Raw genomic sequence first — 53,408 nt, forward strand, 5'->3', positions numbered from 1 at the left:
TGACCCTTGAACAGCTCCGAGGCCGGTGCGTGGCCGATGGCGATGAACACACCGTCGGCGTCCAGGGCCTGGGTCGCACCGGTGCTGACGTTCTTCAGCTTCACGCCGGTGACGCCCAGGGGGTCGGTATCGCCGGTCACCTCATCGAGGACATGTTCCCAGATCACCTCAATCTTGGGGTGGTTGAACAGGCGCTCCTGGAGGATTTTCTCGGCCCGGAACTCGGTCTTGCGATGCACCACTGTGACCTTGGCGGCGAAGTTGGTGAGGAACAGGGCTTCCTCGACCGCGGTGTTGCCCCCGCCCACCACCACCACGTTCTTGCCGCGATAGAAGAAGCCGTCGCAGGTGGCGCAGGCCGAGACGCCGAAGCCCTGGAATTTCTGCTCGGTCTCTAGCCCCAGCCATTTGGCCTGGGCGCCGGTGGCGATGATCAGGGTCTCAGCCAGCCAGACCTCGCCGCTGTCGGTGGTCAGCCGGAAGGGCCGCTGCGACAGGTCGGCGGTCAACACGATGTCGTTGATGATCTCGGTGCCCACATGCTCGGCCTGGGCCTGCATCTGCTCCATCAGCCAGGGGCCCTGGATGACGACGGCGAAGCCCGGATAGTTTTCCACCTCGGTGGTGATGGTCAGCTGGCCGCCGGGCTGGATGCCCTGGATCAGCACGGGCTTGAGCAGGGCGCGGGCGGCGTAGATAGCGGCGGTGTAGCCGGCCGGGCCGGAACCGACGATCAGGCAGCGGGTGGTGCGGGGGGCTTTGGTCTCGGACATGTGGCCTATGTAGGTGAGATTCCGCGCCAGCGCACCCTGGCGAGGGCGATCTAGCTTTCGCAGAAACATCCCCGCAACATGACGCAACGACATGTTGCTGAAAACGCCAGGGGCGCAGATCCCTGGGCGCCAATAATTGACTTGGTCTGACCGCCGGATTCTGGCGCAATCTGGCCAAGCATAAGGAGGAACGCCTAGTGACCGACGTCGCAGCCCAACGGCCGGCCCTGACCCTACCCATCAAGCTGGCCTATGGCTTCGGGACCGTCGCGTTCGGGGTGAAGACCCAGCTGATGGGTCTGTTGCTGCTTTACTACAATCAGATCGTCGGCCTGCCGCCGCACTGGGTCAGCATCGGCCTGGCGGTGACCATCTTCTTCGACGCCCTCTGGGACCCCTTTGTCGGCCAGATTTCCGACAACTGGCGCTCCCGCCTGGGGCGCCGCCACCCCTTCATGTATTTCGCCGCCCTGCCGTCGGCCATCACCCTGGTGGCCCTGTTCAACCCGCCCCAGGGCTGGTCCGATGGCGCCATCACCGCCTACATGATCGTCATGGTGATCGCAGCCAAGGCGACCATCAGCCTCTATGAGGTGCCGGCCACGGCCCTGACGCCCGAGCTGGCGCCGGCCTACCACGACCGCACTCAACTGCTGACCTTCCGCTACTTCTTCGCCATCTTCGCCAGCAGCGCGGCGGCGGTCATGGGCTGGGTGGTGTTCCTCAAGGACACGGTGGGTCCGAACGGCGAGAAGATCCGCGGGCAGCTCAATCCGGACGGCTACGGGCCCTACGCCCTGGTGGTCGGCGGCCTGATGATCTTCTCCATCCTGGTGGCCTGCCTGGCGACCCAGAGGTTCATCCCCTTCCTGCACAAGCCGGCGGCCCGCAGCATCAGCGTCCTGGACGTGGTCAAGGAAATGCTGGTGACCATGTCCAACCGCAACTTCCTGGTGGTGTCGCTCTCCGCCCTCTTCGTGGGGGTCGGGGCGGGGCTCAGCAACGGGCTGAACATCTATTTCCAGACCTACTTCTGGGGCATGGGCTCGGCCAATCTGGCCTTCATCGTGGCCGGGACCATGCTGGGCAGCCTGCTGGCCCTGATCCTCGCGCCCCTGGTCTCGCGCATCTACGGCAAGAAGCGGGCCTGCGCGATCCTGATGGGGCTGGCTCTGGTGACGTCTCTGACTCCCATCTCCCTGCGCCTGCTGGGGATCATCCCCCAGGACATGAACGGCACCGGCAGCCTGACCGGCATCCTGTTGCTGGACCGCACCCTCTACGGCGCCTTCGCCACGGCGGCGGCCATCCTCACCGCCTCGATGATCGCCGACGTGGTGGAGGAGTCTCAACTCGCCACCGGCCGCCGGTCGGAGGGCCTGCTGCTCTCGGCTGACAACGTCCTGCAGAAGGTCGCCGGCTCGGTGGCCAGCATCATCCCGGGCTTCCTGCTGCTGTGGGTGGGCATGCCCGAGAAGGCCAAGCCGGAGAGCCTGGACCCGTCCGTCATGACCAACCTGGCCCTGCTGTACCTGCCGGCCACGGCGCTGTTCGCCCTGATGGCCATCAGCGCCATCATGTTCTACCGCCTCGACCGCGCCGGCCACGAAGCCAACCTCGCCAAGCTGGAGGAGGTCGCCGCTCTGGGCGCGGTGGTGGCCGAGACGGGCGGCGGCATCGACGGGTCAGACCTGGCGGCGCCGGGGGCCAAGCCGGTCTAGGGAGCGGCGCCCGACGGCTGACCCCGGCGTTCGCTTAACGCCTGCTTCAGCGCGTCGGGCTAGGGTTGGGTGTTCATCCTGCTTGGTCGCCCATGCCTGACGCCCCCCACATCGAGATCGCCGGCCGTCGGATCGGGGCGGACCACGAGCCCTACGTGATCTGCGAGCTGTCGGGAAACCACAACGGCAGCCTGGACCGGGCGCTGTCCATGATCGACGCGGCGGCCGACACTGGCTGCGACGCCATCAAGATCCAGACCTATACCGCCGACACCATCACGATGGATGTCGACCGGCCGGAGTTCAAAATCCATGGCGGCCTGTGGGACGGGCGCAGCCTGCATGAGCTCTACCAGGAGGCCCAGACCCCCTATGAGTGGCACGCCGCCCTGTTTGAGCGGGCCGCCCGGCGCGGGGTGCCCCTGTTCTCCAGCCCCTTCGACGAGAGCGCGGTGGACCTGCTGGAGGGCCTGGGAGCCCCGGCCTTCAAGATCGCCTCCTTCGAGGCCGTGGACCTGCCGCTGATCGCCTATGCGGCGGCCAGGGGCAAACCGCTGATCATCTCCACCGGCATGGCCAACCTGGCCGAGATGACCGCCGCCCGCGACACCGCGCTCGCCGCCGGCGCGCCCGGCGTGGTGATGCTCCACTGCGTCTCCAGCTACCCGGCCGCGCTCAAGGACGCCAATGTCCGTACCGTGGCCGACATGGCCAGCCGCTTCGACAGCCCCATCGGCCTCTCCGACCACACCCACGGCACGGCGGCCTCGGTGGCCGCCATCGCGCTCGGCGCCTGCGTCATCGAGAAGCATTTCACCCTGGCCCGCGCCGACGGCGGGCCGGACGCCGCCTTCAGCCTGGAGCCCGTGGAATTCACGGCCCTGGTGCGCGACTGCAAGGACGCCTGGACGGCGCTGGGCCGCGCCCACTACGACCTGCTGGGCTCGGAAAAGGCCAACCGTCAGTTCCGCCGCTCGCTCTACATCAGCGCCGACGTTAAGGCCGGCGAGGTCCTGACGCGGGCCAATGTCCGCTCGATCCGGCCCGGAAATGGCCTGCCACCGGCCGAACTGGCCAAGGTCCTGGGCAAACCCGCGGCGCGGAATCTCAGCCGTGGCGAACCCCTGGCCTGGGACATGCTGGGTTAGATATATCTAAATGGCGGGGCAGGCAACGACTGCAGGCGGCGCCCAAACCTAGGCGGCGATGGCCTCGGAGGCCTCGATGTCCAGGGCCTGGGCCAGCGACTTGGAGATCTCCGACAGCGAGGCGGTCTGGGTCTGGGCTTCCCAGGCGCCGGCGATGAAGTTGGCGCCCTGGTGCTTGGCCAGGGCGGTGTGCAGGCCCGACAGCTTGCGCGCGGCGTCCAGGGAGTGCTGGGCCCAGCGGGGTTCGACCTGGATCGAGACGGTCTCATCCAGGTGCAGCGACGCGCCGCCGAAGCCGCCCATCAGCCTGTGAACCTCGCGGCGCAACTCGCTGTCGGAGACCTCCGACACGCATTCCGCCGAGAGCAGGGCCTGGCCCCGGCACTCATAGAGGTGCACCCGGAACACCGATCCCTCGGCGGTGAAGTTGCGGACATGGAAGGGCAGGGGGCCGGCGTAGCGGGCCTTGAAGATGTAGCTCGTCAGGCTCTTGGCGAGGCGCTTGGGAGGCTCCAGGTCGAGCGGGGCGAACAGCGGCGACGGATCGGCCGCCCAGACCAAGATGTCACCGGCCTCGCGGGCCGCGAAGGCCTGCTGCGGCGACAGGAAGGAGGCGGTCTGGATGGTCACGCCCAACCGTTCCAGGGCGCTCTGGCAGCGCATGAAGAAGGTCTGGAAACCGCCGGAGGGCAGGCTGGCCGTCTGGTTCTGCAACCGGCCCCACAGGGCGCGGGGAATGCCGTAGAGGCCGTCATAGACCGGGTCGGACTTCTTGGCCCGGGCTAGGTCGCAGGTCTCGATATCGGTCGCATAAACCCGTTTTACGCCCAGCGGGATGGCCGCGCCGGCGTCGACTTCGTCCAGCCAGGCGCCCAGGACCCACTGGCAATAGCGGGTCAGAGGACCTGAAATATCATGAGGATAGGCGCGGATCCTGTCGGCCAGACTGTCGCCGGTCACCGGGGTGAGATCCAGCGTGCGGGTGCGCAGGGCCGGGCCTTCGAAGTCATGGGTGAAGGCCAGGTCGCCGCCCGGCGCGGGGCTGACCGAGCCGAAGCGGTTCTCGAAATCCTCGAAGACCAGGCCGTTGGCTTCCAGCAGGCTACGGGTCGGATCGCCCTGCGGTCCGAAGTGGCGGCGGTCGGCGCGCAACTCCAGGCCATGGTCGCGGCGCGGCCAGGCGGTCCCGCCCAGCTGATCGAACCGCTCATGGAGTTCGATGTCGCGGCAACCGAGGCGATGGGCCTCGAAGGCGGCCAGAATTCCCGTGAGCCCGCCGCCGATGATGCGGACCGTCGGGGCCTTGGAGCCCCGGATAACACCAAGCTGTCGCATGCCGACTGTCTTACGAGCGCGTTCGGCGCCCTCCCCGTTTCCGCCAACCTAGGCCATAGGGTGCGAAAGGACCGTTAAGGTTGCGGGCCCTGCGGGTGAGGCAGGCTGTCGCGGGTGGCGATGAGCTTCAGGAAGGTCTCCGCGGCCCGGCCTGCGCCCAGGCCGTCGCAGATCGCCGCGCTGGCGGCGGAGAGCCGGGCGCGAAGCGCCGCGTCGGTCAGCAGGCGTACGATGGCGCGATCCAGGCGGGCGTCCAGGTCATCGGCGCGGGCGTCGACCACCAGGGCGGCCTCGCGTTCGGCCATGGCGTCGGCCGCGCCCTGCTGGTTCTGGGCCAGCACCAGCATGGCCGAAGGCAGCCCCAGCACGCAGCGCTCCCAGACGCTCGACCCGGCCGCCCCGATGGCGATGTCGGCGTTGAGGATGAGGTTGGCCATGTCCTGGCTGTCGACGTGCAGGGTCATGCGCGGGTCCCGGCTGGCGATCTTGGTCAGGCCCGGCAGGCTGGGCGCGCCGGCGCCCAGGACGACATCCAGGGTCACGTCGTTGAGGCGCATCCGCAGGCGCTCCACCACCCGTGCGGTGATCGCGCCGACGTCGGTGAGGCCGAGCGTCACCAGCACGCGGCGGACCCCGCCGCCCCTGCGGGCCAGGGCGGCGTTGCGCAGGTGGGCGAACTCCGGACGCACGGGAGCGAACTCCGGGCCCAGCAGCAGCTGGGCGTCGGTCAGCAGGGCGTAGTCGCTCGGCTGGCGGCCCGGGCCGGAGTCCAGCACCAGGTTGGCGGCCAGGGGACGGTCGGCCAGGTCGTCGATCACCAGGGTCGTGCGGCCCCTGGCCAGGGCCTCGTGATGCTCGCGGCCCAGGCCGTAGTGATCGAAGACCACGGCGTCGAAGCGCACGCCGGTCAGGGCGTCGGCGATGTGGTCGGGGTCGAGGCCGGTGGCCTCCTCGCGCACGATCTCCGGACCGAAGACCTCCAGCAGGGCGGCCACCGCCGGGGTGCAGGCGAAGGCGCAGTCGGCGCCCCGCTCGCCCAGGGCGCGGGCGAGCGTGATGCAGCGCATCACGTGGCCGCCACCGACTTCGGGGCCGGCGTTGGCGACAAACAGGATCCGGGGACGGACGGGAATCATCTCCCGTGCATGGAAGGCCGAAAGCGGCGCGCTGGGAAGGCGGCTCTGCAGCGCACCTGTGGAGGATCAGGTCCGGGTGATCGAGACGCCACCGTCCACCAGCATGGCCGCCCCGGTCATGAAGCTGGAGGCGTCGGACGCCAGGTAGAGCACCGAGCGGGCGATCTCCTCCGGCTCAGCCAGACGCTTCAGCGCGTTCAGCCCGGCGATAAAGGCGCGGGCCTCGGGCGTGCTGGCCACCTCACGCCCGGCCGCCGTGTCCGTGCCGCCGGGCAGGATGGCGTTGGCGCGGACGCCCTGGGTGCCGAACTCCGCAGCGATGACTTGGGTCAGTCCGACCATGCCGGCCTTGCTGGCGGCGTAGGCCGCCATGCCCGGGAAGCCGGCGGTGTGCCCTACGAAGCTAGAGGTGAAGATGATCGACCCGCCCCCTCGCAGCACCATGGCCGGGATCTGGTGCTTTGCGCAAAGGAAGGCGCTGGTCAGGTTTGCCTCCAGTGTGGAGCGCCAGCCCTCGGCGGAAATCTCGGGCGCCGGCGCCATCTCTCCCAGGGAGCCTGCATTGTTGAAGGCGATGTCCAGTCCGCCGAAGCGGGCTGTGGCGGTCTCCACCAGGGCGCGGGCCAGAGCCTCGTCGCGAACGTCGCCAGGAACGGAGACCGCCTCGCCGCCCAGCCGCGCGATGTCCTCCACCAAGGCTGCGAGCTCCGGCGCGCGCCGGGCCGTGACGACCAGTTTCGCGCCTTCACGAGCGAACAGCCGGGCGACCGCCTCACCGATCCCTGAACTCGCGCCGGTGACGATGGCGACCTTGTTGCTGAGCACGGCCATGAGATGTCCTCCGATAGCGGCAGGCCAAAGCGGCCCGCCGAGGCGGTGGTCATAGGGGCCGGCGCGCTCAGGGTCTGGCGGTCGCCGGACCCCGCATCAGGCGTTCGCGGCCTCGATGGCGGCGTCCAGGGCGTCGCGGAAGATCACGAAGAACAGCTCCGGATCACCTGGATCGAGGTTCTCCACCATGCCCGAGACCTTGTAGCCGCGCGCCACGAGCAGGGTGCGCATGGGTTGATTGGATTCGTTGCAGGAGACGAACATCCGGTCGCCTTCGAACTGGCCTTCGATATTGGCCATCAGCGCGCCCGCCACGCCTCGGCGCAGGTAGCGCTCGGCGGTGCAGATGCGCTCCAGGAAGGGGTGGCCAAAGAACTCCGCCATCACCGCGTAGCCGGCGATCTCGTCGTCCAGCACCAGGACGCGGACATCCATGCCCCGATCGCCGGCCAGGGCCTTGCTCACATAGTCGTGGCGGCGCTCTTCGCGCCTTGCGACGGGATCGAATTCCAGGATGGCGGCCAGGTCGCCGGGGTTGGCCGGGCGGATCGCTACGCTCATGCCGGGGCTCGCTCATCATAGCGGCGCAGCACCTCGACGGCGGCGCGATCGGTTTCGGCCAGCGGCGGATACTTCCAGCGGTGGAAGGCGCCGCCGAACGGCCGAGCGGCGCCGAGGCGCTCGAGGTCTTCGTGGAACAGGCGGAACTTGAGGCTGTCGCCGTCCATCTTGAGGATGAAGACCGGCTTGCCGGTGCTGGCCGCGTCGGTGGCCATGTTGGTGGAGTCCTCGGTCACCAGGATGTAGTCGGCCGCGGCCAGGAAGGCGAAGTAGGGATTCTCGCCCTCGCCATCCCAGATGATCCCCGGAATGTGCCGCAGTCGCGCCGTCAGCAGGGCGCGGGCCGCGTCGGGTGTGCGGCGCGAGAAACTCACCATGACCGATCCGCCTTCCTGCACGACGGGCAACTCGATCTCATGGGCCAGGGAGGCGGCGCGCTCGACCGACAGGTTGTGCGCCTTGGACCTGCCGCCGATCACCACGGCGACGCGGGGGCGGGGCAGGGCGTCGATCTGTTTCTTGAAGCGCGCCAGCTCGGCCTTCAGCCGCTTGGCGTTGACGCCATTGGGCGAGCCGGTGATCGGGAACACGTTGTCGCCCTGCAGCCGGTCGTGCTTGGGGGGGATCACCAGGTCAAACAGACTGGTGGGCATGCGGGGGTCCTGAGTCTGGACCACGAAGGTGGCGTTCTTGGTCCAGGCCTTCAGGCGGATGGAGAGCGGCAGGGTGGCGCGGCCCGCGGCCAGCCAGATGTCGGGCCAGGGCGGGCCGATACCAGTGTCGGGCTTCAGGGTCTTGAGCGGCAGGGGGTTCAGCCACCAGGGCAGGCGGCCGATGCGGCCCTTCCAGGCGACGCGCTTGATCACGACCTGCGCCTTGCGCCTGGCGGCGATGGCGTTGGCCAGTCCCACGACCTGGCTCTCCATGCCCGCTCGTCCGTCGGAAACGGCCCAGATGACGAGCGGCGGCGTGTCGGGGGATTTCGCCAAGCTTGCGGCTTCCGTGCTCAGGCATGAGTCAGGGAGCCGACTCTCGCCAGCTCACCATAGCGACCTTTTCGGCTTGGCTAAGGCCTAGCTAAACCCACTCGACCTTTAGAATCTCGTAGGCCTTGGTGCCACCGGGGGTCGGGACCTCGACGACGTCGCCGGTCTCCTTGCCGATCATCGCACGCGCGATGGGGGAGGCGATGGAGATCTTGCCCGCTTTCACGTCGGCTTCGTGCTCACCGACGATCTGATAGCGGGCCTCATCCTCGGTGTCCTCGTCGACGACCGAGACCGTGGCGCCAAACTTTACCTGACTACCGGAAAGTTTGGAGACGTCGATGACCTGTGCGCGGGCCATCCGATCTTCGATATCGGCGATCTGGCCTTCGATCCAGCCTTGGCGCTCCTTTGCTGCGTGATACTCAGCGTTTTCCGAGAGATCGCCATGCTGGCGAGCTTCCGAAATGGCCGCGATCACTGCTGGTCGCTCCAGGGTTTTCAAACGCTTGAGGTCTTCGTCGAGGCCTTGATAGCCTCCGACGGTCATTGGGACTTTTTCCATGGCAGATAGGTAACTCGGGTTCGCCCTTGGGTTTGTGTTCCGGCCGCGGGCGCAGGCGACCGGGGGGATAGAGGATAGAAGCCGGGCTGTGAAAACTCAAGGGGTGCAATGCAGCAATGTCATTGCGAAGCGCGGCGGATGCCGGAATGGCCTCCCAAACTCCCCGCCCTTGGGAGGGTTCCATCGGCCGGCGGTGGCTCCGGGCGGGTCGGGCGCCTAGATTGCCCCTGCAACGAGAGACAAGACCATGTCCGCCAAGCGGGGCGTCACCCTCTATCACTCCCCCGCCAGCCGGGCCTTCACCGCCTACTGGCTGCTGGAGGAGCTGGGCGTGCCTTTCCGGGTCCAGACCGTCGACATCGCCAAGGGTGACCAGAAGAAGCCGGAATACCTGAAGCTGAACCCGTCGGGAAAGGTGCCCACTGTCACCGACGGCGAGGTGGTGGTCAGCGAGAACCCCGCCATCTGCCTCTATCTGGCCGACCGCTACGGCTACGGTTCGCTTGCCCCGAGGATCGAGGAGGCCGATCGCGGCCCCTATCTGAAGTGGATGGTCTATTCGACCGCGGTGCTGGAGCCCTTGCTGATGCTGCACGACAAGCACATCGACCTGCCGGGGCGCGAGACCGGGTTCGGCGGCTACGAGGACGTGATCGGCGTGCTCACCGGCGCCCTGAAGGACCGCCAGTACCTGCTGGGCGACCGGTTCTCGGCCGCCGACGTCATGCTGGGCTCGGTGATCTCCACCTCGCTCTATCGCAAGGAGCTGCCGGAGCATCCCGTGCTGGTGGATTACAACGCCCGCCTGACACACCGCGAGGCCTATCATCGGGCCGCCGACGCTACGTGGCCGGCCCACCTCTTCCCGGCGCCCTAGCTCTCCGAGATGATTGCGCCCCTCAGCTCCTCGGCGTCGGGGGCCTCATAGACGCCCTCGATGAAGTCGAACATGTCGGGGTTCACCTCGATGGCGAAGGTCTCGCCGTGCACCTCATTGCGCTCCAGGACCCGCGCGCGGCGGATCTCAGAGCTGGCGGTGACGAAGTGGAACTGGAGAGGGAGTTCGCAGGCCTCGGCGATCTCCGCGACGCGGGCGCGGTCGGACTTGCGCATCAGGCCCAGGTCGAGGACCACCGAGGTTCCCGCCGCCATGGCCGCGGCGGCCACCGACCAGATCTGCGCCTCGCACCGCTCGACGCGGGACATCATCCACTCGAACTCCAGCGGCTCGGGCATGTCGGCGGCGAACAGCCGCGCCATCCAGTCGTCGATGGCGAAGTGGATGGCCGGCTCGGTGCGGGCGAGCTGCTTGGCGTAAGTCGACTTCCCGGCGCCGGAGGGGCCGAAGATCACGTGCAGGGTAGCGGTCATGGTCCGCCGGTTACTTCACCGAGAGGCCGCCGTCGATGACCAATTCCGCGCCGGTGACATAGCGGCTCTCCTCCGACGCCAGCCAAAGGACGCCGTTGGCGATGTCCAGCGGGTAGCCCTTGCCCCCCAGGGGCACGGCGTCGGCGCTCATGGCGTCCAGCACCTGGGGCCGGGGCGGGCGGGCGTTGTCACCCGGCTCGCCGGTGCCGATGATGTCGTCCCAGATCGGCGTCTCGATGATGCCGGGGTGGACGGAATTGACCCGGATGCCGTCCTTGGCGTTTCCGCATTCCATGGCCACGGCCTTGGTGAACAGGCGGACCCCGCCCTTGGTGGCGCAGTAGCCCGCCAGGATCGCCGAGCCCTTGAGGCCCGCCACCGAGGACATGTTGATGATCGAGCCGCCGTCGCCGCTGAGGCGCATCAGCGGGATCGAGTGCTTCACCCCCAGGAAGACGCCGTCGAGATTGATCGCCACCTGTCGCTGGAAGTCGCTGAGGGGCATGTCCAGCACTGAGCCGGAGATGCCGATGCCGGCGTTGTTGACCAGGATGTCCAGCCGGCCGTGGTCAGCCTTGATGGCGGCGACCACATCGATCCACGCCTGCTCTGAGGTGACATCCTGATGACGGTACTGCGCCTTGCCCCCCTTGGCCGCGATCTCGGAGGCCAGGGTCTGGCCCTTTTCGTCCTGCAGGTCGGTGAGGACGACGATCGCGCCTTCCTCGGCCAGGCGCTCGGCGCAGGCGCGCCCGATGCCGCTCGATCCGCCGGTGACCAGGGCCACCTTGCCTTGAACCCGTCCCGCCATTCTGTTTCCCCGTGGCTTCTTGTTCGTCGTGGCACGAGGGGTAACCCAGGCTCAGCGCCTTGCCCAGCATCACGCCGCGTCAGGCTGGGCGTGGCGCGCAAGAGTAAGAGCGTCCGCCCAGACCTGATCCAGGCGGAATTGGTGCGTCGAAGGTGTGATCCGCGCTGGCCCCTGCGCACCTCGGGGCGGGGGCCAGCCCAGATCGTGTCCGGCTACCGGAGGTAGGACGGTGTTGAGTCACCCGTGGTGACGAGGCCGTAGATCAGCCCGATGGCCAGCACCACGACGGCGGCGACCATCAGGACACCGATCAGGCCCTCGAAGCGCTCATAGAGATGCCGGTTCTTGTGATGACGGACAGCCGTTTCGCCGGTCTTGAGATCTTCTGACATGGCGTTTCCCTCGCATTCTGTTGGGGGAACAAGTCCCCACGCCAGGCTGCGACAGGCGCCCTCTAGGGCTAGTCCGGTCAGTCTTCAGGGGCCGCCGGAAACACGCCCACTTGCGCCTGCAAAAGCAAGGCGACAGGCGGAGGTTGAGCCCAAAACGCTGTTCGGTCAATGAGGTCAGGCGGGCTGGCGGAGTTGATGTGTCACCGAGGCCGACTATGAGATGGGGGCATGGACATCGACAAGGTCGAGATCGCGCGTGAGGCGCCAGCGCCGGTGTCGCCCGCCGGGACGACAATGGCAGGGCGGCGGCGCTTCAATCCCTTCACCGCGCTTGGTCCTGGGTTGATCACCGGGGCGGCCGATGAGGATCCCGGGGGCATCGCGACCCACAGCCAGGCCGGCGCGCAGTTCGGACTGGGCATGCTGTGGACGGCCTTCGCCACCTATCCCTTCATGGCGGCCTTTCAGTCGGTCTGCGGACGTATCGGGCGGGTGACGGGCCGCGGTCTAGCGGCCAATATCGGCCGCGCCTTTCCGCGTTGGGTGGTGCTGAGCGTCGTCGGGTTGCTGCTGCTGGCCAATGTGCTCAACATCGCCGCCGACGTGGCGGCCATGGGCGAGGCCGCCCAGTTGGTGTTCGGCGGCAACCGGCACGTCTTTACCCTGGGCCTCGCGGTCTTCTCGCTGCTGCTGCAGGTCTTCGTGCCCTACCATCGCTATGTGGGCTTCCTGAAGTGGATGACGCTGGCCCTGTTCTCCTATGTGGCGGTGGCCTTCGCGACCCACATCCCCTGGACGGAGGTCGTGGCCCAGACCCTCGCCCCGCAGATCAAGCTGGACTTGGCGACGGCGACCGTGGTGGTGGCGGTGTTCGGGACCACCATCAGTCCCTACCTGTTCTTCTGGCAGGCCGCCGAGGAGGTGGAGGACGTCGCCCTTCGCCCCGACGAACACCCCCTCACCGAGCATCCCGAGGAGGCGGAGTACGAGCTCAAACGGATCGGCTGGGACACCTATCTGGGCATGGCCTACGGCAATGGAATCGGCTTCTTCGTGATGCTGGCCACGGCCGCAACCCTACACTCGGCCGGCATCACCCAGATCGATACGGCGTCCCAGGCGGCGATGGCCCTGCGACCCCTGGCCGGGGACCTGGCCTTCATGCTGTTCGCCCTGGGCATCATCGCGACCGGCCTGCTGGCGGTGCCGGTGCTTGCCGCGTCGGCTGCCTACGCCCTCTCCGAGGCCATGGGCTGGAAAGCCAGCCTGGAGAGTCGCTTCAGTGAGGCGCACGGCTTCTACGGGGTGATCGGGGTGGCGATCCTGGCCGGGGTGATCCTCGACTATTCGCCCCTGGACCCGATCCGGGCCCTGTTCTGGAGCGCCGTGATCAACGGCGTGATCGCCGTGCCGCTGATGGCGGTGATCATGCTGGTGGCGACCCGCAGGTCGATCATGGGCGCCTTCACCGCCACCCCTGTCCAGCGCATCGTCGGCTGGGCGGCGGTGGCGATCATGGCCGCGGCGTCCGGGGTTATGTTCGCTCAGATGGCGGGGGCGTTCTGACCCTCAGGCGTAGCTTTGCAGCGGACGAACCTCCAGGGGTGCCTTGGCGGTCTCGGCGATGGCCTGGGCCGCGGCCAGGGCGCCGGCCGCGGTGGTGAAGTAGGGGGTCTTCATCATCAGGGCCGTGCGGCGCAATTCGAAGCTGTCGGCCACCGACTGCTTGCCCTCGGTGGTGTTGAAGACGAGTTGGACCTCGCCATTCTTCATGGCGTCGACGATGTGCGGACGGCCCTCCAGGACCTTCTTCACGTGCTCGACGGCCAGGCCTTCGCCGGCCAGGTAGGCGGCGGTGCCGCCCGTGGCGAGGACTCGGAAGCCCTGGCCCAGCAGCAGGCGGATCGGCTCGACGATCCAGGGCTTGTCGGCCTCGCGCACGGAGACGAACACGCAACCGGTCTTGGGCAGAGTCACCCCGCCGCCCAGCTGGGCCTTGGCGAAGGCGCGCGCGAAGGCGGGAGCCAGGCCCTCGCCCTCACGCCGCCAGTCGAGGCCCATGACCTCGCCGGTGGAGCGCATTTCTGGGCCCAGGATGGTGTCGACGCCGGCGAAGCGGGCGAAGGGGAAGACGGCTTCCTTCACCGCGATGTGGTTATAGGGCGGCTCGCTGGTGTCGAAGGACGACAGTGGTTCGCCGGCCATCACCTTGGCGGCGATGGCGGCGAGCGGCTTGCCGATGGTCTTGGCCACGAAGGGCACGGTGCGGCTGGCGCGCGGGTTCACTTCCAGCACGAAGATCCGCGGATTGTCGGAGTGCGGCTCCTCGATGGCGAACTGGACGTTCATCAGGCCCTTCACGTTCAGGGCCAGGGCCATGCGCACGGTCTGGGCCTTCAGCTCGGCGATGGTTTCCGGCTTGAGCGAGAAGGGGGGCAGGGAGCAGGCGCTGTCGCCCGAGTGTACGCCCGCCTCTTCGATGTGCTCCATGACGCCCGCGACGAACACGTCCTTGCCGTCGCAGATGGCGTCGACGTCCACCTCGGTGGCGCGGCTGAGGTACTGATCGATCAGAACCGGGCTGTCGCCGGAGACCTGCACGGCGGTGCGGATGTAGCGGTCCAGCTGTTCGTCATCGCGGATGATCTCCATGGCCCGACCGCCCAGCACGTAGGAGGGGCGGATGACGATGGGGTAGCCGACCGAATGGGCGCCGGCGAAGGCCTCTTCCGCCGTGCGGGCGATGGCGTTGATCGGCTGGGCGATCTCCAGCTTGTGCAGCAGTTGCTGGAAGCGTTCGCGGTCCTCGGCCAGGTCGATGGCGTCGGGGCTGGTGCCCAGGATCGGTATGCCGGCGTCTTCCAGGGCCTGGGCCAGCTTCAGCGGGGTCTGGCCGCCGAACTGGACGATGACCCCCAGCAGGGTCCCCTTGCGCTGCTCGACGGCGATCAGTTCCAGCACATCTTCCGCGGTGAGCGGCTCGAAGTAGAGCCGGTCGGAGGTGTCGTAGTCGGTGGAGACCGTCTCCGGGTTGCAGTTGACCATGATCGACTCGATGCCGAGGTCGGCCAGGGCGAAGGCGGCGTGGCAGCAGCAGTAGTCGAACTCGATCCCCTGGCCGATCCGGTTGGGACCGCCGCCGAGGATGATGGCCTTGCGCGCCTCGGTGGGCTCGCTCTCGCACTGGGGTTCCTGGCCAAGCGAGCCGGTCTCGTAGGTGGAGTACATGTAGGGCGTGGCGGCCCGGAACTCGCCGGCGCAGCTGTCGATGCGCTTGAAGACCGGGCGAACGGCCAGCTCCTGGCGAAGGGCGCGGACCTTGGCCTCCGGGGTGTTGGTCAGCTTGGCCAGGCGGGCGTCGGAGAAGCCCTGGGCCTTTAGGGCGCGGAAGCCCTGAGCGGTGACGGGCAGGCCCGCCGCGCGGACGTGACCTTCGGTCCGGACCAGGGTCTCCAGCTGGCGCAGGAACCAGGGCTCATACGAGCAGGCGCCGTGGATTTCCTCGACCGCCAGGCCGTGGCGGAAGGCCTGGGCGATGACGCGCAGACGATCAGGGGTGGGCATCGTCAGGGCGCGCAGGACCGCGGCGCGGCCGGTGTCGGGATCGTCCGACCCCTCGATGTCGATCTCGTCCAGGCCGGTCAGGCCGGTCTCCAGGCCGCGCAGCGCCTTCTGCAGGCTCTCGGCGAAGGTGCGGCCGATGGCCATGACCTCGCCAACCGACTTCATGGCGGTGGTCAGGTGGGGCTCGGAGCCCGGATACTTCTCGAAGGCGAAGCGGGGGATCTTGGTGACGACATAGTCGATGCTGGGCTCGAAGGAGGCCGGCGTCGCCCCGGTGATGTCGTTCATCAGCTCGTCGAGGGTGTAGCCCACGGCCAGGCGAGCGGCGACCTTGGCGATTGGGAAGCCGGTGGCCTTGGAGGCCAGGGCCGAGGACCGCGAGACCCGCGGGTTCATCTCGATCACCACCATGCGGCCGTCGGCGGGATTGACCGCAAACTGCACGTTGGACCCGCCGGTCTCGACCCCGATCTCGCGCAGCACGGCGATCGAGGCCGCGCGCATGATCTGATATTCCTTGTCGGTCAGGGTGAGGGCCGGGGCGACGGTGATCGAGTCGCCGGTGTGCACCCCCATCGGGTCGATGTTCTCGATGGAGCAGACGATGATGCAGTTGTCGGCCTTATCGCGGACCACCTCCATCTCGTACTCTTTCCAGCCGAGAACGCTCTCTTCGATCAGCACCTCGGTGGTGGGGGAGAGGTCCAGGCCGCGCTCCACGATCTCGCGGAATTCCTCGACATTGTAGGCGATGCCGCCGCCGGTGCCGGCCAGGGTGAAGGACGGGCGGATGATGGCCGGCAGGCCGACGAATTCCAGGCCTTCCAGGGCCTCGTCCATCGAGTGGGCGGCCTTGGACTTGGGGCTCTCAAGGCCCAGCTTGTCCATGGCGTCGCGGAATTTCTGGCGGTCCTCGGCCTTGTCGATGACGTCGGCCTTGGCCCCGATCATCTCCACGCCGTACTTGGCCAACACGCCGGAGGCTTCCAGGGCGAGCGCCGGGTTCAACGCGGTCTGGCCGCCCATGGTGGGCAGCAGGGCGTCCGGGCGTTCCTTGGCGATGATCTTCTCGACCATCTCGGGCGTGATCGGCTCGATGTAGGTGGCGTCGGCCACATCGGGGTCGGTCATGATCGTGGCCGGGTTCGAATTGACCAGCACGATGCGGTAGCCCTCGGCGCGCAGAGCCTTGCACGCCTGGACCCCCGAGTAGTCGAACTCGCAGGCCTGGCCGATAATGATGGGGCCGGCGCCGATGATCAGGATCGAGGAGATGTCTGTGCGTTTGGGCATCGTTCGGTCCGCGCATAAGGGCGGCGCCGCGTGGCCACGCGCCGTTCCCGTTCAATCTGTAGGTTAAGGCGCCCGTTTAGAGAGGGAGTCGGGCCTGCGCAAGCGGGCAGGGGGCGCCTGCGAAGACTCTCCTTGGCGGGCCTCGGATAGCGCGCAAAGAAAATGGGCCGGCGCGGACGCCGGCCCATTCCCGGGCGTCTGTCGGGGCGCGAGGCTCCGCCGGACTGCTAGACCTGCAGGTTGCCCGCAGACATCTTGCCGCTGCGCTTGTCGCGCTCGAGTTCGAAGGTGACCTTCTGGCCCTCGTCCAGCGAACGGAGCCCAGCGCGTTCCACGGCGGAGATGTGCACAAACACGTCCGCGCCGCCGTCATCGGGCTGAATGAAGCCGTAGCCCTTGGTGCCGTTGAACCATTTCACGGTGCCGGTAGACATAGAGATACTTCGTCCTTGGATAGATAGTTTCCCCGCCCGAAACGCTCGGATGGAGGATCAAAGATCGGGGGGATCGGAAGGCAGGTCCGGTGCGTCCGGGGGCGCGTGGAAAGTCAGCCGAACCTACGAGTTTGACCCTGGCATCTTGGTTCAAAATCGATCCCGAAGCAAGGTGGCGTCACGTTGCTGTCTAGCATCCGACGGGAGAAGCAACGCCCATTCGGCAGGCCCCAGCCTGGGCTATCTGCACATGAGGTTTCTTGCCGCCGCCCGGTCCACCGGGGGTGACGCGCCGTGATGCTCGACCAGACGGGCGTCCGGCCAAGCCCTGGTCCGCGCGGCGCCGAGGCCTTCCTCACCGGGCGTTAACCATGATTTCATAGCCAAGCCTCAGCCTGATGCTCAACAAACTCGGGCTGGGATCTCGTCATGTCTGCATTCGCACGCGCGCTCGGGCAACCGCCGGCGGACGCCGCGTCCCTCAAGGGGGATGGCGGCAAAGGCGCGCCCACCTCCCTCGTCGCCCTCACTCGTTATGGCCTGGAACGGCAGGCGAGGGGCGACTTCCAGGCGGCCGTCGAGGCTTTCCGCGCGGTGGCCGGGGCCGCGCCCCGTCAGGCCCTGGTCTGGAACAACCTGGCGCTCGCGCTCGGCGGTTTGGGAGACCACGAGCAGGCCGCCATCGCCCTGCGCAAGTCCCTGGACATTGACGCCAGCCAGGTTTCGGCCTGGGTCAGCCTGGCCGCCTCGCTGCTGCAGCTGGGCCGCCCGGACGAGGCCGAGAGCGCCTGCGACGGCGCCATCGCCCGCGACCCCGACAACGGAGACGCCTGGCAGATTCGCGCCATGGTCCTGGCCGGCCGTGACGACTTCGGCGGCGCGGCGGCGGCCTTCGCCCGCACCCTCGAGATCACTGGCGAGACCGGCGCCCTACGCGCCAACCTGGGCGTGACCCTCTTCAAGTCCGGCGCCTTCCACGAGGCGCAGCGCAACTTCGACGCCGCCATGGCCCTTGAGGCCGACGCCAACGCCGACGAGATCGTCGAGATGGCGCGCCTGTGCCGGTTCGTGGTCGCGGGCCTCGACGGCGACATGACCCGTGTCACCGCCATCAGCCGGGAGCTGACCGGCGCGGCGGAGACCGACACCCTCTTCAAGACCGCGCTGCTCTGCCTGGACTGGGCGGGGCGCAAGGGGCCCGCGGCCCTGATCGCCCAGACCTGGACCGCCCTGCGCCCCGGCAACCTGGAGGCCCGGCACATGGCCGACGCTGCGATGGGCCGCCCCGTGGAGCGGCAGCCCGCCGCCTTCGTGGCCCAGCACTTCGACGGCATGGCCGAGCAGTTCGACGAGAAGCTCGTGGGGCGCCTCGGCTACCGGGGCCCGGAGGAAATCCGCAACCTGATGGCGGCCTGGATCGACGCCGATGCCGCCCTGGACGTGCTCGACATCGGCTGTGGCACCGGACTGTGCGGTCCAGTTCTGCGCCCCTATGCGCAGCGGCTGACCGGGGTCGATCTCTCTGACGGCATGCTAGCCAAGGCCCGAGCGGGCGGCCTCTATGACGAACTGCGGTGCGCCGACTTGGTGGACACCCTCAGCCAGGCCGGCGCCCGGTGGGACATGATCGTGGCGGGCGACACCTTCCCCTATGTCGGAACCCTGGGCGGCGTCTTCGACGGCGCCGCGGCGACCTTGAAGCCGGGCGGCTGGCTGATCTTCTCTACAGAGGCGGCGGAAGGCGACGGCGTCACCCTGCGCGGCAACGGGCGTTACGCTCACGGACGGGGCTATATCGCCGACCTCGCCGCCGGCCGCTTCGACATCATCGAGCGCAGGTCCACCATGCTCCGCCGCGAGGCCGGGGTGGCGCTGGAGGGCGACTACTTCATGATGCGCAAGATCTAGCGCTTCAGGGCCGCCTTAGGCCTTGCCAGCGGCGGTCGGCTTGGGGCAGCTTCGCCGCCAGCCTTCCGCCGGAAAAGACCCAAACTTGCCCGCGACCTCTGCGATCGATCCGCTGACCGAGTTGATGCCGAGGATCGCCGCGGGCGACCGCGCGGCCCTGCGACAACTTTACCAGGCCACCTCGGCGAAGCTATTCGGCGTCTGCCTTCGTATCCTCTCCAACAGAGATGAAAGCGAAGACGTGCTGCAAGAGGTCTACATCACGATTTGGCGTCGCGCCGACCGCTTCGAAGCGGGCCGGGCCAGCGTCATGACGTGGATCTCCACCATCGCCCGCAACCGCGCCATCGACCGCCTGCGCGCCCGTGGGCCCCTGGCCTATGCCGAGCAGGTGGAAGAGCTGGAGATCGACGACGGCCTGCCCCACGCCGACGCTCTGCTGGAGGCCGCCCAGGATGGCGAGGCCCTGGGCCGGTGCCTGTCGGAACTGGACGAGCGCACCGAGAAGGTGATCCGCACCGCCTTCTTCGAGGGCGTCACCTACGAGGCCCTGGCTGCCCGGATGGAGGCCCCGCTGGGCACGGTGAAGAGCTGGATCCGCCGGGGCCTGGCCAAGCTCAAGGGGTGCCTTGAGTCATGAGTGAGCCCCTGACCCCCGACCTGCCCGAGGATGAGGCCTTCGCCGCCGAGCATGCTCTGGGCGTGCTGAACGCCGGTGAGCGCGCCGCCGCGGAACTGCGCATGGCCCGGGAACCGGCCTTCGCCGCCCATGTCGAGGCCTGGCAGGCGCGACTTGCACCCATGCTGGCCGCTGTGGCGCCCGTGGAGCCGCCCGCCAGCCTCTGGCCCCGTATCGAGCGCGGCCTTCCGGCCAATGACAACGAAGGCCGCGGCGTGAGGTTCTGGCGTGGCTGGGCCATGGGCGGCATGGGGCTGGCCGCCGCCAGTTTGGCCGCCGTCGTGGTGCTGGCCACCCGGCCGCCCGAGATTATCGCGCCGCCGACGCCAGGCGAACTGCTGAACGCCCGTCTCGACACCAGCGGCGGCCAGCACCTGTTCGTCGCCGCCTACGATCCGGTGCGCCAGAAGCTGATCGTCACCTCGCTGGTGGCGCCGGGGACCGACCCGATCCACGTCCACGAACTGTGGCTGATCCCCGCCGACGGCAAGCCGCGCTCGCTGGGCCTCATCGCGCCAGGGACCTCCAAGAGCCTGCCGATGCCGGAGGGCTTGCCGGCGCTCACCACCGAGGGCGCGTCCATCGCCGTCTCCGTCGAACCGCTGGGAGGCTCGAAAGAGAACGGACCGTCAGGGCCGGTGGCCGCGATCGGCAAGCTCGCCCGGATTTAATCTTCGAGTCCCTGCGTCCGGATAAGTTTCCGGACCGTATTCATGTCATCGCCGTCTAGTGGCGACCTGAATTCAAGGGACCGGAACATGAAGATCAACACTATCGTCGCGCTTGCGACCGGCGTCGCCATCTCGTTTGCTGGCGTTACCATGGCCTCTGCTCGGGCCATGGACCAGAAAACTGTGATGGTCGGTGGCGCCGCCATGTATCCTTCAAAGAATATTGTAGAGAACGCAGTCAATTCGAAGGATCACACCACCCTGGTCGCCGCCGTGAAGGCCGCAGGTCTGGTGGAGACCCTGTCGGGATCTGGCCCCTTCACGGTGTTCGCGCCCACCAACGCCGCGTTCGCCAAGCTGCCGGCCGGAACCGTGGAGAGCCTGGTGAAGCCTGAGAGCAAGGCCGCCCTCACCGACATCCTGACCTATCACGTGGTCCCGGGCCGCCTGACCGCGATGGATCTCACCGCCCAGATCAAGGCTGGTGGCGGCAAGGCCATGCTGAAGACCGTGCAGGGTGGAGACCTGACCGTCTCCGCCATGGGTGACATGGTGATGCTCACCGACGCCAAGGGCGGCATGTCTCACGTCACCATCGCCAATGTCATGCAGTCCAACGGCGTGATCCACGTCGTCGACACGGTCCTGATGCCGTAACGCTCGCGGGGCCGGCGAAAGCCGGCCCAAGTCGGGCCGTTGCTGTGGCTCAGGCCGCGGCCCGCGTCGCCGCGAAGAGCGTGTTGAGGTCCGGGCCGGAGATTTCGCCGTCGGTGAAGGCGACGCTGCCGGAGTCCCGCAGCAGTTCGGCCGAGCGCCTCACAAAGCCCAGGGCCGCGCGCGCCAGGGACCCGCCGACGCTGATCCGCCGCACGCCGGCCGCCAGCAGTTCGTGAGCGTTGCCTGACGATCCGCCGAGACCCAGGACCAGATTCACCGGGCCCGCGATTTCCCGCACCAGGGTTCGGGCCGTCGGCAGGTCGGTCACGCCCGGTAGGAAGACGCAGTCCGCCCCCGCCTCAAGGTACAGGTTGGCGCGGCGGATGGAGGCGGCGAGCGGGTCGCCTTCGCCCACCAGCCAGGCGTCGGTGCGGGCGTTGATCACCAGGTCGGCGCCGTGCGCCATCAGCGCCTGCCGTGCGCCGGCGATCCGTTCGGCGGCCAAGGTGGGTTCGTAGAGCTGTTCCTGCGCGGTGGGCTTGTCCTCAATGTTGCAGCCGGCCAGGCCGACCTCGACAGCCTGAAGCACGCAGTTGGCGACATCTTCCGGGGCATCCCCATAGCCGGCCTCCAGGTCGCCGCTCACCGGCAGGGCGACGGCCTGCACAATCTGTGAGCATCGCCCGAACATCTCCTCGCGGCTGACAGCGAGGCGCGGGTCGCTGACCCGGTAGTCCTGCTTGCCCAGGGAGAAGGCGATCCCGGCGCTGGTGGTCCCGATGGCTGGAAACCCCGCCGCCGCCAGGATCAGGGCGCTGCCGGCGTCCCAGGCGTTGGGCATAATGAAGCCGGAGGTGTGCAGGTTTCTGAAGGAATGGGCCGCCTGCTGTTGTCGGGTCATGAGAGCCTCTTTGATGGAGCGGGCGTCTGGCGTAGCTGGACAGGGGGCATCCGCCAAATGCATATAACTGGTCGGTATAATCAGGAATTTGCATGGATACTGAGGCGCTGCGCACCTTCGTCATGATCGCGCGGACCGGCGGGTTTTCCGGGGCGGCCGAGCGGATGGGGCGGTCGCAGCCGGCGATCAGCCGGCGGATCGCGCTGTTGGAGGCGGAGCTCGGCATGCCGGTGTTCGAGCGCCTGCCGGGCGGCGTGGCCCTCAGCCAGGCGGGCGAGGCTCTGTTGCCCCATGCCGAGCGGGTGCTGGCCGCGCTGGAGGACGCCTCGAGCGCCATGCGAGTGCTGCAGGTCGGCGAGGGCGGGCCGATATCGGTGGCCGTGGTGGGCACCCTGGCCGGCGCCGATCTCGCCCAGGCCCTGAAGCGGTTCGCCGAGCAATTCCCGAACGTGGCCCTGACCCTGCGCACCGCCACCAGCGTCCAGGTCAGCGACCTGGTGCGGCGCGGCGAGGCGACGCTGGGCCTGCGCTACTTCGAGGACCCGTCACCCGACCTGGAGAACCGGGCCTGCGCGTCCGAGGCCCTGGTTGTGGTCTGCGCGCCCGAGCACCCGCTGGCGCAGCAGAAGGTCGCCAGCCTGCGCGATCTGAAAGACGAGCCCTGGCTCGGCTTCCCGCCACCGGAGGGCCGGGACGAGCGGTGGTCGGGGATGCTGTCAGCCCAGTTCCTGATCCGAGGTGTGGCGGAGGTCCCGTTCACAGCCGTGGACAGCCTGACGGCGCAGAAGCGCCTGGTGGAGGCGGGTTTCGGACTGGCGCTCATGCCGGTCAGCGCCGTGGCCGAGGAACGCGCCGCGGGAAGCCTGGCCGCTATCGCGGTCGTCGACCTGGCGGTCTCCAATCCTGTCAGCCTGATCACCCGCAAGGGCGGCTATGTCAGCCCCGCGGCCCAGGCCCTGATCGAGGCTCTGACCGCCTAGGCCTTCCGAGCGTCCATCAGGCCCGCGAACCGTTCGAACAGGTAGAGGCTGTCGGTCGGGCCCGGCGAAGCCTCGGGGTGGTGCTGCACCGAGAAGACCGGGCGGCCTTCCAGCTGCAGGCCGGCGTTGGTGCCGTCGAAGAGCGAGACGTGGCTCTCCTTCACCGGGGCCGGCAGGCTGTCGCGGTCGACGGTGAAGCCGTGGTTCATGGAGACGATCTCCACCTTGCCGGTGGTGAGGTCCTTTACCGGATGGTTCGCGCCATGGTGGCCCTGTTCCATCTTCACGGTCTGGGCGCCGAGGGCGAGCGCCATCATCTGGTGGCCCAGGCAGATGCCGAACACCGGGGTGCCGCTGTCCACCAGCTTGCGAATCTCCGGCACGGCGTAGACGCCGGTGGCCGCGGGGTCGCCGGGGCCGTTGGAGAGCAGGACGCCGTCCGGCTTGCGAGCCAGCACCTCCTCGGCGGTGGTGGAGGCGGGCACCACGGTGACCCGGGCGCCGATGGAGACCAGCGAGCGCAGGATGTTGCGCTTCACACCGTAATCCATGACCACGACGTCGTACTTCGGCGTCTCGGCGGCCTTGGCGTACCCCTCGGGCCAGGAATAGAGCCCTTCCTCATAGACGAAGGGCTGGAGGCAGGAGGCGTCCTTGGCCAGGTCCAGGCCCTCGATGCCACCCCACTCGCGGGCCTTGGCGCGCAGGGCGTCGAGGTCGAACTTGCCGTCAGGCGCGTTGGCGATGACGCCGTTGGGCATACCCTTCTCGCGGATCGCCAGGGTCAGGGCCCGAGTGTCGATGCCGGCCAGGCCGACAACCCCGCGCCGCTTCATCCAGCCGTCCAGGTCGCTGTCGGCGCGCCAGTTGGCCGGGGCGGTCGGCACGTCGCGGAAGATCGCGCCGCGCGCCGCGGTTTCGGCGCTGCCCGACATCTGCTCGATGTCTTCGACGTTGGTTCCGACATTGCCCATGTGCGGGAAGGTGAAGGCCACGATCTGGGCCATGTAGGAAGGGTCCGTCAGGATTTCCTGGTAGCCGGTCATGGCGGTGTTGAAGCAGACTTCGCCCACCACGTCGCCAGCCGCGCCGACCCCGATACCCTGGAAGACAGTCCCATCGGCGAGGACGAGAACCCCGGTGACGCCAGGCAGCAGCTCGCTCATGTTCCGGGTTTCCATCATCTTGTCGCAAGGGGTGGGCGTCCCCGGCTCATAGCATGTGCGCCGGGTAAACGGGCGCGTAGGTAGTCAGTCCCGCCCCACGGGTCAATCTGATCCTCCAGCGCAGGTTCGGAGGTCTGGCGGAAAACGAGGGAAGCTTGTCATTTCCGCCGCGCGGCGCAGGTGGCAGCATGACGCCACACTTCAGGAGGCCTCGATGCTCGCCCTGCGTCCCAACTGCGAATGCTGTGACCGTGACCTGCCCGCCGACAGCGCCGAGGCCCGCATCTGCACTTTCGAATGCACCTTCTGCGCCGACTGTGTGGACAACCGGCTCGGCGGCGCCTGTCCCAACTGTGGCGGGAACTTCAGTCCGCGCCCGATCCGGCCGGCGGCGTTGCTGCTGAAGTATCCGGCGTCGGCCGAGCGGGTGGTGGGCAAGCACGCGGGGTGCGGAGCCTGACCGTGTCCTCGCAGAGGTCACCGCCAGGCCGCGCTCTTGGCCCGCCGGTGGAACAGGGTGGCTTGGGCGCGCCGGGCGGGCTAACTCCCCGGCATGCCCCGCACCAAGCAACCTTCCGAGTTTGAGATCGACGTCGATGGGGAGACCTATGTCTGGCGGTTCCACCGCCGGCCTCAGTGGTCTGGCCCCGCCGCGGAATGGCGCGGCAAGGTGGTGGCGGTGCGCCACAGGGACGGCCAGCGCGAGGCCATGCTGGAATTTCCGCCGGGCCCACCGCCCCGGCACGGGGCCCCGCAGCCGCAGGCCTCGTTGATCGCGCCGGAACTGGTGGCCAAGGCCATCGCCTCGGCGATCGCGGCGGGATGGGATCCGCAGTCGCGCGGGAAGACCGTCGCCATCGTGGTGGATGCAGACGGCGGCTGAGGCGCAACTTCAGCGCCCTTCGCGCCGCCTAGTCCAGCACCCCCGAGATCGCCTCGAACAGCTCCTCGGCCCGCAGGGGCTTGCCGATGTGGCGGTCCGCGCCTGCGGCGGCCGAGGCCTCAACGTCGGTGGTCGAGGTGTTGGCGCTGATGACGATGATGGGCGCCCGCGGCAGGCCGGCGCCCTCGGCCCGGCGGATGGCGCGGATGGCTTCCAGCCCGTCCATGACGGGCATGCGCAGGTCCATGAGCACCACGTCAAAGGTCCCGGCGCGCCAGGCGTCCACGGCCTCCTGACCGTTCTCGACGCTGATCACCTCGGCCCCGGCGGCGGCCAGCATCAACTCCACCACCTTGCGGTTGGTGGGATTGTCGTCGGCGGCCAGCACGCGGAGAGGTGGCACGTCGGAGGGCGCGACGACGCCCGCCGGGGCGGCATCAGCGGCGCGCGCCCGGTCCCCGTAGTCGAGGAGCCCGTTGACCAGGCCGTCCAGGTCCTGGGCCGATGTCATCATCTCGGCCAGAAGCCCCCGCTGGTCCTCGGTAAGGTCGGTGGCCGACAGGGCCCTGCCCAGGCCCAGCACGCCGTTCAGCGGGGTGCGCAGTTCATGGCTCATGTCGGCCACGAATTCTGTCTTGGCGCGGCTGGCGGCCTCGGCCCGGTGCAGGGCGTCCTCCAGGGCCTCGGCCTGCTGCTTCATGGCGGTGATGTCGACCCGCAGGCCGATGACCCCGCCGTCCGAAGTCCGCCGCTCCTCGATCATCAGCCAGCGGCCGTCGGCCAGCCTCTGCTCGTGCCGTTCGCCCGACGGGTTGGTGAGCTTGTCGAGGCGCGCAGCCAGCCACGCCTCCTCGCGGCCGATGGCGTCAGGATAGTCGCCGCGCGCCACGCCGGTCATCAGGGTGTCCGACAGCTTCGCCCCGGGCCGGAACAGGTCGGCGGAGCGGTGATACATCTCCGCATAGCGCTTGTTCCAGAGGATGTAGCGGCCTTCGGCGTCCAGGAAGACGACGCCCTCCGGCAACAGGTCGATGGCTTCGCGCAGGCGGTCCCGGGCGGTGGCGGCGTCAGCCTCGGCGGCGGCCACCGCATGGTGGCCCAGCCTGCGGCTCAGGCCGCGAAGCCGCCGTCCGATCCAGCCGGAAATTCCAGCCACTGCCATGTAAACGCCCCGGGGGAGGAATCGATAAATGAACAGCGATCAGGTCAGCGGAAATTGGTTGCGAAAGTGCGACCTTCGCCATCCCTGGTCGCAGCAGCCCGGAGGCGCCCGCCGGATAGGCAGACAACTGCGAGCGGCGCCTGAACCCTGACCGCCTTTCACTCCCGGGCCCAGGTGAGGTATCAGGCGCCATGTCGATCACCACCCCCGCTGTCACCACCGTCGGCCTCGATGCCGATGACACCCTCTGGCACAACGAGACCCTTTTCCGCCTGACCCACGACCGGTTCGGCGCCCTGCTGGCCGACGTCGCCGATCCGGAGTTGATCGAGCAGCGGCTGGCCGAGGTGGAGCGGCGCAATCTGCGGCTCTACGGCTATGGGGTGAAGGGCTTCACCCTCTCGATGATCGAGACCGCCATGGAGCTCTGCGGGGGCGAGGCGCCGTCCTCGGTGATCCGCGAGATTCTGGCCGCCGGTCGCGAGATGCTGAACGAGCCGGTGGAGCCCCTGCCTGGTGTCGAGCGCTGCCTGGCCGAGCTGTCTGAGCGATACCGCTTGGTGCTGATCACCAAGGGCGACCTGCTGCATCAGGAGCAGAAGCTGGCCGCCTCCGGCCTGGGCGACCTGTTCGCCGCCGTGGAGATCGTCAGCGAGAAGGACGCCGGCACCTATGCCCGCGTCTTCGCCCGCCACGGCACCGGCGTGGCGCAGGCGGTCATGTGCGGCAACTCCATGCGCTCGGATATCCTGCCGGCCCTGGAGGCGGGCGCCTACGCCGCCCACGTGCCCTATCCCCTGACCTGGGCGCACGAGCTGGCCGACGCGCCGGCTGGCCATGACCGCTTCGTGGAGCTGGCCTCCATCAAGGACCTGCCGGCCTGGATCGCGAAAGTCGTTTAGGCGGATGTCACAGCCGCCCGGTCTCGCCCGTCCTTGGGGTGTTGATCGGGAGGGTTTCGATGACACGCATCATCGCCGTGGTTCTGGCCGTGATCCTGGGCGCCAACGCGCTGTTCCAACTGGCTGCGCCGCTCGCCTGGTATGACGCCGTGCCGGGCGTCCCCAGCACCGGCGCCTTCAATCCACACTTCGTCCGCGACATCGGGGCGGCCTATCTGGTGACGGCGATGGGCCTGGCCTGGTTCGCCTGGCGGCCTGTCCAGGGCTGGCCAGCCCTGGTCGCCGGCGCGGCGTTCCTCACCCTGCACAGCGCCATCCACCTGTTCGACGCCAGCTGCTCGGCCAGCCCCCTGGCCGATCTGATCCGCGACTTCCCCGGGGTCTTCCTGCCAACCTTGGCGGCCGCCGGGATCGCCATCGTTCACAAGCCTGAGGAGATTTGAATGCTGCGCGCCCTGCTGAAAAGCCAGATCGACAAGATGGAGCGCACCTGGGGCTATGACGCCGCCTACATGCGGGTCGTCCTGCGCGCCTCGCCCATGAGCTTCCTGAAGTTCGGCTTCGTCAGCCAGATGGTGGACCGCAAGGCCGCGCCTCCCGAGGCCCTGGCCGCCGCCGGCATCGTCGGGACCCTGGCCGAGGACTGCGGCCCCTGCACCCAGATCTCTGTGGACATGGCCGCCGCCGGGGGCGTCAAGCCCGCCATCCTGCGCGCCATATTGGCCGGCGACGAGGCGGCCATGGGCGAGACCACCGCGCTTGCCTGGCGCTTCGCCAAGGCCAGTCTTACCCGCGACATGGAAGCCGCCGATCCCTTGCGAGGCGACATCCTTCGGCGCTGGGGCGAGACGGGGCTGGTCGCCATCGGGCTCGCCCTGACGACGGCGCGGATGTATCCCACCCTGAAGTACGCCCTCGGCCACGGCCGCGCCTGCTCCCGCGTCACGGTGGCGGGCGAGGCCACGCCGGTCATGCACCTCCTGGCGGCCTGATGACCGACACCGACGCCTTCGAAGCCCAGCGCCCCCGGCTGACCCGCCTGGCCTACCGCATGCTGGGCTCGGTGGCGGAGGCGCAGGACGCCGTGCAGGACGCCTGGCTGCGCTGGAGGCGCGCCGGTGATGACATCGCCGACCCCGCCGCCTGGCTGGTGCGCACCACCACCCGTCTCTGCATCGACCGCATGCGGGCGGCCAAGAGCCAGCGCGACGCCTATCGCGGCCCCTGGCTGCCCGAGCCGCTGATCGAGGACCTGGCGACTGACCCGGTGGAGCGGGCGGAGGATGTGTCAGTGGCCTTTCTCCTGGCCCTGGAGCGATTGTCGCCCCTGGAGCGCGCGGTCTTCCTGCTGCACGACGTCTTCGAGGAGGACTATGCGGAGGTCGCCGAGACGCTCGGAAAGAGCGAGCCCGCCGTGCGCCAGCTCGCCACCCGCGCCCGGGCCCATGTGAAGGAGACCCGGCCCCGTTTCACCGTCAGCCAGGAGGACGCGGCCAAACTGGCGGCCGCTTTCATGGTGGCCGCGGCGCAGGGCGACATGAGCGCCCTGTCGGCGATGCTGGCGCAGGACGCGGTCATGGTCACCGACGGCGGCGGCAAGCGGAAAGCCGCCCTGCGCCCCCTGATTGGCCGCGAGGACATCGTACGCCTGATGGAAGGCCTGGCCTGGCGCGGCGCCGACGGTCAGCCGCTCAGCTTCCGGTCGGTGCGGATCAACGGCTATCCCGGCCTGATCATGGTCCGCGAGGACGGCCCGATGACCGTCGCCTTCCAGCCAGGGGAGGGCGGTAAGCTGGCGGGCATCTACATGGTCCGCAATCCTGACAAGTTGGGGCACGTCGGCTGAGACAGACTGTCGGATTGGTCGCCGGCCTCGTATGATGGCGCGTGCGCTTCGACGAACGCTTCCTCGACGAGATCAAGTCCCGCCTTCGCCCGTCCGATGTCATCGGCAAGACGGTGAAGCTGCGGAAGCAGGGGCGTGAGTATGTCGGCCTGTCGCCCTTCACCAAGGAGAAGACGCCCTCCTTCTACGTCAACGACGACAAGGGGCAGTTCTTCGACTTCTCGTCCGGCAAGACCGGCGACCTGATCAGCTTCCTGCAGGAGACAGAGCGGCTGACCTTCGTGGAGGCCGTCGAGCGGCTGGCCGCCGAGGCCGGCGTGCCGCTGCCCGCCGTCGATCCCCGCGCCGCCGAGCAGGAGAAGGTCCGCCAGAGCTTGTCGGACTGGCTGGAGCTGGCGGCGCAGTGGTTCGAGGCCGAGCTTCGCCGGCCGGTGGGCAAGGCGGCGCGTGACTACCTGGAGCGCCGGGGGCTTCCCGAGAGCGAGTGGGCCCGCTTTCGCCTGGGCTTTTCCCCCGCTGGCCGCACCGCCCTGAAGGACTACCTGATCGCCAAGGGCGCCCATCCGGGCGAACTGGTGGAAACCGGCATGCTGATCGCCCCCGAGGACGGCGGGGCGCCCTATGACCGCTTCCGCGACCGCATCATCTTCCCCATCACCGATGCGCGGGGCCGCGTCGTCTCCTTCGGCGGCCGGGCCATGGATCCGCAGGCGCGGGCCAAGTACCTGAACGGGCCGGAGACCTCGCTCTTCCACAAGGGCCACCTGCTCTACGGCCTGGCCGAGAGCCGCAAGATCCTGGCCGCCGCGCCCTCGGGCGAGACCCCGCCTCTGGCGGTGGTGGAGGGCTATATGGACGCCATCGCCTGCCAGCGCGCGGGGATCGCCGCCGTGGCGCCCATGGGTACGGCCCTGACCGAAGAGCAGATGGAGCTGCTGTGGCGTCATCACGCCGAGCCGACCCTCTGTTTCGACGGTGACAGGGCGGGCGTCCAGGCGGTCAGCAGGGCCATCGACCGGGCCCTGCCGATCCTCAAGCCCGGGAAGAGCTTCCAGTTCGCGGTGGTGGAAGGCGGCAAGGACCCCGACGAGGTGCTGCGCGAGCAGGGGCCCGCCGCCCTGCGCACTCAACTGGCCGACACCATTCCCTTCGTCGACGCCCTGTTCGCCCGCGAGCGCGACCTGGAGAACCTGGACACGCCGGAGCGCAAGGCCGGCTTCAAGGGGCGCCTGCGGCAGATCGCGGCCACCATCGCCGACAAGGACCTGCAGCAGGCCTATCGCGAGGAATTGCTGCGACGGTTCGACGCGGCCTTCGGCCGCCAGCCGCAGCCGGCGTTCCAGCCGCAGCAGGCCCGACGCCCCTACACGCGCGGCAAGTTCTGGAAGCCCGAGGACGAAATGTTGCGTCCGCAATCGGCCCTGGCCGAGACGCGAACCATGGTGGCGCAAAGCTCCCGGCTGGATCCGATCCTCGCGGCGCTCGCCCAATACGCCATCAACGACCCGGCGATTCTGGACGACCATCTGGAGGAGTCCTTCACCGCCCAGGGATTCGGCGATCCGGCCCTTTCGCAATTGGCGAAGGAAATCATCCGCCTGCGGTTGGACGCCGAACATCTTGACTCTGCCACCCTGACACGCCATCTCGCATCCTGCGGGTTTAACGCGCTACTGACAGACATCGACCGGGCCGCATCGCAAGCGGGCGCGCCCTTCATGAAATCGGATGTCTCCCTCGAAGCCGCTAGATCGCAGTGGTCGCAGGCCTTCGCCCGCCTTTCCAGGCTGGCGGCGCTCGACGAGGCTATCGGATCCGCCAAGGGCAACCTTCGCGGTCGCTCCGATATGGAGGTCCTCGAGCGCCTGAAGGGTGAACGCGACGCACTGAAACGCGCGATCAGAGAATGGAACGATTAGGGCGGATGACGGGTCGTATTTAGGTGCGATCCAGTTTTGACCGCCATTCACCATCTTCGGCCCGACCCTTGCAGGGGGTTTGCGGCTGAATCGGAGACCTAGATGAGCACGACCACGGCTGAAGCTGAACCGACTGAAACCACTGGCGGCGACGGGCCCCTGCTCGACCTGACCGATGCCGGCGTCAAGAAGTTCATCAAGCAGGCCAAGGCCCGCGGCTACGTCACCATGGACGAGCTGAACAAGGTGCTGCCGAGCGAGGAAGTCACCTCCGAGGCCATCGAAGACACCCTGGCCATGCTGTCGGAGATGGGCGTCAACGTCGTCGAGGCCGAGGAAGACGCCGAGGGCGGCGAGGTCGCGGTCCGCGAGGAGACCGCGGTCGTTGAGACCCCGAAGGAAGCCGCCTACGACCGCACCGACGACCCCGTGCGCATGTATCTGCGCGAGATGGGCTCGGTGGAGCTGCTGTCGCGCGAGGGCGAAATCGCCATCGCCAAGCGGATCGAAGCCGGCCGCGACACCATGATCCGCGGCCTGTGCGAAAGCGCGCTCACCTTCGAAGCCATCATGGTTTGGCGCGAGGAGCTGGGCACCGGCCGCATCCTGCTGCGCGAGGTCATCGACCTCGACCTGACCTATAACGGCATCAACGCCGCCGCCGCCGCCGAGGCCCTGGCCAACGCGCCGCCTGAGGAAGAAGAGGCCGAAGAGGCCGAGGCCGAGGTCACCGCCGACGGCGAGGCCGTGGCCAAGGGCGAGAGCGACGACGACGACGACTTCGATGATGGCGCCGGTCCCACGATCAGCGCCATGGAAGGCGAGCTGCGCGAAGGGGTTATGGTGACCCTGGACGCCATCGCCTCGGAATTCGACGCCTTCCGCGCCCTGCAGGAGAAGCTGGTCGGCAAGCGCCTTAAGGGCGAAGACCTCTCCGACGCCGATCGCAAGGCCTATGAGACCGCCAGCCTGGCCATCGTTCAGCACCTGAAGACGCTGAAGCTGAACAACAACCGCATCGAGGCCCTGGTCGAGCAGCTCTACGCGATCAACAAGCGCCTCATGGGTCTGGAAGGCCGCCTGCTCCGCCTGGCCGACAGCTACGGCATCAGCCGCAACGAGTTCCTGAAGGCCTATTTCGGCTCCGAGCTGAACCCGGCCTGGGGCGATCAGGTCAAGCCGCTCGGCGTGCGCTGGACCAAGTTCGTCGAGAATGACGCCAGCCAGATCGGCGACATCCGTCACGAGATCGCCGCGCTCGCCACCGAAACCGGCGTGCCGATCGACGACTACCGCCGCATCGTCCAGACCGTGCAGAAGGGCGAGCGCGAGGCCCGGCAGGCCAAGAAGGAAATGGTCGAGGCCAACCTGCGCCTGGTGATCTCGATCGCCAAGAAGTACACCAACCGCGGCCTGCAATTCCTTGATCTCATTCAGGAAGGCAATATCGGCCTGATGAAGGCGGTCGATAAGTTCGAGTACCGCCGGGGCTACAAGTTCTCCACCTACGCCACCTGGTGGATCCGTCAGGCGATCACCCGTTCCATCGCCGACCAGGCCCGCACGATCCGCATCCCGGTCCACATGATCGAGACGATCAACAAGATCGTCCGCACCAGCCGCCAGATGCTGCACGAGATCGGCCGCGAGCCGACCCCGGAGGAACTGGCCGAGAAGCTGGCCATGCCGCTGGAAAAGGTCCGCAAGGTCCTGAAGATCGCCAAGGAGCCGATCAGCCTGGAAACCCCGATCGGGGACGAGGAAGACAGCCACCTGGGCGATTTCATCGAGGACAAGAACGCCATCCTGCCCATCGACGCGGCCATCCAGTCCAACCTGCGGGAAACCACCACCCGCGTGCTGGCCTCGCTGACGCCTCGCGAGGAACGCGTCCTGCGGATGCGTTTCGGCATCGGCATGAACACCGACCACACGCTTGAGGAAGTGGGCCAGCAGTTCAGCGTGACCCGCGAACGCATCCGTCAGATCGAGGCCAAGGCGCTGCGCAAGCTGAAGCACCCGAGCCGCTCGCGGAAGCTGCGCAGCTTCCTCGACAGCTGACGATCAGCGCCGTCGGCCTGCGAATGACGCCGGCCGACGGCCCTGGTCGGTCGGAGGAAGTCCGAGAACGCCTAGCGCCAGCCGTAGTTGAAGCTGATGGAGATCCGCTCGCGCTTGGCGGCGTTGGGCGGGACCTCGTGGCGCAACCAGCTTTCCCAGAGGATCAGGCTTCCCGGCTCGGGCCGCAGATAGACGAAGGTCCTGGCGCTCTCCTCGGCGTCCGCCAGTCGGGGCGGGGCGGCCATCATCAGCGGCAGGCGCGGGTCCTCCAGCTTGAGCGCGCTCGCCCCCTTGGGGGTGGCGACATAGACGGTGCCCGACAGCACGCTGTGGGGGTGGATGTGGCTGGAGTGGGCCGCGCCGGGCCGCAGGATATTGACCCATAGGCTGTCCAGCTTCAGGCGGCCGCCGCGCAGGTCCATCTGAAGGTCGGCGGCGAAGGCCTTGGCGTGGCGATCGAGTTTGGTCTTGAGCTCGCCGAACACGCTGGCCCGCTGCGGCAGGTCGTCCAGTGAGGCGTAGGAGGTGTAGCCGCCATAGGCGTTGGTTCTGCACCAAGCCTGCCCGGCCATGTCCTCGTCGGCCAGCATGCGGCAGGCGTCTTCGAGCTCGGCGTTGAAGCCCTCGAACCCCTTCTCGGCGGCGAGGGAGGCTTCGTAGACCTGGGTGACGAAGAGCGGACGCGTTGGCATGCGTCCGCGCTAATGGGCCTAGGCCAGGATGTCCAGCAGGCTGTCGGTCATCTCGCCCGCGGTCCCGATCACCGCCAGGTTGGCGCTGAACTCGTGCCTGGCGGTGATCTGCTCGACGGCCTCGTGGGCGTAGTCCACGTTGGAGGCCGGATCGCCCATGCGGACCGTCCGCTGGGCGGAGGCTTCGAAGCGTTGGCTGGCGGCGAACAGGCCGTACTGCGCCGTGGCGATGGGGTTCATGGTCAGGCCCTCCGTGAACCTGACCCTGAACCCCCGCGGTAAAGGCTTCGCCAGCGAAGATGGTGAACGGGTCAGGCGTAGGCGTATTTCGGGCTCCAGGCGGTGACGCCCTCCGGGATCATGTCGAACAGGTGGTAGGTGATGCAGAAGTCGTCGCCCGGGCCGAGTTCGGCGTCGGAGACGCGCACGATCTGCTCGCCGCGCTTCTGGAACACCGAGACGCCGGGATGCCAGCCGCCGTTCTCGCCGCGATAGCCCATGTCCTGCGTGAAGCTGGTCCCCACATGGCTGACCATCGGGAAGCGCCAGCTCCGGCCGGCGGCGAAGTCACGCTGGACGGCCGGGGTGTTGGGGGTGGAGAGCACGAAGGCCGCGCGGCTGGCCAGGTGGTCATAGACCCCGTTGAAGCCGTCAGCCCACATGGTGCAGCTGGTGCAGCCGGTCCCCATGTTGTGGATCACGAAGAGGTCGCTCTTGTCGCCAAACAGCTGCGACAGCGTGACCGGCCCATCCAGGGTCTGGAAGACGTACTCCTCCACCGGCTGCGGTTCGACCGCCTGCTGAACCTCGCGCATCTGCTGGCGCAGGGCGGCGATCTGGGCGCGGTGGCCGGTCAGGGTGTCCTTGGCTTGGGCGTAGTTCATCACCGGTCATCCTTCTTGGATTGGGTGCGCTCGTCGTCGAGGCGCAGGAGGTGTTGGGCCAGGGTTTCGAAGCCGGCCTGCCAGTACTTGGCGTAGCGGTTCATCCAGACCGCGGCGTCGTGCAGGGGCGCGGCGTCCAGGGTGCAACGGCTGATGCGGCCGCTGCGGGCCTGATGGACGAGGCCCGCCCGGACCAGGACCTGGATGTGGCGGGAGACCGCCTGGAGCGAGATGTCGAAGGGCGCCGCCAGTTCGGAGACCAGCAGGGCGCCCTCGTCCAGACGCTCCAGGATGGCGCGGCGGACCGGGTCCGACAGGGCGAAGAAGACCGCGTCGAGGGCGTCTTCTGGCGCCACATGAAGAGGTATAGGGGCCGGGGTCATGGCCGAAGAATAATCAACACATGTGTTGAGAGTCAATTGATCTGTTGATTGTTTATCCGCCGGAAACCCGCCACCTTTGTGGCGTGTCATGTTCCCGAATTCCTGGAGAAATTTCGTGATGCGTATTTCGATGATCGCGGGCCTGGCTTTCGCCGCCTGCGCCGGCGCGGCGCTGGCCGAGCCGATGAGCAATCCGCCGAGCGAGCGGACAATCTGCCTGGATGTGGGCGGCCAGAGCCTGCCGGCGGTGTGCAAGGTCCCCGCCAGCCGCCTGGATAAGCGCGAGGACTTCTGCCTGTGCAACGAAGGCGTGAAGGTCACCGCCCCGGTCTGCGGTCCGGGGGAGCGGGCGCCGGCCGAGAACATCGCCTACGAGAAGGCGCGCAAGGCCGCCACCCGCGACGGCAGCCTGATCGGCGACCTCTATGAAGGCCGCGCGATGTGCGTCGCCGCCCGGGACCCGCTCAGCGGCTTCTAGAGCGGGCTACTTTCCGAGCGCGCCGTAGACCAGCTTCTGGAACACCGGCAAGGCCACCCGGCCGCCCATGCGTTGGCCGGTGGCCAGCTGGCTGGCGGCCTCGGGCCCCAGCGGCATGGAGTTCTGGATCAGGTAGAGCATGACCATGTCTTCGGTCGGGTCGGCCTGCCACCAGGTTCCGAAGGCGCCGGGCCAGCCGAAGGCGCCCTTGGAGCCCGCGCCCATCCAGGCCTGCTTCTCGGGGTCGGTGATCACCGAGACGCCGAGGCCGAAGCCCTGGCCCATCCAGAAGGGGATGCCCATGAAGGGGATCTCGCGCTGGGCGTCGGTGAGCTGGTTGGTGGTCATCAGGTCGAAGGTGGCGGGGCTGATCAGGCGCACGCCGTCGAGCTCGCCCTTGTTCAGCATCAGGCGCGCGAAGGTCAGGTAGTCGTCGGCCGTCGAGATCAGGCCGCCGCCGCCGCCGCAGAAGGCCGGGGGCGCGTCCTCGTGGATGAAGGAGACATCCTGCAGTTTGTCGGTCTCGGGATTGACCCGGTAGAGGTGGGCCATCCGGTCGCGCTTCTCCGGCGGACACCAGAAGTCGGTGTCGGTCATGCCGAGGGGCTGGAAAATCCGCTCCATGAGGAACTCGCGGAAGCCCATCCCGGCGATGCGGCCCACCAGGAAGCCCAGCACGTCGGTGGCGTGGCTGTAGTGGAAGCGGTCGCCCGGCGGGTAGGAGAGCGGCAGTTCGGCGAGCCGCGCCATCCAGATGTCCGGCGCGTGGGGATTGCCGATCGGCGACCCCAGCGCCTTTTCATAGGCGTGGGCGATGGGGCCTACAGAGGTGAAGCCATAGGCCAGGCCCGAGCGGTGGGTCATCAGGTCGTCGATGGTGATCTCGCGCGGCGCGTCATAGACCTGATCCACCGGCCCGGTCGGGTCCTTCAGGACCTTCATGTTGGCAAACTCGGGCGCCCACTTGGTAATGGGGTCGTCGAGCTTCACCTTGCCCTCTTCCATCAGCATCAGCAGGGCCACCGAGGTGATCGGCTTGGTCATCGAGGCGATGCGGAACAGGGTGTCGCGGGTCATCGGCTTGCCGGACGCGATGTCGCGCAGGCCGATGGTGTTGACCTGGGCGACCTCGCCCTTGCGCCACAGCAGGGTGACAAAGCCCGACAGGTCGCCCGCGTCCACCACGCCCTGCAGGTTGGGGGCGATCTGGGCGAGGCCCGCCGTGTTGAAGCCGCCCAAGGATTGATCGCCGTCCATACTGATTTCCACCCTGTTGGCGCGGGCTGCACGGCCGCGCGGTCACGAGCTGATTGCGACGGGTGACGCAGGCGCCGTCAAGCAAAAGGCGAGGGGCCTTGCGTCTGATGCGGGCCTTCGCGCGTAGAGGTCTGGAACCTCAGCCGACGGGACGACCGCCCATGACCCATCCTCTCCGGCTCGGCCTGGCGGCCGCGACCGCGGCCCTGACCGCGGCCTGTTCGCCCCTGACCCTGTTCTCCACCTTCACGCCCAAGGATCCCGCCACCCGCGCCGATATGGGGACCGCCTACGGCCCGCTCTCGCGCCAGAGGCTGGACGTCTACGCGCCGCGCAAGGCCGAGGCGGCCGCGCCGGTGGCGGTGTTCTTCTACGGTGGGTCCTGGGATTCCGGACGCCGGCAGGACTATCGCTGGGTGGGCCAGGCCCTGGCGGCCCAGGGCTACCTGACCGTCGTGCCGGACTATCGGATCTATCCCGAGGTGACCTATCCCAGCTTCCTGGAGGATGGCGCGGCGGCTGTGCGCTGGGCGAGGGACCACGCCAAGGACCTGGGCGGCGACCCCAGCCGCATCGTCCTGGTGGGCCATTCGGCCGGCGCCTACAACGCGGTGATGCTGGGGTTCGATACGCGCTATCTGAGGGCCCAGGGCGTCGACCCGAAATCCATACGGGCGGTGGCGGGTCTGTCAGGCCCCTACGACTTCATCCCCATCGACGGGCCGATCACCCGCCGCACCTTCGGCGGCGCGGCCGACCTCGCCGCGACCCAGCCGGGGCAGTACGCCAGCCGGTCCAGTCCGGCCGCCTTCCTGGCCACCGGAGACGCCGACCGCACGGTCTATCCCCGCAACACCAGGAAGCTCGCCGCCGCCATCCGCGCGGCGGGCGGACAGGTGGAGGAAAAGCACTATGCGGGCGTCGATCACGCCGGATCGGTGCTGTCGCTGTCGGTGCCGTTCCGCAACAAGGCGCCGATCCTGGCCGACCTGACCGCCTTCCTGGACGGCGCGGCCAGATAACGCCGGTTGACAGCCTGGGGCCGCCCCGCCAAAGCGTGACCATGGCCTGCGCCCCGACCCATGCTCAGCAACAGCAACACCGTCCTTCGGCGGTGCGGGTGCGCGCGATCTGTTCGGGATAGGCCCCGAACTCCTCGAATGAGCCCCCAACCCCGCCCGGCCGGCGGGGTTTTTCTTTGCCCGCCGGGCTTTCCCCTCAAGGAGACCCTGATGACCAAGTTCTACCTGTCCGAAGACGCCGTCGCGCGCATCGCCGATGGCATAATCGAACGATCCCTGCCCAAGGCGGAATGGACCCACGCGGCCCATTTCGCCGCCTGCCTGTGGCTGCTGAGAGATCGGCCTGTAGCCCGTGTCGTGGCCGACATGCCCGGGTTGATCTGCGCCTACAATGAGGCCACCGGCGTCGAGAATACTGACGCCGCGGGCTATCATCACACCATCACGCTCGCCTCGATCGGCGCGGCGACCGCGTTCCTGGGACGCTACCCCGAGCATCACCCGCTGCACGAGGTGGTGGACGACCTGATGGTGTCGCCGCTGGGGAACCCCGGCTGGCTGATGGCCTACTGGACCGGGACGCGCCTGTTCTCCGTCGAGGCGCGGCGCGGGTGGCTCGAGCCCGACATCCGGGCGTTTCCCCATGGGGTCGGTTGATGGGCTCGGCTGTTTCGGCCACGGTCGGCGCCATGTCGCGGCCCGTGCAGATCGTCATCCTCAACGGCAGCGGCAGCGCCGGGAAGAGTTCGACGGCCCGGGCGCTGCAGGAGATCTGCGCCCGGCCGTTCCTGCATGTCGCCATGGACGCCTTCCTCGACATGCTGCCCGAGGCGATGTTCGGCCACGCCGACGGGATGATCTTCGAGACCCTGGAGGCGGACGGCAAGCCGTCGGTGGCGATCCGCACCGGGCCGGTGATGGAGGCCGCCATGCGCGGCATGCGCCAGGCCATCGCGGCGATGGCTAGGCAGGGAAACCAGCTGATCGTCGATGACGTGATCCTCGATCCCGCCGACGAGGCCGACTATCGCGCCCTGCTGTCGCGGTTCGAGGTCCGCTTCGTGGGGCTGTTCGCGCCGCTGGAGGCGCTGGAGGCCCGCGAACGGGCGCGCGGCGACCGGCAGATAGGCCTGGCCCGCTGGCAATACGACCGCGTGCACCAGGGCCGGGCCTACGACCTGGAGATCGACACCTCGGCGACGACCCCGGCGCAGAACGCGGTGCTGATCCGCGACGCGTTCGGGCTTTGATAGGCTGGTCCTTCTCCCCTTGCGGGAGAAGGTGTCAGCGTAGCTGACGGATGAGGGGTCGCGCTGCGCTGCCAGGACAAGAACTACCGTCATCCCGGCTCTCCGCTTCGGTATGGCCGGGATGACGGTGTGGGTTTGCTTGAAAGGCATATCGACCCCTCATCCGACCCTGCTCCGCAGGGCCACCTTCTCCCGCAAGGGGAGAAGGACTCGCTAGGTGGCCGCGACGCCAGCGTTCAGCCTTGGAAAGACCGCCTCCGGGACGGGCACGCTCAGGAACGGGCAGAGTTTGTCCCAGCCGTCGCCGGCGGTGATGTCCATTTCCAGCAGGTCGTCGGGCCGGTCCGCGAAATAGCGGCGAACATCGGCGTGGTGGCGGTGGAAGGACGCCGTCAGGATCGCTGTGTCGTAACCCACTGTCTCGTAGATCGCCATGCGTCGAGCGATGCGGTCGTGCTGGCCGGCGATGGGGCGTGGGTCAGCGGTGTGGGCATGGAGCATCGAGGCCAGCCAGGCGTCGAGCGGTCGGGTCATCAGCACGAACTTCGAGCCGGGGAAGATGTAGTCCAGGTACTTGTAGTGCAGGACGACGCCGTTCTCGCTGCCGCCTCGCAGGGTGCGCAGCTGCTCGAACCCGGGGCTCTGGGCGACCGGGTCATAGCCTAGCAGGGTCAGGGCCTCGCAGAACGAGGTGTTGCCCGTCCGCACCAGGCCTACGCCCCAGCAGCGGGGCGGAAGGTCGTCGTCCCGCGTCACTGACAAGCCTGCCCCGCGCGTTTGCGGTCATAGGCGGCCACCAGGCTCTGATAGGGGGGCAGGAAGGTGTGCAGCTTCACCGCCTTGCCGTCCGTCGAGGTTCCGGCCACCCCGGAGCGGATCTCGAAGTGCATGTGGATGGTGGTGGGGGTGCCGCCGAAGTCGTTGGAGGCCTTGCCCAGGTTGTCGCCGGCCTTGACCACGGCGCCTTCCTTCACGGCCAGCTGGTTCATCCGCATGTGCAGGTAGCGATAGACGCGGTGCGGCGGCGCCGAGCCGGTCAGGGTGACGGTGTAGGTCCCCATGTCGGTGATGATCCCGTCCTCGGCGGCCACCACCCAGTGCTTGTCCTTCTTGCAGGTGGCCGGGCGGATGTCCTGGCCCTGGTGGCCCTTGCCGGTGGCGCAGAGGGGGCTCGCATGGCCGCGGCTCTCACAGAAGTTGTCGCGCCACGGCAGGCTGTAGTTGCTGGCGTCGCACTGGCTGGGCTTGTCCTTCGGGCCCATGCCGCCCCCGGCCCCATAGACCTGGGAGTTGGCGAAGGCGTCGTCGGCGAAGGGGAAGCAGAGCTGGGGCGACCAGGCGGTGCGGTCGAGATAGCCGGAGCCGGACTTCGGCAGCAGGTCTCCGGCCGCAAAGTGGCCGAAGCTGCCGGCGGACGGGACGTCGGGGGTCTTCACCGGATCGACGGGGGCCTCGGCCTGGGCCTCGTCGGGGAGTTGCTCGGCGCCGCCGTCGCCGACCGGTTCATCGGGCTCGGCCGTGGCGCCGTCGGGCAGGGGGCCTCCCGGCAGGATGTCGCCCGCCGTGGTGTGCGTCGGCGCGGAGGATGGCGTTCCAAACCAGCCGGAATTGTATCCCACCAGGGCCAGGACCGCGAGAATGATGAGGATCAGGAAGATCAGAGGGGCGCGCATCTCCTAGGCTCCCAGTCCGGCGGCCTGGCGGGCCGCCTTGCCCATGACGACGACGGTGCTCCTGACCACCAGGGAGCGCACATAGGTCTCGGTCCGGCAGCGGGGGTCCGAAGGCGCGTCGCAGCGCAGTTCGGCGGTGTAGAGCACGCCATAGCGGACGAAGCTGGCCAGCTGGCCGTCCACCGTGCGCTGCACCACCAGTTGCTCGGGCCCGACATTGGGCAGGTTCAGCTTGGAGCCCGCCGGCAGGGGCGTGGTTTGCGCCGTGCCGGTCAGCGAGACCCGCGCGCCCGAAAGGTTGGCGGTGATCGAATAGTAGTCGCCGAAGGAATAGATCCGCGCGCCGCCCATCAGGTCGGGGTCGGCGGGCAGCAGGATCGGCACCCGGGTCTTGTTCACCGCGGCCTGATCCAGGCCGCGTCCGATTGGGGAATTGCCGCCGCCGCTCTGGCGCAGGCCGCCCACCGCGCCGGCCCAGTCGACGCCGCCGGGGGGCGGGGGGCGGGTCGCGCCAGGACGGGTGGACGGCGCGGGCGTGGGCGCCACCTGGGCGCTGGCGGTCACCGCAGCGAGCGTCGCGCCCGCCACGATCAAGGCTCGGATCTTGGGATTTCGCATTGGGCCCCCGCCATCACGTCAATGTCAAAGTCTCGCGCATTTGAGCTTCGCTGTTAACCCGGGGTTGCAGCAGGCGTGTGAATTTGGCGGTGGCGCGCCGAAAACGTTGGCGAATTCGCCTGAGGATTGAGCCGAGGCGCGGAGTGAGGTTGACCCTGGGTCAACATGTTGCGTCGCGGCAATTGAACGGGCGCCCCTTACTGGCTATATGAAAGTCCTGTCGCGGGGCGGATTGCTGACCGCGCGCCTGTGCGTAAGGACGGCCTATGCTGGTGACCCTGATGAAGGCCAAACTTCACCGTGCGACGGTGACCCAGGCCGACATGGACTATGAAGGCTCCATCGCCATAGACCGCGCTCTGCTGGACGCCTCTGGCATCCTGCCGCACGAGCAGGTGGATGTGCTGAACATCACCACCGGCGCCCGCTTCACCACCTACGCCATCGAGGCGCCGCGCGGCTCCAAGGTGATCGGGGTCAACGGCGCCGCCGCCCGCCTGGTCCAGAAGGGCGACAAGGTCATCATTGTCACCTACGGCATGCTGCCGGCCGAGGAGGCCCGCAACTATTCGCCGACCGTCGTGCTGCTGGACGACGCCAACGAGATGAAGCAGGCCGCGTGAGCCCGCGCCTGACCCTGGCGGCGGCCCTGGCTCTGAGCCTGGCGGCATGCTCGCCGGCGGTCCTCAAGGGCGTGGATACTGCGGCCCTGGATGCGGCGATCAACGACACGGTGGGCGACCCGGGAACCTGCGTGCTGATCGGCGAGACCGGTTCGGGGGAGATCGTCCACCGCTTCGGCTCCAACGTCACCTGCGCGCGGACCCTGCCGGCCTGCAACGGCGCGACACGGACGCTGGAAGACCTGTTGAACGTGACCTCAAAGAGCCGCCAGCCGGTGAACATCAGCTGCCCCAGCGCTCCGGACGGCGGGCGGACGGTGGGCTGGGCGGCCGGTCCGGTCGAGACCCACGACGAGCTGGTCTACGCCGCGGCCATGGAAGGCCCCAACACCCCGCCCGGCGTGGTGATCGCCGACAAGCTGAAGTTCGCCTTCGAGAAGGTCGGCCTGATCAAGCGGTAGGCCGCGCCCTCTTTCCTCCCCCGTAAACGGGGGAGGAAAGATCTCGTTTAGCGCGTCAGCTCGTAGAGCCCGGTCACGTCCACCCGCACCCGCAGCTCGCCGCCGGCGATGGGGGTGGAGCTGTCCTTTTCCATCCGCGCCGTGGCCATCATCGGCATGGGGGAGGGCGGGGTGTAGCCGCCGCCTTCGCTGAGCGTCACCAGGCGACCGACACGGTAGCCGGTGGCCCGCGCATAGAGGTTGGCCTTGTCGCTCAGCGCCTTGACCGCGGCCTCGCGGGCGGCGTTCTCGGCGGCGGTGGGATCGGTGAGGCCAAAGGAGATGCCGTTCACCTGGTTGGCGCCGGCGCTGACCGTGGCGTCGACGGCCGAGCCCAGGCGGGCCAGGTCACGGACGGTGACGGTGACCTGGTTGGTCGCCTGATAGCCGCGCAGGCGGGGCGGGTTGTTCTCCACGTAGTCGTACTGCGCGTTGAGGTTGAGGCCCGAGGTCTGGATGTCCTTGTCGGCGATGCCGGCGCGGCGCAGGGCCGCGAAGATCTTGTTCATCTGCGTCGCGTTGGCGGCCATGGCGGCCGAGGCGGTGGGCGCCTCGGTGTTCACGCCGAGATTGATGGTGGCCATGTCCGGCGCGACGCGGCTCTCGCCATAGGCCGAGAGGTTCAGGGTGGTGGCGCGGAACATGGAGTCGGCGGCGGGCGGGGCGGCCTGGGCCAGGGCGGCGGGGGCCGCGATCGTGGTGGCCAGGAGCAGGCTGAGGGCGCCGGCGCGGACGAAGGTTTTCATAGGTATCTCCCAGAGGGTGCGAGCTTGACTGTAACACCCCGCATTTGAACGGTGAACGCGGCGCTGGGTTCCCTGATGACAAGGCCAAGCTGAACGGCGGCTTTAATGGTCGTGCAGCCCGTGGTAACCCGCCCCGTCGCTGCAGGGGCCTGTAGCTCAATGGTTAGAGCCGACCGCTCATAACGGTCTGGTTGTAGGTTCGAGTCCTACCGGGCCCACCAGCACGCTTCCGTCGATGCGGGCGGCGAGGGACGGGACGGAGGCGGCCCGGGACTGCTTCAAACGGGCGGGGCTGTAGATCTCAGCGTCCACGCCGTGGTCGGACAAGTCCTGAGGCGGGCGGCGGCCTCGCACCAGGGCGGCCGCCAGTCGAGATACGGCTGGGGCGGTCTGGATGCCAAAGCCCCCCAGCCCGGCCAGCCAGAAGAACCCCGGCGCGGCCTGCGACCAGCCGATCACCGGGGCGCGATCGGAGGCGAAGGTGCGCAGACCCGCCCAGCGGTGGTGGATTCGAGTCACCGGATGATCGGCCACATCATGGAAGCGCAGCATGGCGCAGGCGATGTCCAACTCGTCGGGGGTCGCGTCACAGGGTGGGCTCGGCGCCTCATCGGCCGGGGTGATCAGCAGCCGCCCGCCGAAGGGGCGGAAGTAGAAGCGCTCGTCGATATCCTTCACCACCGGCCAGTCATGGAAGCCGATCTCGCGGGGCGCGTCGACCAGGATGGCGGTCCTCAGCCGTGGCGTCAGGCCTATCGGCGCAAGCCCGGCGGCCTGGGCGGTTGCGTCGGCCCAGGCGCCCGTGGCGTTGACCAGGATCGGCGCCAGGAGCAGAGCCTGGCGGGTCCGCACGCGCCATCGCGCGCCCTCGCGATCGATCTGCGGCCAGCCCGCGTCGGCGAGGATGACGGCGCCGGCCTCCCGCGCCCGGCGCACCATGCCGCCGTGCAGCCGCGCCACGTCCAGGTCTCCGGCCTCGGTCTCCAGCAGGGCGGTGGCGACAGCCTGTGGCCTCAGGATCGGCGCCCGCCTCAAGGCCCCGTCACGGCCAAGCCGGCGCAGGGCGGCGACCCCAGCGCTCCCGCGGGCGAAGTCGTCAAGGCGGTCGGCCTGGTCAGCCCGGGCGATGTGCAGCACCGGCCGCGGGCTTAGCAGGCGCCCGGCGAAGCCGCGCGGCGGGTCCTCGAAGAACCCGCGGCTGGCGGCGGTCAGGGGCCAGACCGCAGGGCCGCCATAGGAGGGGATGTACATCGCCGCCGAGCGGCCGGTGGTGTGGTAGCCGAGCTGCGGCTCCTGCTCCACCAGGGCCACCCGGAGCTCGCCGGCGAGTTGGGCGGCCAGGCCCGCGCCGGCGATGCCGCCCCCCAGCACGACGACGTCGAAGCCCCTTCGCGAGGGACAGGCGCTCATGCCGCGGGCGCCCAGTCGACCCCCGCCCGGCCGTGCAGATAGCCGTTGACCAGGGGCCCCGGCGGCCCGGCTTCGCGAATCCGGGCCGCCAGGTCCTGGGGCGAGAGCCGCCCCTGGCTGAAGCCCCGGAAGGCCGCGATCACCTTGAGCATGTCCCCGGTGTGGGGCGACAGGCGCAGGGCTCCGACCCCGGCCGCGCGCAACTCGGCGATCGGCAGGTCGGCCACCTGCGTCCCATGGGAGAGGGTCTGGACGCCGTTCACCGCCAGGAAGTCCTGACCCTCCAGGGTCCGCACCGCGAGACCATCGGGATCGCGGTCGCAGACCAGCTGGCAGGAGTCCTTGTGCAGCCCCCGCACCCGGGCGTGGTAGCAGCGCCCCGACAGGGCGAGGGGCAGGCGCCCATAGGCGAAGAGCTCGATCTCCAGCCCGGGGCAGGCCTGGGCCAGGCGGCCGATAGCCGGCAGCGACAGCTCGACATTGGGGCACAGGCGGACACAGCCGCGAGCCATCAGCTCGCGCGCGGCGGCCTCGTTGTAGATGTTGAGCAGGGGCCCGGCCACGAAGGCCGCGCTGGGGGGGCGATGGGCCAGGGCCGAGACGTCGTTGATCTCCACCAGGCCCTCCCCACCGGCCAGCTGCGCGACGCCGCGGCGGTCACGGGGGGTCGTGGGCAGGGCCTGGGTCGACCAGACCACCGTCTTGCCGGCGCGCGTCAGCCGCTCGGCCGCCTCGGCCAGAGGCCCGGAGATGAAGGGCTCGCGCTTTCCACAGACCACCTCGCCCAGATAGACGCGGTCGAGATCGCTCTCCTCGGCGACAGCGGCGTAGAAGTCGGCGATGCGCTCGGGCGACCAGTTGAACAGCAGCGGGCCCAGGACGATCTCGATGTGGGCGTCGCTCATCGCCAGGCCTTCCGGTAGGCGCCGGCGGTCTCCCGGCCGCCCTCGGCCAAGCCTGTGAGGCGCGCTTCGTAGGGGGCGGTGGTCTCGCCGCGGTCCAGGGCGTCGAGGGCGGCGCGGAAGGCTCCCGCCACCCGGGCCACATAGGCCTTGCCGCGCTGACGGCCCTCGATCTTCACCGCCCGGACCCCGGCGGTCCGCAGTTCCGCCAGCAGGGCCATGGCGTTGAGGCTGGTGGGGTCTTCGAAGAGGTGGGACGCGGTCCCCTCGGCCTCGAAGCGGCCCTTGCAGAGGGTTGGATAGCCGGCGGCCGTTCCCGGCGCGACCTGGTCGATCATGAAGCCCCCGAGGCGCGGGGTCAGCAGTCCGTCGGTCTCCTCCAGGGAGACGGCTTCGGGCGGTGAGCAAACCCCTGCCAGGTTGGGGGATTTGCCGGTGGCGTAGGAGGACAGGGCGCAGCGTCCCTCGGCCATGACGCAGAGCCCGCCATAGACAAAGGCCTCCACCTCCACATCGGTCTCGCGCACCAGGGCGGCGATCTCCGGCGCGGACAGGACGCGGGGCAGGACCACCCGCTTCACGCCATAGGCCTGGGCGTAGAAGGCGATGGCCTCGGCTGAGCCGGCGGCGGCCTGGACCGAGAGGTGGAGCCTCAACCCGGGATGCTGGGCCTGGGCGTAGGCCAGCACCCCCAGGTCGGCGACGATGATGGCGTCGGCGCCCGCGGCCGCGGCGCTGTCCACCGAAGCCCGCCAGGCGTCGACCTCGCCGGCGCGGGCGAAGGTGTTCACCGCCACCAGCACCTTGCCGCCGCGATCATGGGCCCATGCGGCGGCCGCCTTCAATTCAGCGGGGGAAAAGTTCAGGCCGGGGAAGTTGCGGGCGTTGGTCTCATCGCGCAGGCCGCAATAGACGCTGTCGGCGCCGGCTTCGATAGCCGCCCGAAGCATGGCCGGCGAGCCGGCCGGGCAGACGAGTTCGATCGATCCCATCAGGCCCACGCAGCCTTGGCGCTGGCGGCCGTGCGGGCGAAGCGGACGGCTTCGTTGGCCATCTGGCTGGCTGGTCCCGACAGGCCCAGCAGGTCGGCGAGAGTCAGGTCGGCGGCCTCCAGGGTGTTGTGCAGGGCCATCACCGCCTCGATGTCGCCGCTCACCCGGATCGCCCTGGAAAAGAACGCGGCGTCGGCGTCCACGGAGCCGTCGAACAAGCCTAGCAGGGCGCCGAGCGGGCCCTCGATCCGCGCAACGCTGGGTGAGCGGTCGTTGCGCCGACGCACCTGGACACCCGCCGAGGCGCCCTGCGGAGCGAGCCGGAAGGCCACCGGAGATCCGTCGGGGACAATCACGAAAGCCGCCTCGCCAAAGGCGCCCAGCCGCTCAAAGACCTCGGGCCGCCGCCGAGCCAGCCGCCGCAGGGCCGCACTCAGCACCCACTCGGCCGGTGGTCGCAAGGCCATCAGCAGCTCGGCGGCGTCGCCCTGTCGTCGGGCTCGGAGCCTGTGTCTCGTACGCATGAGCGGAACCTCTTCGGCCACCAACTTGGCGCGCGTCCTGCGGCGCGGGGAACGGCCCAATGGCCGCCGCACCCGCGGAACTTGCTCAAGTCAGGCTTTGCCGATCATCAAGCGGGATGACCTTGCCGGGATTGAGGATGCCGCGCGGGTCCAGGGCCGTCTTCAGCGTGCGCATCAGGGCGAGCTCCTCGGGGTTGCGGGAATAGGCGAGGTAGGGGCGCTTCTGCAGGCCGATCCCGTGCTCGGCGGAGATCGAGCCGGCGCGGGCGCGAAGCGGCCCATAGACCATCTCCTCGATCTCCGAGCGGGTGTCAGGTTCGACGACGCCAATGATCAGGTGCAGGTTGCCGTCGCCCAGGTGGCCGAAGACGGTCATCCCCGCCTGTGGCCAACGGGCGGCCAGCGCGCCGCGGACCTCGGCGACATAGGCTTCCATCGCCGCGATGGGCAGGCTGACGTCGAAGGTGATGATGGGACCGTTGCGGGCGGTCTGGGCGACGTCGTCCCGCAGGGCCCACATGCGGTCCCGCTCGGCCTGGGACTTGGCGATGGCCGCGTCGGCCACGAGGCCGCTCTCGAGAGCGTCGGTCAGCACCTGTTCGAACCGCGCGGCGTCGCGGATCAGATCCGGCCCCAGGGCCTCCACCAGCACGTAATAGGCGTGGCCTGCGGGCAGGATGGGGCGGCCCGCCGCCGGCGGGGTGGTGACGAGGTCATAGAAGGCCGGCCACATCACCTCGAAGGCCGACAGCGAGCCGGCCAGAGACGACTCCAGGGACCGCAGCAGGGGCGACAGGGCCTCGAACCGATCCACGGCCAGCCAGGCCGTTTCCTGCGACACCGGCCTGGGGCGCAGCCGGAACACCGCACGGGTCACCACCCCCAGGGTGCCCTCCGATCCGATGAAGAGCTGCTTGAGATCGTAGCCGGCGTTGTTCTTGATCAAGTGGTTGAGGGAGGAGATCACCGTCCCGTCGGCCAGCACCGCTTCCAGGCCCAGGACGGAGTCCCGCGTCATGCCGTAGCGGAGCACCCGGTTGCCGCCGGCATTGGTGGAGACGACCCCGCCGATGGTGGCCGAGCCCCGCGCACCCAGGTCCACCGGCAGGAACAGGTCCTCCGCGGTCGCCGCGGCGCAGGCGGCCTCAAGGACGCAACCGGCCTGAACGGTCATGGTGGCGCCGAGCGGGTCGATCTCCTCGACCGCGGTCATGCGGTCGAGGCTGAGCGCCAGAGCGCCTTCGGCGAAGGCGCCGTCCACCAGGCCCGTGCGGCCGCCCCAAGGGACCACGGCCGCACGGGCGGCGTGAGCCAGGCGCAGGATCCCCGACACCTCCTGAGTGGTGGCGGGCCGCAGGATCGCCCGCGGCGCGCCCAGCCGGGTCCAGGAACTGAAGGCCCATCCGGTCGCCTCCGCGCCGGTCAGTATGTGCTCGGCGCCCAGCAGCGCCTCAAGGTCGGCCAGCAAGGTATCCATTCCGCCTCCGGGGGGTTCGGCGGCAGTCTCCTCTCACCTGGGCGAGGTCCGAATGATCAGAATCAAACGGACGCGCCCTCCTCGCGGGTCATGCGACATGCGGCGGCGTGCGGCGACCCTGGGGTGTCGCACCCTCGGGCAGACATCAAGGCGCCCTTTGACGGCGGGCAAGGGCGCTTGGCGGAGGCCGGGATAGGCTCGCATGGTCATCAAAGGAGGCCACATGCCTGCCACCACCTTCCCCACGACTCTCAACCGTCACCGGACGCTCGGCGCCTTGGCGACCGGCCTGATCGCCAGCGCGGCCGCCCTCGGCTTCGCGCCGGCGGCCCAAGCGCAGGGCCAGGATTTGTCCACCGTGACCGTCACCCGGGCGCCCACCAGGGAGGCGATCAGCATTCGCGGCAAGGCCAAGGTCGCCGTTCGCCACGAGGTCCGCCTGGCCGCCGGCCGCGTCTGCCGCAACGCCTTCCTCAATCGCGAACTGGACGCCTACGACGTCAACTGGTGCAGCCGCGCCTCGGCGGACAAGGCCATGACCCGCTACAGGGCCATCGTGAGACACAACCGGCGCGCAGGCGGTGAGTACGCCGACCTGTCGATGAGGATCGTGCTCTCGGCCAAGTGACGTCTCGGCGGAATTCGGAGATGAGCCAGACCGAGCGGCGAATATTCGCCAGCGCCGACGGCCTGATCCTGGCCGCGGACGCCGTGGGTCCTCCCGATGGCCCCGCGGCGCTGCTGGCCCACGGCGGCGGACAGACGCGGCATTCCTGGTCGGGAGCCGCGAAAGACCTCGCCGCCCGCGGATGGCGCGTCGTCACGCTGGATCTTCGCGGCCACGGGGATAGCCAGTGGTCGCCCGAGGGCGACTACCGGCTGGAGCGGTTCGCCGAGGATCTGGTCTGCGTCGCCGATCAACTGGGCGGCAAACCGGCTCTCGTGGGCGCATCCCTTGGAGGTCTGGCTGGCCTCTACGCCGAGGCCTGGATCGCCCCGGGGAGTTTCTCTTCGTTGACCTTGGTGGATATCACCCCGGACATGGACGCTTCGGGCGTCGCCAAGATCATGGGTTTCATGGGGGCTCACCTGAAGGACGGGTTCGAGAGCCCCGAAGCGGCGGCGGAGGCTATCGCCGCCTATCTGCCGAACCGCCCGCGCTCCGGCGACCTCTCGGGTTTGACCAAGAATCTGCGCCTGCGGCCGGACGGACGCTACCGCTGGCACTGGGATCCCCGCTTCGTCGCCAGCGCCCAGGAGGAGCACGAACGCGGCCCCCGGCGCGACATGGACGAACAGGTGCGCCGGCTCAAGCTGCCGATGCATCTCATCCGCGGGCGCATGAGCGAGCTGGTCAGCGAGGACGCGGCCAAGGCCTTCCTGGCTCTCGCGCCTCACACCGCGTTCAGCGACGTCGCCGGCGCGGGTCACATGGTGTCGGGCGACCGGAACGACGCCTTCAATCTAGCGCTGACGACCTTTCTCGGCGCCCATCGCGGAGCCTGAACGAAATGTCGGTGGAACAGGAGCGGCCGCGATCGCGCAGGAAAGTGCGCTCAAGGCCAAGGGGCCCGGCCAAGACGGACCAGCGGCGCTGCAAGGGCGAGGCGACGCGGCGGCGAATTCTCGACGCCGCCATGCTCATCGTCGCGCAGGAAGGCTATCACGCCGCAACCCATCAGCGGATCGCCCGGGCCGCCGGCCTGGTCCGCACCGCGATCAACTATCACTTTCCCGACCCAGACCAGCTCTCGGAGGCCCTGGTCCTGCACCTGCACCGGTTAAGGGCCGAGCGGGTGGCGGCGACGGTTGGCGCGCCGGAGGTAAGCAACTCCCACAGCTCGGCCATCGAGGCCTATTGGGCGCTACTGCGCGAGACGCCCTTCGTGGCGATGGCCGAGCTTGAATGCTGCGCCCGCACCGATCACGACCTGCGCGCCCGCTTGGCGGCTGCCCGATGTTCGTCGGCGCGGGACGGAGACCATAGGCCCGCCGTTGATCCACCGGCGGGGGTTGGGCCGAACCTCGATCGCCTGAGCGTGTACCTGCTAGAGGGCTTGGCGCGAGGCGTGGGCCATGGGGGCGGGGGGTTCCTGGAGCGGCGCGTTCTCGGCATTCTGAAGCGTGCCGCAGAGGAGGCGCGGGAGCTGGAGCCCCTTCATAGCCAGCCCTTCTGACCCGACGGGCTTACCGATGGGGCCCTCCGCATCGACGCGAACCAAGGTCGGTCTCTCCAAGTCGAGCACGGCCTCCAAGCCTGGGGTCGAGGCGTCGGTGACACCCACGCCGCGTGCTCGCGGCGCCTTCACGATGCGGGGGTGTCTCCGGCGCCGCCCCTGTGTCACCAATGAACTTGGCGGGTCGGCTCGGCTGGGGCCGAGGAGGCCCGACGGTCGGGACGGTGGCCATCGCGAACGCCTTGATCACAGGCCGCAATCAAACGGCGTTGAGGGGGATCTTCAGATAGCGGACCCCGTTGGCTTCCGGGTCGGGCAGATGGCCGCCACGCATGTTGACCTGCACCGAGGGCAGGATAAGCCGCGGCACGCCGAGGGTCTTGTCGCGCGCCTCGCGCAGCGCCACGAATGCGGCCTCGCTGATCCCGGCATGGACATGAACGTTTTCGCGGCGCTGCTCGCCGATCGTCGTCTCCCAGGCGAACTCCGTGCGCTCCGGAGCCTTGTAGTCATGGCACAGGAACACCCGGGTGGCGTCGGGCAGGGTCAAGAGCCGCTGGATCGACCGGTAGAGGGTCGCTGCATCTCCGCCGGGGAAGTCGCACCGGGCGGTGCCATAGTCGGGCATGAACAGGGTGTCGCCGACGAAGACCGTATCGCCAATCACATAGGCCATGCAGGCCGGCGTGTGGCCGGGCACATGCAAGGCGATGGCCTGGAGCGCGCCAATGGCGAAGGCCTCGCCGTCCTGAAAGAGGTGGTCGAACTGCCGACCGTCGCGCGCAAAATCGGAACCGACATTGAAGAGGGCGCCAAACGTCTGCTGGACCCGGACAATCTCCTCGCCGATGGCCAGTTGGCCGCCTAGGGCCGCCTGAAGGTAAGGCGCGGCCGAGAGGTGATCGGCATGGGCGTGGGTTTCCAGCTGCCAGACCACCTCCAATCCCTCAGCTCGAACATAGTCGATCACGGCGTCCGCCGAGCCGTGCGAGGTTCGACCCGATGCCGGATCATAGTCGAGGACGCTGTCGATGATGGCGCAGGCCTTCGAGCCCGGATCGCGCACGACATAGCTCACCGTAAAGGTCGCCTCGTCGAAAAAGGCCTTCACCTGCGGGCGCAGGGCCGCGTCGGCCCGTGCGGCGTCGATCTTCGCGACAGCGGAGACTGCGACGGGGTCGGGTGGGGCGGTCGGATCGCGCATGGCGTAACTCTCAGGTTGCACTGTCAGGCAATAACATATATGCGAATATATGCAGATACAAGCCTGATCGGTGTTCGCCGCCATGACCGTCTATGAGATCGTTTCGGCTCTGATGAGCGGCCTTGTGGTCGGCGCTCTGCTGGGGCTGTTCGGCGGCGGCGGCTCGGTGCTGGCGACGCCGCTCCTGCTCTATGTCGTGGGTATCGACGATCCCCATGTGGCGATCGGCACCTCGGCCGCGGCTGTCGCCGTCAATGCGGCGATCAGCCTGCTGGGCCACGGCCGGGGCGGGCGGGTGAAATGGCCCTGCGCGACGGTGTTCGCGGGCGCGGGCCTCATGGGATCCTTCCTCGGCTCAAGCCTCGCCAAGGCGGTCGATGGCCAGCGCCTGCTGCTGTTCTTCGCCGCGGCGATGGCGGCCATCGCATTGTCGATGCTGCGACGGCCAAAGTCGGCCGGTGACCCAGACGTCCACATCACCTTGCCGCTGATAATGAAACTCGCCCCGCTGGGCGTGCTGACGGGGGTTGCGGCGGGCTTCTTCGGGATCGGCGGCGGCTTCCTGATCGTGCCGGGCCTGATGGCCGCAACCGGTATGACCCTGGCCAACGCCGCAGCATCCTCGCTGCTCTCGGTGTCGGTGTTTGGGGCGGCGACCTCCCTGAACTACGCGGTCTCTGGCCAGGTGAACTGGCCGATCGCCCTGCTCTTTATCCTAGGGGGCTTGGGCGGTGGCGCCTTGGGGGTCCGCGGCGCGGGCCTGCTGGCGGGCCACGTCGTTCTCGCACGGCGCCTGTTCGCCGGCCTGGTCCTGCTTGTCGCCGCCTATGTGGCCTGGCGCGCGCTGGGGGCATAGACGAGCCCAGACATCCAGGCGAGGCGGCGCAGGGCGCGTCAAGAAGTCCGCGCAGCGTCTGGATGCCGCGATGGATATCTGGGAAGACTGGTGACCGGTGAGCGTGGCCGCAAGGCGCGCAACGTCGGTAGCACGCCACGCGGAGGACTTGCGAAAATGACGGACGGCCCCACCAAGCTCGACCTGTTCAAAGGCAAGATCGCGGGCGAGATCGGCGCGGCGATGTCGGTTTCGCTGGCGGTGCTCGGAGATCGCCTGGGGCTCTATAAGGCGCTGGCCGCGGCCGGGCCCTGCACCTCGGCCGAACTGGCCGAGACGGCCGGCGTCAACGAGCGCAACGTGCGGGAGTGGCTCGCGGCCCAGGCGGCGTCCGGCTACGTTGACTACGACGATGCTGATGGCCGGTTTGGGCTCAACGCCGAGCAGAGGGCGGTGTTGGTCGACGAGGACGGGCCAGCCTACATGGGCGGCGGGTTCGAACTCGCGGCCGCGATGTTCCTCGACGAGCCAAAAGTGGCGCAAGCCTTCCGGAGCGGCCTTGGCCTGGGCTGGCACGAGCGCTGCGGCTGCCTTTTCCGCGGCACGGAGCGCTTCTTCCGACCCGGCCGCGCGGCCAACCTGCTCGAAGTCTGGCTCCCGGCGTTAGAGGGCGTGGAAGCCAAGTTGAAGGCGGGCGCGCGTGTCGCCGACGTCGGGTGCGGGCACGGTGGGGCCGTTATCATGATGGCCCAGGCATTCCCGAACGCCCATTTCGTCGGCTTCGATTACCACGGCCCCTCAGTCGAACATGCGCGCGCTGCAGCGGAGGCCGCAGGGGTGGCGGGGCGCGTCCGCTTCGAGCAAGCCGCGGCCAAGGACTTCGGCGAAGGCGGGGAATTCGACCTCATCACCATGTTCGACGCGCTCCACGACATGGGCGACCCGGTGGGCACGGCCCATCATATGCGCTCGCGCCTGACCGCGGACGGAACCTGCATGCTGGTGGAACCGAACGCCGCCGACAGCCTGTCGGAGAACCTCAAGAATCCATTCAGCCGGATCATGTACTCGGCCTCGACGATGATTTGCACGCCGGTGTCGATGA

58 protein-coding genes and 1 tRNA gene (1 of these 59 running past the window's edge) are annotated in these 53,408 nt (G+C 68.6%); 29 read left to right on the forward strand and 30 right to left on the reverse strand.

Annotated elements, in window-relative coordinates; all coding sequences use genetic code 11:
- Positions 1-773: NAD(P)/FAD-dependent oxidoreductase (locus tag Q8N10_RS19615; protein WP_305663980.1), on the reverse strand; the 773-nt coding region annotated here is incomplete at its 3' end.
- Positions 774-970: 197 nt separating this feature from the next.
- Between Q8N10_RS19615 and Q8N10_RS19620 the strand changes: the two genes are divergently transcribed.
- On the forward strand, positions 971-2,494 hold the full coding sequence (locus Q8N10_RS19620) for an MFS transporter (RefSeq protein ID WP_304778468.1): 1,524 nt from the start codon (positions 971-973) through the stop codon (positions 2,492-2,494).
- A 92-nt stretch (positions 2,495-2,586) separates the two neighbouring features.
- The gene (gene pseI / locus Q8N10_RS19625; protein ID WP_304778466.1) at positions 2,587-3,642 is read left to right on the forward strand and encodes a pseudaminic acid synthase; all 1,056 of its coding nucleotides are present in this window, start codon (positions 2,587-2,589) and stop codon (positions 3,640-3,642) included.
- 48 nt (positions 3,643-3,690) lie between these two features.
- Here the strand turns inward: pseI and Q8N10_RS19630 are convergent, their stop codons facing one another.
- The 6 genes from Q8N10_RS19630 to greA form a co-directional block, all read right to left on the reverse strand.
- Entirely contained in the window at positions 3,691-4,977 is a 1,287-nt protein-coding gene (locus Q8N10_RS19630; protein ID WP_304778465.1) for an FAD/NAD(P)-binding protein, read from the reverse strand.
- Between the two features lie 74 nt (positions 4,978-5,051).
- Positions 5,052-6,113: a UDP-2,4-diacetamido-2,4,6-trideoxy-beta-L-altropyranose hydrolase gene (gene pseG, locus Q8N10_RS19635; RefSeq protein WP_304778463.1), complete on the reverse strand. Its 1,062-nt coding sequence runs from the start codon at positions 6,111-6,113 to the stop codon at positions 5,052-5,054.
- Between the two features lie 66 nt (positions 6,114-6,179).
- Positions 6,180-6,944 (reverse strand): SDR family oxidoreductase, encoded by a 765-nt coding sequence (locus Q8N10_RS19640; RefSeq protein ID WP_304778461.1) that lies wholly within the window; start codon positions 6,942-6,944, stop codon positions 6,180-6,182.
- A 96-nt stretch (positions 6,945-7,040) separates the two neighbouring features.
- Entirely contained in the window at positions 7,041-7,505 is a 465-nt protein-coding gene (locus Q8N10_RS19645; protein WP_304778459.1) for a GNAT family N-acetyltransferase, read from the reverse strand.
- The gene (locus Q8N10_RS19650; RefSeq protein ID WP_304778669.1) at positions 7,502-8,431 is read right to left on the reverse strand and encodes a mitochondrial fission ELM1 family protein; all 930 of its coding nucleotides are present in this window, start codon (positions 8,429-8,431) and stop codon (positions 7,502-7,504) included. Before Q8N10_RS19650 ends, Q8N10_RS19645 begins: the two co-directional genes overlap by 4 nt.
- Before the next feature lie 151 nt (positions 8,432-8,582).
- The gene (gene greA, locus Q8N10_RS19655; RefSeq protein WP_304778457.1) at positions 8,583-9,056 is read right to left on the reverse strand and encodes a transcription elongation factor GreA; all 474 of its coding nucleotides are present in this window, start codon (positions 9,054-9,056) and stop codon (positions 8,583-8,585) included.
- Positions 9,057-9,303: 247 nt separating this feature from the next.
- On the opposite strand from greA, the gene Q8N10_RS19660 reads away from it, so the two are divergent.
- Complete coding sequence (locus Q8N10_RS19660) at positions 9,304-9,933, forward strand: glutathione S-transferase family protein (RefSeq protein ID WP_304778454.1); 630 nt, start codon at positions 9,304-9,306, stop codon at positions 9,931-9,933.
- Here the strand turns inward: Q8N10_RS19660 and Q8N10_RS19665 are convergent.
- The 3 genes from Q8N10_RS19665 to Q8N10_RS19675 form a co-directional block, all read right to left on the reverse strand.
- On the reverse strand, positions 9,930-10,427 hold the full coding sequence (locus tag Q8N10_RS19665; RefSeq protein WP_304778451.1) for an AAA family ATPase: 498 nt from the start codon (positions 10,425-10,427) through the stop codon (positions 9,930-9,932). The genes Q8N10_RS19660 and Q8N10_RS19665 overlap by 4 nt on opposite strands.
- A 10-nt stretch (positions 10,428-10,437) precedes the next feature.
- Positions 10,438-11,238 (reverse strand): SDR family NAD(P)-dependent oxidoreductase, encoded by an 801-nt coding sequence (locus Q8N10_RS19670; protein ID WP_304778448.1) that lies wholly within the window; start codon positions 11,236-11,238, stop codon positions 10,438-10,440.
- A gap of 212 nt (positions 11,239-11,450) precedes the next feature.
- Positions 11,451-11,630: a hypothetical protein gene (locus Q8N10_RS19675; RefSeq protein ID WP_304778445.1), complete on the reverse strand. Its 180-nt coding sequence runs from the start codon at positions 11,628-11,630 to the stop codon at positions 11,451-11,453.
- 228 nt (positions 11,631-11,858) lie between these two features.
- On the opposite strand from Q8N10_RS19675, the gene Q8N10_RS19680 reads away from it, so the two are divergent.
- The gene (locus Q8N10_RS19680; protein WP_304778443.1) at positions 11,859-13,196 is read left to right on the forward strand and encodes an NRAMP family divalent metal transporter; all 1,338 of its coding nucleotides are present in this window, start codon (positions 11,859-11,861) and stop codon (positions 13,194-13,196) included.
- 3 nt (positions 13,197-13,199) lie between these two features.
- On the opposite strand, the gene carB is transcribed toward Q8N10_RS19680, so the two are convergent.
- Together carB and Q8N10_RS19690 are read right to left on the reverse strand one after the other, a co-directional pair.
- Positions 13,200-16,487: a carbamoyl-phosphate synthase large subunit gene (carB, locus tag Q8N10_RS19685; protein ID WP_305663981.1), complete on the reverse strand. Its 3,288-nt coding sequence runs from the start codon at positions 16,485-16,487 to the stop codon at positions 13,200-13,202.
- A 227-nt stretch (positions 16,488-16,714) separates the two neighbouring features.
- Positions 16,715-16,921 (reverse strand): cold-shock protein, encoded by a 207-nt coding sequence (locus Q8N10_RS19690; RefSeq protein ID WP_293497834.1) that lies wholly within the window; start codon positions 16,919-16,921, stop codon positions 16,715-16,717.
- A 429-nt stretch (positions 16,922-17,350) separates the two neighbouring features.
- On the opposite strand from Q8N10_RS19690, the gene Q8N10_RS19695 reads away from it, so the two are divergent.
- From Q8N10_RS19695 to Q8N10_RS19710, 4 genes are all read left to right on the forward strand, one after another.
- Positions 17,351-18,829, forward strand: a complete 1,479-nt coding sequence (locus Q8N10_RS19695; RefSeq protein ID WP_304778435.1) for a methyltransferase domain-containing protein — start codon at positions 17,351-17,353, stop codon at positions 18,827-18,829.
- 85 nt (positions 18,830-18,914) lie between these two features.
- The gene (locus tag Q8N10_RS19700; protein ID WP_304778430.1) at positions 18,915-19,469 is read left to right on the forward strand and encodes a sigma-70 family RNA polymerase sigma factor; all 555 of its coding nucleotides are present in this window, start codon (positions 18,915-18,917) and stop codon (positions 19,467-19,469) included.
- Positions 19,466-20,179, forward strand: coding sequence for an anti-sigma factor domain-containing protein (locus Q8N10_RS19705; RefSeq protein WP_304778427.1), 714 nt, complete (start codon positions 19,466-19,468; stop codon positions 20,177-20,179). Before Q8N10_RS19700 ends, Q8N10_RS19705 begins: the two co-directional genes overlap by 4 nt.
- Positions 20,180-20,266: 87 nt before the next feature.
- Positions 20,267-20,836: a fasciclin domain-containing protein gene (locus tag Q8N10_RS19710; RefSeq protein WP_370690199.1), complete on the forward strand. Its 570-nt coding sequence runs from the start codon at positions 20,267-20,269 to the stop codon at positions 20,834-20,836.
- A gap of 49 nt (positions 20,837-20,885) precedes the next feature.
- Here Q8N10_RS19710 and Q8N10_RS19715 read toward each other — a convergent pair whose 3' ends face one another.
- Entirely contained in the window at positions 20,886-21,737 is an 852-nt protein-coding gene (locus tag Q8N10_RS19715; protein ID WP_304778425.1) for an isocitrate lyase/phosphoenolpyruvate mutase family protein, read from the reverse strand.
- 92 nt (positions 21,738-21,829) lie between these two features.
- On the opposite strand from Q8N10_RS19715, the gene Q8N10_RS19720 reads away from it, so the two are divergent.
- Positions 21,830-22,717 (forward strand): LysR family transcriptional regulator, encoded by an 888-nt coding sequence (locus tag Q8N10_RS19720; protein ID WP_304778423.1) that lies wholly within the window; start codon positions 21,830-21,832, stop codon positions 22,715-22,717.
- Here Q8N10_RS19720 and carA read toward each other — a convergent pair.
- Entirely contained in the window at positions 22,714-23,883 is a 1,170-nt protein-coding gene (carA, locus tag Q8N10_RS19725) for a glutamine-hydrolyzing carbamoyl-phosphate synthase small subunit (protein ID WP_304778420.1), read from the reverse strand. The two genes, Q8N10_RS19720 and carA, sit on opposite strands and share 4 nt — an antisense overlap.
- 214 nt (positions 23,884-24,097) lie before the next feature.
- Here carA and Q8N10_RS19730 point away from each other — a divergent pair, with 214 nt between their 5' ends.
- Together Q8N10_RS19730 and Q8N10_RS19735 are read left to right on the forward strand one after the other, a co-directional pair.
- Positions 24,098-24,343 (forward strand): DUF1272 domain-containing protein, encoded by a 246-nt coding sequence (locus Q8N10_RS19730; protein ID WP_304778418.1) that lies wholly within the window; start codon positions 24,098-24,100, stop codon positions 24,341-24,343.
- 93 nt (positions 24,344-24,436) lie between these two features.
- Positions 24,437-24,766: a hypothetical protein gene (locus tag Q8N10_RS19735; protein WP_304778415.1), complete on the forward strand. Its 330-nt coding sequence runs from the start codon at positions 24,437-24,439 to the stop codon at positions 24,764-24,766.
- Positions 24,767-24,794: 28 nt separating this feature from the next.
- On the opposite strand, the gene Q8N10_RS19740 is transcribed toward Q8N10_RS19735, so the two are convergent.
- Positions 24,795-25,928 carry a response regulator gene (locus tag Q8N10_RS19740; protein ID WP_304778413.1) on the reverse strand — a complete coding sequence of 378 codons (1,134 nt, stop codon included), beginning with the start codon at positions 25,926-25,928 and terminating at the stop codon, positions 24,795-24,797.
- Between the two features lie 191 nt (positions 25,929-26,119).
- On the opposite strand from Q8N10_RS19740, the gene Q8N10_RS19745 reads away from it, so the two are divergent.
- From Q8N10_RS19745 to rpoD, 6 genes are all read left to right on the forward strand, one after another.
- Entirely contained in the window at positions 26,120-26,830 is a 711-nt protein-coding gene (locus Q8N10_RS19745; RefSeq protein WP_304778410.1) for an HAD family hydrolase, read from the forward strand.
- A gap of 59 nt (positions 26,831-26,889) precedes the next feature.
- The gene (locus Q8N10_RS19750) at positions 26,890-27,273 is read left to right on the forward strand and encodes a hypothetical protein (RefSeq protein WP_304778407.1); all 384 of its coding nucleotides are present in this window, start codon (positions 26,890-26,892) and stop codon (positions 27,271-27,273) included.
- Positions 27,274-27,822 (forward strand): hypothetical protein, encoded by a 549-nt coding sequence (locus tag Q8N10_RS19755; RefSeq protein WP_304778404.1) that lies wholly within the window; start codon positions 27,274-27,276, stop codon positions 27,820-27,822. It begins immediately after the preceding gene.
- The gene (gene sigJ / locus Q8N10_RS19760) at positions 27,822-28,676 is read left to right on the forward strand and encodes an RNA polymerase sigma factor SigJ (RefSeq protein ID WP_304778401.1); all 855 of its coding nucleotides are present in this window, start codon (positions 27,822-27,824) and stop codon (positions 28,674-28,676) included. Before Q8N10_RS19755 ends, sigJ begins: the two co-directional genes overlap by 1 nt.
- A gap of 41 nt (positions 28,677-28,717) precedes the next feature.
- Positions 28,718-30,595, forward strand: coding sequence for a DNA primase (gene dnaG, locus Q8N10_RS19765; protein WP_304778399.1), 1,878 nt, complete (start codon positions 28,718-28,720; stop codon positions 30,593-30,595).
- Between the two features lie 102 nt (positions 30,596-30,697).
- On the forward strand, positions 30,698-32,656 hold the full coding sequence (gene rpoD / locus Q8N10_RS19770; protein WP_305663982.1) for an RNA polymerase sigma factor RpoD: 1,959 nt from the start codon (positions 30,698-30,700) through the stop codon (positions 32,654-32,656).
- Between the two features lie 71 nt (positions 32,657-32,727).
- Here the strand turns inward: rpoD and Q8N10_RS19775 are convergent, their stop codons facing one another.
- From Q8N10_RS19775 to Q8N10_RS19790, 4 genes are all read right to left on the reverse strand, one after another.
- Positions 32,728-33,348, reverse strand: a complete 621-nt coding sequence (locus tag Q8N10_RS19775) for a TIGR02466 family protein (RefSeq protein ID WP_304774866.1) — start codon at positions 33,346-33,348, stop codon at positions 32,728-32,730.
- 18 nt (positions 33,349-33,366) lie between these two features.
- Entirely contained in the window at positions 33,367-33,588 is a 222-nt protein-coding gene (locus tag Q8N10_RS19780) for a flagellar basal body rod C-terminal domain-containing protein (RefSeq protein ID WP_304774868.1), read from the reverse strand.
- A 71-nt stretch (positions 33,589-33,659) separates the two neighbouring features.
- Positions 33,660-34,232 carry a DUF899 family protein gene (locus Q8N10_RS19785; RefSeq protein WP_304774871.1) on the reverse strand — a complete coding sequence of 191 codons (573 nt, stop codon included), beginning with the start codon at positions 34,230-34,232 and terminating at the stop codon, positions 33,660-33,662.
- Positions 34,232-34,615, reverse strand: a complete 384-nt coding sequence (locus tag Q8N10_RS19790; RefSeq protein WP_304774874.1) for a helix-turn-helix transcriptional regulator — start codon at positions 34,613-34,615, stop codon at positions 34,232-34,234. Before Q8N10_RS19790 ends, Q8N10_RS19785 begins: the two co-directional genes overlap by 1 nt.
- A 118-nt stretch (positions 34,616-34,733) precedes the next feature.
- Between Q8N10_RS19790 and Q8N10_RS19795 the strand changes: the two genes are divergently transcribed.
- Positions 34,734-35,093: a hypothetical protein gene (locus Q8N10_RS19795; RefSeq protein ID WP_304774876.1), complete on the forward strand. Its 360-nt coding sequence runs from the start codon at positions 34,734-34,736 to the stop codon at positions 35,091-35,093.
- Positions 35,094-35,099: 6 nt separating this feature from the next.
- Here Q8N10_RS19795 and Q8N10_RS19800 read toward each other — a convergent pair whose 3' ends face one another.
- On the reverse strand, positions 35,100-36,350 hold the full coding sequence (locus Q8N10_RS19800) for a serine hydrolase (RefSeq protein WP_304774878.1): 1,251 nt from the start codon (positions 36,348-36,350) through the stop codon (positions 35,100-35,102).
- Between the two features lie 161 nt (positions 36,351-36,511).
- On the opposite strand from Q8N10_RS19800, the gene Q8N10_RS19805 reads away from it, so the two are divergent.
- The 3 genes from Q8N10_RS19805 to Q8N10_RS19815 all read left to right on the forward strand — a co-directional run bounded on the left by Q8N10_RS19805 (position 36,512) and on the right by Q8N10_RS19815 (position 38,622).
- Complete coding sequence (locus tag Q8N10_RS19805; RefSeq protein ID WP_304774880.1) at positions 36,512-37,372, forward strand: alpha/beta hydrolase; 861 nt, start codon at positions 36,512-36,514, stop codon at positions 37,370-37,372.
- Between the two features lie 210 nt (positions 37,373-37,582).
- Positions 37,583-38,029, forward strand: a complete 447-nt coding sequence (locus tag Q8N10_RS19810) for a hypothetical protein (RefSeq protein WP_304774882.1) — start codon at positions 37,583-37,585, stop codon at positions 38,027-38,029.
- Entirely contained in the window at positions 38,029-38,622 is a 594-nt protein-coding gene (locus Q8N10_RS19815; RefSeq protein ID WP_304774883.1) for a chloramphenicol phosphotransferase CPT family protein, read from the forward strand. Before Q8N10_RS19810 ends, Q8N10_RS19815 begins: the two co-directional genes overlap by 1 nt.
- Before the next feature lie 213 nt (positions 38,623-38,835).
- Here the strand turns inward: Q8N10_RS19815 and Q8N10_RS19820 are convergent, their stop codons facing one another.
- The 3 genes from Q8N10_RS19820 to Q8N10_RS19830 are packed head-to-tail and all read right to left on the reverse strand — an operon-like array spanning position 38,836 to position 40,913.
- Entirely contained in the window at positions 38,836-39,378 is a 543-nt protein-coding gene (locus Q8N10_RS19820) for a sulfotransferase family protein (protein ID WP_304774885.1), read from the reverse strand.
- The gene (locus tag Q8N10_RS19825) at positions 39,375-40,295 is read right to left on the reverse strand and encodes a M23 family metallopeptidase (protein ID WP_304774887.1); all 921 of its coding nucleotides are present in this window, start codon (positions 40,293-40,295) and stop codon (positions 39,375-39,377) included. Before Q8N10_RS19825 ends, Q8N10_RS19820 begins: the two co-directional genes overlap by 4 nt.
- 3 nt (positions 40,296-40,298) lie before the next feature.
- The gene (locus tag Q8N10_RS19830) at positions 40,299-40,913 is read right to left on the reverse strand and encodes a hypothetical protein (protein WP_304774889.1); all 615 of its coding nucleotides are present in this window, start codon (positions 40,911-40,913) and stop codon (positions 40,299-40,301) included.
- 266 nt (positions 40,914-41,179) lie between these two features.
- Here Q8N10_RS19830 and panD point away from each other — a divergent pair, with 266 nt between their 5' ends.
- Together panD and Q8N10_RS19840 are read left to right on the forward strand one after the other, a co-directional pair.
- Positions 41,180-41,536, forward strand: a complete 357-nt coding sequence (gene panD / locus Q8N10_RS19835) for an aspartate 1-decarboxylase (protein ID WP_304774891.1) — start codon at positions 41,180-41,182, stop codon at positions 41,534-41,536.
- Positions 41,533-41,997 carry a hypothetical protein gene (locus Q8N10_RS19840; RefSeq protein ID WP_304774894.1) on the forward strand — a complete coding sequence of 155 codons (465 nt, stop codon included), beginning with the start codon at positions 41,533-41,535 and terminating at the stop codon, positions 41,995-41,997. Before panD ends, Q8N10_RS19840 begins: the two co-directional genes overlap by 4 nt.
- 47 nt (positions 41,998-42,044) lie before the next feature.
- Here Q8N10_RS19840 and Q8N10_RS19845 read toward each other — a convergent pair whose 3' ends face one another.
- Positions 42,045-42,782 carry an SIMPL domain-containing protein gene (locus tag Q8N10_RS19845; protein WP_304774897.1) on the reverse strand — a complete coding sequence of 246 codons (738 nt, stop codon included), beginning with the start codon at positions 42,780-42,782 and terminating at the stop codon, positions 42,045-42,047.
- 145 nt (positions 42,783-42,927) lie between these two features.
- Between Q8N10_RS19845 and Q8N10_RS19850 the strand changes: the two genes are divergently transcribed.
- A tRNA-Ile gene (locus tag Q8N10_RS19850) sits at positions 42,928-43,003 on the forward strand.
- Here the strand turns inward: Q8N10_RS19850 and Q8N10_RS21105 are convergent.
- The 5 genes from Q8N10_RS21105 to Q8N10_RS19875 all read right to left on the reverse strand — a co-directional run bounded on the left by Q8N10_RS21105 (position 42,960) and on the right by Q8N10_RS19875 (position 48,087).
- Complete coding sequence (locus Q8N10_RS21105) at positions 42,960-44,192, reverse strand: NAD(P)/FAD-dependent oxidoreductase (protein WP_370690164.1); 1,233 nt, start codon at positions 44,190-44,192, stop codon at positions 42,960-42,962. The genes Q8N10_RS19850 and Q8N10_RS21105 overlap by 44 nt on opposite strands.
- Positions 44,189-45,097 (reverse strand): U32 family peptidase, encoded by a 909-nt coding sequence (locus Q8N10_RS19860; RefSeq protein WP_304774902.1) that lies wholly within the window; start codon positions 45,095-45,097, stop codon positions 44,189-44,191. The genes Q8N10_RS21105 and Q8N10_RS19860 overlap by 4 nt, the downstream gene beginning before the upstream one ends.
- A complete protein-coding gene (locus tag Q8N10_RS19865; protein ID WP_304774904.1) occupies positions 45,094-46,086 on the reverse strand; it encodes a peptidase U32 family protein in 993 nt (330 codons plus the stop codon). The genes Q8N10_RS19860 and Q8N10_RS19865 overlap by 4 nt, the downstream gene beginning before the upstream one ends.
- Positions 46,086-46,610 carry an SCP2 sterol-binding domain-containing protein gene (locus Q8N10_RS19870; protein WP_304774907.1) on the reverse strand — a complete coding sequence of 175 codons (525 nt, stop codon included), beginning with the start codon at positions 46,608-46,610 and terminating at the stop codon, positions 46,086-46,088. Before Q8N10_RS19870 ends, Q8N10_RS19865 begins: the two co-directional genes overlap by 1 nt.
- A gap of 85 nt (positions 46,611-46,695) precedes the next feature.
- Positions 46,696-48,087, reverse strand: a complete 1,392-nt coding sequence (locus Q8N10_RS19875; protein ID WP_304774909.1) for an FAD-binding oxidoreductase — start codon at positions 48,085-48,087, stop codon at positions 46,696-46,698.
- A gap of 223 nt (positions 48,088-48,310) precedes the next feature.
- Between Q8N10_RS19875 and Q8N10_RS19880 the strand changes: the two genes are divergently transcribed.
- From Q8N10_RS19880 to Q8N10_RS19890, 3 genes are read left to right on the forward strand one after another with little or no spacing between them, the layout of a single operon-like run.
- Complete coding sequence (locus tag Q8N10_RS19880) at positions 48,311-48,715, forward strand: hypothetical protein (protein ID WP_304774911.1); 405 nt, start codon at positions 48,311-48,313, stop codon at positions 48,713-48,715.
- Between the two features lie 20 nt (positions 48,716-48,735).
- Positions 48,736-49,593 carry an alpha/beta fold hydrolase gene (locus Q8N10_RS19885; protein ID WP_304774913.1) on the forward strand — a complete coding sequence of 286 codons (858 nt, stop codon included), beginning with the start codon at positions 48,736-48,738 and terminating at the stop codon, positions 49,591-49,593.
- A gap of 5 nt (positions 49,594-49,598) precedes the next feature.
- Complete coding sequence (locus Q8N10_RS19890) at positions 49,599-50,264, forward strand: TetR/AcrR family transcriptional regulator (RefSeq protein WP_304774915.1); 666 nt, start codon at positions 49,599-49,601, stop codon at positions 50,262-50,264.
- Between the two features lie 259 nt (positions 50,265-50,523).
- Here Q8N10_RS19890 and Q8N10_RS19895 read toward each other — a convergent pair whose 3' ends face one another.
- Entirely contained in the window at positions 50,524-51,468 is a 945-nt protein-coding gene (locus Q8N10_RS19895) for an MBL fold metallo-hydrolase (RefSeq protein WP_304774917.1), read from the reverse strand.
- Positions 51,469-51,550: 82 nt separating this feature from the next.
- Between Q8N10_RS19895 and Q8N10_RS19900 the strand changes: the two genes are divergently transcribed.
- Together Q8N10_RS19900 and Q8N10_RS19905 are read left to right on the forward strand one after the other, a co-directional pair.
- Positions 51,551-52,324, forward strand: coding sequence for a sulfite exporter TauE/SafE family protein (locus Q8N10_RS19900; protein ID WP_304774919.1), 774 nt, complete (start codon positions 51,551-51,553; stop codon positions 52,322-52,324).
- A 156-nt stretch (positions 52,325-52,480) separates the two neighbouring features.
- Positions 52,481-53,408: the 5' portion of a bifunctional 2-polyprenyl-6-hydroxyphenol methylase/3-demethylubiquinol 3-O-methyltransferase UbiG gene (locus Q8N10_RS19905; RefSeq protein ID WP_304774920.1), read on the forward strand. It continues 137 nt past the right edge of the window; only the first 928 of its 1,065 coding nucleotides appear in the window; its start codon is at positions 52,481-52,483; its stop codon lies off the right edge, out of view.

It is taken from the genome of Phenylobacterium sp. (genome assembly GCF_030693625.1).
Taxonomy (GTDB): Bacteria; Pseudomonadota; Alphaproteobacteria; order Caulobacterales; family Caulobacteraceae; genus Phenylobacterium; species Phenylobacterium ferrooxidans.

Bases quoted from the DNA above. Each gene is read 5' to 3' on its own strand.
- Q8N10_RS19880 (WP_304774911.1), top strand. From the start codon at position 48,311: ATGCCTGCCACCACCTTCCCCACGACTCTCAACCGTCACCGGACGCTC.
- rpoD (WP_305663982.1), top strand. From the start codon at position 30,698: ATGAGCACGACCACGGCTGAAGCTGAACCGACTGAAACCACTGGCGGC.
- Q8N10_RS19695 (WP_304778435.1), top strand. From the start codon at position 17,351: ATGTCTGCATTCGCACGCGCGCTCGGGCAACCGCCGGCGGACGCCGCG.
- Q8N10_RS19750 (WP_304778407.1), top strand. From the start codon at position 26,890: ATGACACGCATCATCGCCGTGGTTCTGGCCGTGATCCTGGGCGCCAAC.
- Q8N10_RS19755 (WP_304778404.1), top strand. From the start codon at position 27,274: ATGCTGCGCGCCCTGCTGAAAAGCCAGATCGACAAGATGGAGCGCACC.
- Q8N10_RS19645 (WP_304778459.1), bottom strand. From the start codon at position 7,505: ATGAGCGTAGCGATCCGCCCGGCCAACCCCGGCGACCTGGCCGCCATC.
- Q8N10_RS19895 (WP_304774917.1), bottom strand. From the start codon at position 51,468: ATGCGCGATCCGACCGCCCCACCCGACCCCGTCGCAGTCTCCGCTGTC.
- Q8N10_RS19825 (WP_304774887.1), bottom strand. From the start codon at position 40,295: ATGCGCGCCCCTCTGATCTTCCTGATCCTCATCATTCTCGCGGTCCTG.
- Q8N10_RS19815 (WP_304774883.1), top strand. From the start codon at position 38,029: ATGGGCTCGGCTGTTTCGGCCACGGTCGGCGCCATGTCGCGGCCCGTG.
- Q8N10_RS19665 (WP_304778451.1), bottom strand. From the start codon at position 10,427: ATGACCGCTACCCTGCACGTGATCTTCGGCCCCTCCGGCGCCGGGAAG.
- Q8N10_RS19745 (WP_304778410.1), top strand. From the start codon at position 26,120: ATGTCGATCACCACCCCCGCTGTCACCACCGTCGGCCTCGATGCCGAT.
- Q8N10_RS19730 (WP_304778418.1), top strand. From the start codon at position 24,098: ATGCTCGCCCTGCGTCCCAACTGCGAATGCTGTGACCGTGACCTGCCC.
- Q8N10_RS19680 (WP_304778443.1), top strand. From the start codon at position 11,859: ATGGACATCGACAAGGTCGAGATCGCGCGTGAGGCGCCAGCGCCGGTG.
- carA (WP_304778420.1), bottom strand. From the start codon at position 23,883: ATGAGCGAGCTGCTGCCTGGCGTCACCGGGGTTCTCGTCCTCGCCGAT.
- sigJ (WP_304778401.1), top strand. From the start codon at position 27,822: ATGACCGACACCGACGCCTTCGAAGCCCAGCGCCCCCGGCTGACCCGC.
- pseG (WP_304778463.1), bottom strand. From the start codon at position 6,113: ATGATTCCCGTCCGTCCCCGGATCCTGTTTGTCGCCAACGCCGGCCCC.
- Q8N10_RS19785 (WP_304774871.1), bottom strand. From the start codon at position 34,232: ATGAACTACGCCCAAGCCAAGGACACCCTGACCGGCCACCGCGCCCAG.
- Q8N10_RS19670 (WP_304778448.1), bottom strand. From the start codon at position 11,238: ATGGCGGGACGGGTTCAAGGCAAGGTGGCCCTGGTCACCGGCGGATCG.
- Q8N10_RS19735 (WP_304778415.1), top strand. From the start codon at position 24,437: ATGCCCCGCACCAAGCAACCTTCCGAGTTTGAGATCGACGTCGATGGG.
- Q8N10_RS19660 (WP_304778454.1), top strand. From the start codon at position 9,304: ATGTCCGCCAAGCGGGGCGTCACCCTCTATCACTCCCCCGCCAGCCGG.
- Q8N10_RS19860 (WP_304774902.1), bottom strand. From the start codon at position 45,097: ATGAGCGACGCCCACATCGAGATCGTCCTGGGCCCGCTGCTGTTCAAC.
- Q8N10_RS19675 (WP_304778445.1), bottom strand. From the start codon at position 11,630: ATGTCAGAAGATCTCAAGACCGGCGAAACGGCTGTCCGTCATCACAAG.
- Q8N10_RS19690 (WP_293497834.1), bottom strand. From the start codon at position 16,921: ATGTCTACCGGCACCGTGAAATGGTTCAACGGCACCAAGGGCTACGGC.
- Q8N10_RS19865 (WP_304774904.1), bottom strand. From the start codon at position 46,086: ATGGGATCGATCGAACTCGTCTGCCCGGCCGGCTCGCCGGCCATGCTT.
- Q8N10_RS19810 (WP_304774882.1), top strand. From the start codon at position 37,583: ATGACCAAGTTCTACCTGTCCGAAGACGCCGTCGCGCGCATCGCCGAT.
- Q8N10_RS19720 (WP_304778423.1), top strand. From the start codon at position 21,830: ATGGATACTGAGGCGCTGCGCACCTTCGTCATGATCGCGCGGACCGGC.
- Q8N10_RS19780 (WP_304774868.1), bottom strand. From the start codon at position 33,588: ATGAACCCCATCGCCACGGCGCAGTACGGCCTGTTCGCCGCCAGCCAA.
- Q8N10_RS19875 (WP_304774909.1), bottom strand. From the start codon at position 48,087: ATGGATACCTTGCTGGCCGACCTTGAGGCGCTGCTGGGCGCCGAGCAC.
- Q8N10_RS19830 (WP_304774889.1), bottom strand. From the start codon at position 40,913: ATGCGAAATCCCAAGATCCGAGCCTTGATCGTGGCGGGCGCGACGCTC.
- Q8N10_RS19890 (WP_304774915.1), top strand. From the start codon at position 49,599: ATGTCGGTGGAACAGGAGCGGCCGCGATCGCGCAGGAAAGTGCGCTCA.
- Q8N10_RS19775 (WP_304774866.1), bottom strand. From the start codon at position 33,348: ATGCCAACGCGTCCGCTCTTCGTCACCCAGGTCTACGAAGCCTCCCTC.
- Q8N10_RS19650 (WP_304778669.1), bottom strand. From the start codon at position 8,431: ATGGAGAGCCAGGTCGTGGGACTGGCCAACGCCATCGCCGCCAGGCGC.
- pseI (WP_304778466.1), top strand. From the start codon at position 2,587: ATGCCTGACGCCCCCCACATCGAGATCGCCGGCCGTCGGATCGGGGCG.
- Q8N10_RS19640 (WP_304778461.1), bottom strand. From the start codon at position 6,944: ATGGCCGTGCTCAGCAACAAGGTCGCCATCGTCACCGGCGCGAGTTCA.
- Q8N10_RS19845 (WP_304774897.1), bottom strand. From the start codon at position 42,782: ATGAAAACCTTCGTCCGCGCCGGCGCCCTCAGCCTGCTCCTGGCCACC.
- Q8N10_RS19795 (WP_304774876.1), top strand. From the start codon at position 34,734: ATGCGTATTTCGATGATCGCGGGCCTGGCTTTCGCCGCCTGCGCCGGC.
- Q8N10_RS19715 (WP_304778425.1), bottom strand. From the start codon at position 21,737: ATGACCCGACAACAGCAGGCGGCCCATTCCTTCAGAAACCTGCACACC.
- Q8N10_RS19630 (WP_304778465.1), bottom strand. From the start codon at position 4,977: ATGCGACAGCTTGGTGTTATCCGGGGCTCCAAGGCCCCGACGGTCCGC.
- greA (WP_304778457.1), bottom strand. From the start codon at position 9,056: ATGGAAAAAGTCCCAATGACCGTCGGAGGCTATCAAGGCCTCGACGAA.
- panD (WP_304774891.1), top strand. From the start codon at position 41,180: ATGCTGGTGACCCTGATGAAGGCCAAACTTCACCGTGCGACGGTGACC.
- carB (WP_305663981.1), bottom strand. From the start codon at position 16,487: ATGCCCAAACGCACAGACATCTCCTCGATCCTGATCATCGGCGCCGGC.
- Q8N10_RS19900 (WP_304774919.1), top strand. From the start codon at position 51,551: ATGACCGTCTATGAGATCGTTTCGGCTCTGATGAGCGGCCTTGTGGTC.
- Q8N10_RS19800 (WP_304774878.1), bottom strand. From the start codon at position 36,350: ATGGACGGCGATCAATCCTTGGGCGGCTTCAACACGGCGGGCCTCGCC.
- Q8N10_RS19870 (WP_304774907.1), bottom strand. From the start codon at position 46,610: ATGCGTACGAGACACAGGCTCCGAGCCCGACGACAGGGCGACGCCGCC.
- Q8N10_RS21105 (WP_370690164.1), bottom strand. From the start codon at position 44,192: ATGAGCGCCTGTCCCTCGCGAAGGGGCTTCGACGTCGTCGTGCTGGGG.
- Q8N10_RS19740 (WP_304778413.1), bottom strand. From the start codon at position 25,928: ATGGCAGTGGCTGGAATTTCCGGCTGGATCGGACGGCGGCTTCGCGGC.
- Q8N10_RS19705 (WP_304778427.1), top strand. From the start codon at position 19,466: ATGAGTGAGCCCCTGACCCCCGACCTGCCCGAGGATGAGGCCTTCGCC.
- Q8N10_RS19710 (WP_370690199.1), top strand. From the start codon at position 20,267: ATGAAGATCAACACTATCGTCGCGCTTGCGACCGGCGTCGCCATCTCG.
- Q8N10_RS19805 (WP_304774880.1), top strand. From the start codon at position 36,512: ATGACCCATCCTCTCCGGCTCGGCCTGGCGGCCGCGACCGCGGCCCTG.
- Q8N10_RS19885 (WP_304774913.1), top strand. From the start codon at position 48,736: ATGAGCCAGACCGAGCGGCGAATATTCGCCAGCGCCGACGGCCTGATC.
- Q8N10_RS19790 (WP_304774874.1), bottom strand. From the start codon at position 34,615: ATGACCCCGGCCCCTATACCTCTTCATGTGGCGCCAGAAGACGCCCTC.